At 68.6% G+C, this 56,590-nt stretch carries 55 protein-coding genes (1 of these 55 only partly in view); 18 read left to right on the forward strand and 37 right to left on the reverse strand.

The features are described 5' to 3' along the window. Both QXK92_RS15160 and QXK92_RS15165 read right to left on the reverse strand, forming a co-directional pair. Positions 1–739 carry the 5' portion of an NAD(P)-dependent oxidoreductase gene (locus QXK92_RS15160; protein ID WP_306242482.1) on the reverse strand. 293 nt of this gene lie to the left of the window's left edge, so 739 of the gene's 1,032 nt are visible here — the first part of the coding sequence; it begins with the start codon at positions 737–739; its stop codon lies off the left edge, out of view. Continuing rightward, complete coding sequence (locus QXK92_RS15165) at positions 736–1,512, reverse strand: S-methyl-5'-thioadenosine phosphorylase (protein WP_306242483.1); 777 nt, start codon at positions 1,510–1,512, stop codon at positions 736–738. The genes QXK92_RS15160 and QXK92_RS15165 overlap by 4 nt, the downstream gene beginning before the upstream one ends. 34 nt (positions 1,513–1,546) lie before the next feature. Here QXK92_RS15165 and QXK92_RS15170 point away from each other — a divergent pair, with 34 nt between their 5' ends. Beyond that, positions 1,547–2,425: a 1,4-dihydroxy-2-naphthoate polyprenyltransferase gene (locus QXK92_RS15170; protein WP_306242485.1), complete on the forward strand. Its 879-nt coding sequence runs from the start codon at positions 1,547–1,549 to the stop codon at positions 2,423–2,425. Between the two features lie 61 nt (positions 2,426–2,486). Then, entirely contained in the window at positions 2,487–3,500 is a 1,014-nt protein-coding gene (fabH, locus tag QXK92_RS15175; RefSeq protein WP_306242487.1) for a beta-ketoacyl-ACP synthase III, read from the forward strand. 3 nt (positions 3,501–3,503) lie between these two features. Here the strand turns inward: fabH and QXK92_RS15180 are convergent, their stop codons facing one another. Beyond that, complete coding sequence (locus QXK92_RS15180; protein ID WP_306242489.1) at positions 3,504–3,839, reverse strand: DUF4229 domain-containing protein; 336 nt, start codon at positions 3,837–3,839, stop codon at positions 3,504–3,506. Between the two features lie 46 nt (positions 3,840–3,885). On the opposite strand from QXK92_RS15180, the gene QXK92_RS15185 reads away from it, so the two are divergent. Beyond that, complete coding sequence (locus QXK92_RS15185) at positions 3,886–4,041, forward strand: hypothetical protein (RefSeq protein ID WP_120791670.1); 156 nt, start codon at positions 3,886–3,888, stop codon at positions 4,039–4,041. Here QXK92_RS15185 and QXK92_RS15190 read toward each other — a convergent pair. From QXK92_RS15190 to hemL, 7 genes are all read right to left on the reverse strand, one after another. Then, on the reverse strand, positions 4,038–5,348 hold the full coding sequence (locus QXK92_RS15190; RefSeq protein WP_306242491.1) for a MinD/ParA family protein: 1,311 nt from the start codon (positions 5,346–5,348) through the stop codon (positions 4,038–4,040). The genes QXK92_RS15185 and QXK92_RS15190 overlap by 4 nt on opposite strands. A 27-nt stretch (positions 5,349–5,375) precedes the next feature. Continuing rightward, positions 5,376–6,350 (reverse strand): c-type cytochrome biogenesis protein CcsB, encoded by a 975-nt coding sequence (gene ccsB / locus QXK92_RS15195; protein ID WP_306242493.1) that lies wholly within the window; start codon positions 6,348–6,350, stop codon positions 5,376–5,378. Next, positions 6,347–7,894, reverse strand: coding sequence for a cytochrome c biogenesis protein ResB (locus QXK92_RS15200; protein WP_306244444.1), 1,548 nt, complete (start codon positions 7,892–7,894; stop codon positions 6,347–6,349). Before QXK92_RS15200 ends, ccsB begins: the two co-directional genes overlap by 4 nt. A 101-nt stretch (positions 7,895–7,995) precedes the next feature. Continuing rightward, complete coding sequence (locus QXK92_RS15205; RefSeq protein WP_306242495.1) at positions 7,996–8,787, reverse strand: cytochrome c biogenesis CcdA family protein; 792 nt, start codon at positions 8,785–8,787, stop codon at positions 7,996–7,998. Further along, positions 8,784–9,395: a TlpA disulfide reductase family protein gene (locus QXK92_RS15210; protein ID WP_306242497.1), complete on the reverse strand. Its 612-nt coding sequence runs from the start codon at positions 9,393–9,395 to the stop codon at positions 8,784–8,786. Before QXK92_RS15210 ends, QXK92_RS15205 begins: the two co-directional genes overlap by 4 nt. After that, a complete protein-coding gene (locus QXK92_RS15215; protein ID WP_306242499.1) occupies positions 9,392–10,000 on the reverse strand; it encodes a histidine phosphatase family protein in 609 nt (202 codons plus the stop codon). Before QXK92_RS15215 ends, QXK92_RS15210 begins: the two co-directional genes overlap by 4 nt. Further along, a complete protein-coding gene (gene hemL / locus QXK92_RS15220) occupies positions 10,000–11,319 on the reverse strand; it encodes a glutamate-1-semialdehyde 2,1-aminomutase (protein ID WP_306242501.1) in 1,320 nt (439 codons plus the stop codon). Before hemL ends, QXK92_RS15215 begins: the two co-directional genes overlap by 1 nt. 58 nt (positions 11,320–11,377) lie before the next feature. On the opposite strand from hemL, the gene QXK92_RS15225 reads away from it, so the two are divergent. Genes QXK92_RS15225 through QXK92_RS15235 form a run of 3 tightly spaced genes read left to right on the forward strand, consistent with a single transcriptional unit; the run spans position 11,378 to position 13,861 of the window. Further along, entirely contained in the window at positions 11,378–11,773 is a 396-nt protein-coding gene (locus tag QXK92_RS15225; RefSeq protein WP_306242502.1) for a nitroreductase family deazaflavin-dependent oxidoreductase, read from the forward strand. After that, positions 11,770–12,927 (forward strand): enolase C-terminal domain-like protein, encoded by a 1,158-nt coding sequence (locus tag QXK92_RS15230; RefSeq protein WP_306242505.1) that lies wholly within the window; start codon positions 11,770–11,772, stop codon positions 12,925–12,927. The genes QXK92_RS15225 and QXK92_RS15230 overlap by 4 nt, the downstream gene beginning before the upstream one ends. A 10-nt stretch (positions 12,928–12,937) precedes the next feature. Continuing rightward, positions 12,938–13,861: a ketopantoate reductase family protein gene (locus QXK92_RS15235; RefSeq protein WP_306242507.1), complete on the forward strand. Its 924-nt coding sequence runs from the start codon at positions 12,938–12,940 to the stop codon at positions 13,859–13,861. Positions 13,862–13,997: 136 nt separating this feature from the next. Here QXK92_RS15235 and QXK92_RS15240 read toward each other — a convergent pair whose 3' ends face one another. Continuing rightward, positions 13,998–15,527 carry an FAD-dependent oxidoreductase gene (locus QXK92_RS15240; RefSeq protein WP_306242509.1) on the reverse strand — a complete coding sequence of 510 codons (1,530 nt, stop codon included), beginning with the start codon at positions 15,525–15,527 and terminating at the stop codon, positions 13,998–14,000. Positions 15,528–15,788: 261 nt separating this feature from the next. Between QXK92_RS15240 and QXK92_RS15245 the strand changes: the two genes are divergently transcribed. Then, positions 15,789–16,058, forward strand: a complete 270-nt coding sequence (locus tag QXK92_RS15245) for a WGxxGxxG family protein (protein ID WP_306242512.1) — start codon at positions 15,789–15,791, stop codon at positions 16,056–16,058. 127 nt (positions 16,059–16,185) lie between these two features. On the opposite strand, the gene QXK92_RS15250 is transcribed toward QXK92_RS15245, so the two are convergent. After that, the gene (locus tag QXK92_RS15250) at positions 16,186–17,580 is read right to left on the reverse strand and encodes an amino acid permease (RefSeq protein ID WP_306242514.1); all 1,395 of its coding nucleotides are present in this window, start codon (positions 17,578–17,580) and stop codon (positions 16,186–16,188) included. A gap of 145 nt (positions 17,581–17,725) precedes the next feature. Between QXK92_RS15250 and QXK92_RS15255 the strand changes: the two genes are divergently transcribed. Together QXK92_RS15255 and QXK92_RS15260 are read left to right on the forward strand one after the other, a co-directional pair. Next, positions 17,726–18,553, forward strand: coding sequence for an alpha/beta hydrolase family protein (locus QXK92_RS15255; protein ID WP_306244446.1), 828 nt, complete (start codon positions 17,726–17,728; stop codon positions 18,551–18,553). Between the two features lie 3 nt (positions 18,554–18,556). Beyond that, positions 18,557–20,689, forward strand: a complete 2,133-nt coding sequence (locus QXK92_RS15260) for an acyltransferase family protein (protein WP_306242517.1) — start codon at positions 18,557–18,559, stop codon at positions 20,687–20,689. Between the two features lie 257 nt (positions 20,690–20,946). Here the strand turns inward: QXK92_RS15260 and QXK92_RS15265 are convergent, their stop codons facing one another. The 3 genes from QXK92_RS15265 to QXK92_RS15275 all read right to left on the reverse strand — a co-directional run bounded on the left by QXK92_RS15265 (position 20,947) and on the right by QXK92_RS15275 (position 27,910). Then, entirely contained in the window at positions 20,947–21,642 is a 696-nt protein-coding gene (locus QXK92_RS15265; RefSeq protein ID WP_306244448.1) for an Rv0518 family GDSL lipase, read from the reverse strand. A gap of 214 nt (positions 21,643–21,856) precedes the next feature. Continuing rightward, the gene (locus QXK92_RS15270; protein WP_306242519.1) at positions 21,857–26,380 is read right to left on the reverse strand and encodes a PE family protein; all 4,524 of its coding nucleotides are present in this window, start codon (positions 26,378–26,380) and stop codon (positions 21,857–21,859) included. A 300-nt stretch (positions 26,381–26,680) separates the two neighbouring features. Further along, positions 26,681–27,910 carry an acyltransferase gene (locus tag QXK92_RS15275; protein ID WP_306244450.1) on the reverse strand — a complete coding sequence of 410 codons (1,230 nt, stop codon included), beginning with the start codon at positions 27,908–27,910 and terminating at the stop codon, positions 26,681–26,683. Positions 27,911–28,185: 275 nt separating this feature from the next. Here QXK92_RS15275 and QXK92_RS15280 point away from each other — a divergent pair, with 275 nt between their 5' ends. After that, positions 28,186–28,644: an STAS domain-containing protein gene (locus tag QXK92_RS15280; protein ID WP_306242521.1), complete on the forward strand. Its 459-nt coding sequence runs from the start codon at positions 28,186–28,188 to the stop codon at positions 28,642–28,644. Here QXK92_RS15280 and QXK92_RS15285 read toward each other — a convergent pair. The 7 genes from QXK92_RS15285 to QXK92_RS15315 all read right to left on the reverse strand — a co-directional run bounded on the left by QXK92_RS15285 (position 28,628) and on the right by QXK92_RS15315 (position 34,881). Continuing rightward, the gene (locus QXK92_RS15285) at positions 28,628–28,870 is read right to left on the reverse strand and encodes a hypothetical protein (protein WP_306242523.1); all 243 of its coding nucleotides are present in this window, start codon (positions 28,868–28,870) and stop codon (positions 28,628–28,630) included. The genes QXK92_RS15280 and QXK92_RS15285 overlap by 17 nt on opposite strands. Continuing rightward, positions 28,867–29,436 (reverse strand): DUF3093 domain-containing protein, encoded by a 570-nt coding sequence (locus QXK92_RS15290; RefSeq protein WP_306242525.1) that lies wholly within the window; start codon positions 29,434–29,436, stop codon positions 28,867–28,869. Before QXK92_RS15290 ends, QXK92_RS15285 begins: the two co-directional genes overlap by 4 nt. Positions 29,437–29,447: 11 nt before the next feature. Then, positions 29,448–30,419, reverse strand: a complete 972-nt coding sequence (hemB, locus tag QXK92_RS15295; RefSeq protein WP_306242527.1) for a porphobilinogen synthase — start codon at positions 30,417–30,419, stop codon at positions 29,448–29,450. A 79-nt stretch (positions 30,420–30,498) separates the two neighbouring features. After that, complete coding sequence (locus QXK92_RS15300; RefSeq protein ID WP_306242528.1) at positions 30,499–32,163, reverse strand: bifunctional uroporphyrinogen-III C-methyltransferase/uroporphyrinogen-III synthase; 1,665 nt, start codon at positions 32,161–32,163, stop codon at positions 30,499–30,501. A gap of 22 nt (positions 32,164–32,185) precedes the next feature. Next, positions 32,186–33,133 (reverse strand): hydroxymethylbilane synthase, encoded by a 948-nt coding sequence (gene hemC, locus QXK92_RS15305; RefSeq protein ID WP_306244451.1) that lies wholly within the window; start codon positions 33,131–33,133, stop codon positions 32,186–32,188. A 13-nt stretch (positions 33,134–33,146) separates the two neighbouring features. Continuing rightward, positions 33,147–34,508, reverse strand: a complete 1,362-nt coding sequence (locus tag QXK92_RS15310) for a glutamyl-tRNA reductase (protein WP_306242529.1) — start codon at positions 34,506–34,508, stop codon at positions 33,147–33,149. A gap of 100 nt (positions 34,509–34,608) precedes the next feature. Next, a complete protein-coding gene (locus QXK92_RS15315; RefSeq protein WP_306242530.1) occupies positions 34,609–34,881 on the reverse strand; it encodes a glutaredoxin family protein in 273 nt (90 codons plus the stop codon). Between the two features lie 95 nt (positions 34,882–34,976). Between QXK92_RS15315 and QXK92_RS15320 the strand changes: the two genes are divergently transcribed. The 3 genes from QXK92_RS15320 to QXK92_RS15330 are packed head-to-tail and all read left to right on the forward strand — an operon-like array spanning position 34,977 to position 37,362. After that, complete coding sequence (locus tag QXK92_RS15320) at positions 34,977–35,870, forward strand: HAD family hydrolase (protein ID WP_371934214.1); 894 nt, start codon at positions 34,977–34,979, stop codon at positions 35,868–35,870. 44 nt (positions 35,871–35,914) lie between these two features. Beyond that, the gene (locus QXK92_RS15325) at positions 35,915–36,418 is read left to right on the forward strand and encodes a MaoC family dehydratase N-terminal domain-containing protein (protein WP_306242535.1); all 504 of its coding nucleotides are present in this window, start codon (positions 35,915–35,917) and stop codon (positions 36,416–36,418) included. A 20-nt stretch (positions 36,419–36,438) separates the two neighbouring features. After that, positions 36,439–37,362, forward strand: coding sequence for a cyclopropane mycolic acid synthase family methyltransferase (locus tag QXK92_RS15330; RefSeq protein ID WP_306242537.1), 924 nt, complete (start codon positions 36,439–36,441; stop codon positions 37,360–37,362). An 88-nt stretch (positions 37,363–37,450) separates the two neighbouring features. Here the strand turns inward: QXK92_RS15330 and QXK92_RS15335 are convergent, their stop codons facing one another. The 9 genes from QXK92_RS15335 to QXK92_RS15375 all read right to left on the reverse strand — a co-directional run bounded on the left by QXK92_RS15335 (position 37,451) and on the right by QXK92_RS15375 (position 45,088). After that, on the reverse strand, positions 37,451–38,533 hold the full coding sequence (locus QXK92_RS15335) for a lysophospholipid acyltransferase family protein (protein WP_306244452.1): 1,083 nt from the start codon (positions 38,531–38,533) through the stop codon (positions 37,451–37,453). Then, positions 38,520–39,665 (reverse strand): SDR family oxidoreductase, encoded by a 1,146-nt coding sequence (locus QXK92_RS15340; protein WP_306242539.1) that lies wholly within the window; start codon positions 39,663–39,665, stop codon positions 38,520–38,522. The genes QXK92_RS15335 and QXK92_RS15340 overlap by 14 nt, the downstream gene beginning before the upstream one ends. Positions 39,666–39,732: 67 nt before the next feature. Further along, positions 39,733–39,834, reverse strand: a complete 102-nt coding sequence (locus QXK92_RS15345; protein WP_003402602.1) for a 30S ribosomal protein bS22 — start codon at positions 39,832–39,834, stop codon at positions 39,733–39,735. Positions 39,835–40,024: 190 nt separating this feature from the next. Then, complete coding sequence (locus QXK92_RS15350; RefSeq protein ID WP_065044559.1) at positions 40,025–40,276, reverse strand: cell division/environmental response transcriptional regulator; 252 nt, start codon at positions 40,274–40,276, stop codon at positions 40,025–40,027. 139 nt (positions 40,277–40,415) lie between these two features. Beyond that, positions 40,416–41,294: a pyrroline-5-carboxylate reductase gene (gene proC, locus QXK92_RS15355; protein ID WP_306242544.1), complete on the reverse strand. Its 879-nt coding sequence runs from the start codon at positions 41,292–41,294 to the stop codon at positions 40,416–40,418. A 31-nt stretch (positions 41,295–41,325) separates the two neighbouring features. After that, positions 41,326–42,168 (reverse strand): thioesterase family protein, encoded by an 843-nt coding sequence (locus QXK92_RS15360; RefSeq protein WP_306242546.1) that lies wholly within the window; start codon positions 42,166–42,168, stop codon positions 41,326–41,328. A 1-nt stretch (position 42,169) separates the two neighbouring features. Further along, complete coding sequence (locus tag QXK92_RS15365) at positions 42,170–43,012, reverse strand: sugar phosphate isomerase/epimerase (RefSeq protein ID WP_306242548.1); 843 nt, start codon at positions 43,010–43,012, stop codon at positions 42,170–42,172. A 16-nt stretch (positions 43,013–43,028) separates the two neighbouring features. After that, complete coding sequence (locus tag QXK92_RS15370; RefSeq protein WP_306242550.1) at positions 43,029–44,072, reverse strand: hypothetical protein; 1,044 nt, start codon at positions 44,070–44,072, stop codon at positions 43,029–43,031. Further along, positions 44,069–45,088, reverse strand: a complete 1,020-nt coding sequence (locus QXK92_RS15375) for a Ppx/GppA phosphatase family protein (RefSeq protein WP_306242552.1) — start codon at positions 45,086–45,088, stop codon at positions 44,069–44,071. Before QXK92_RS15375 ends, QXK92_RS15370 begins: the two co-directional genes overlap by 4 nt. Positions 45,089–45,193: 105 nt before the next feature. Between QXK92_RS15375 and QXK92_RS15380 the strand changes: the two genes are divergently transcribed. Both QXK92_RS15380 and QXK92_RS15385 read left to right on the forward strand, forming a co-directional pair. Then, positions 45,194–45,973 carry a hypothetical protein gene (locus QXK92_RS15380; protein WP_306242554.1) on the forward strand — a complete coding sequence of 260 codons (780 nt, stop codon included), beginning with the start codon at positions 45,194–45,196 and terminating at the stop codon, positions 45,971–45,973. 135 nt (positions 45,974–46,108) lie between these two features. Then, the gene (locus QXK92_RS15385; protein ID WP_306242556.1) at positions 46,109–47,917 is read left to right on the forward strand and encodes a PE family protein; all 1,809 of its coding nucleotides are present in this window, start codon (positions 46,109–46,111) and stop codon (positions 47,915–47,917) included. Between the two features lie 15 nt (positions 47,918–47,932). On the opposite strand, the gene QXK92_RS15390 is transcribed toward QXK92_RS15385, so the two are convergent. After that, positions 47,933–48,646 (reverse strand): FadR/GntR family transcriptional regulator, encoded by a 714-nt coding sequence (locus QXK92_RS15390; RefSeq protein WP_306242558.1) that lies wholly within the window; start codon positions 48,644–48,646, stop codon positions 47,933–47,935. A gap of 75 nt (positions 48,647–48,721) precedes the next feature. On the opposite strand from QXK92_RS15390, the gene QXK92_RS15395 reads away from it, so the two are divergent. The 3 genes from QXK92_RS15395 to QXK92_RS15405 are packed head-to-tail and all read left to right on the forward strand — an operon-like array spanning position 48,722 to position 51,884. Then, a complete protein-coding gene (locus QXK92_RS15395) occupies positions 48,722–49,672 on the forward strand; it encodes a hypothetical protein (protein WP_306242560.1) in 951 nt (316 codons plus the stop codon). Beyond that, on the forward strand, positions 49,669–50,010 hold the full coding sequence (locus QXK92_RS15400; protein WP_306242562.1) for a hypothetical protein: 342 nt from the start codon (positions 49,669–49,671) through the stop codon (positions 50,008–50,010). The genes QXK92_RS15395 and QXK92_RS15400 overlap by 4 nt, the downstream gene beginning before the upstream one ends. Then, positions 50,007–51,884 (forward strand): GMC family oxidoreductase, encoded by a 1,878-nt coding sequence (locus QXK92_RS15405; protein ID WP_306242563.1) that lies wholly within the window; start codon positions 50,007–50,009, stop codon positions 51,882–51,884. Before QXK92_RS15400 ends, QXK92_RS15405 begins: the two co-directional genes overlap by 4 nt. Here the strand turns inward: QXK92_RS15405 and regX are convergent. The 5 genes from regX to mshA form a co-directional block, all read right to left on the reverse strand. Next, complete coding sequence (regX, locus tag QXK92_RS15410) at positions 51,881–52,564, reverse strand: two-component sensory transduction protein RegX (protein WP_306242565.1); 684 nt, start codon at positions 52,562–52,564, stop codon at positions 51,881–51,883. The two genes, QXK92_RS15405 and regX, sit on opposite strands and share 4 nt — an antisense overlap. After that, positions 52,564–53,793, reverse strand: coding sequence for a cell wall metabolism sensor histidine kinase WalK (locus QXK92_RS15415; protein WP_306242567.1), 1,230 nt, complete (start codon positions 53,791–53,793; stop codon positions 52,564–52,566). Before QXK92_RS15415 ends, regX begins: the two co-directional genes overlap by 1 nt. 134 nt (positions 53,794–53,927) lie before the next feature. After that, on the reverse strand, positions 53,928–54,683 hold the full coding sequence (locus QXK92_RS15420) for a phosphoglyceromutase (RefSeq protein ID WP_306242569.1): 756 nt from the start codon (positions 54,681–54,683) through the stop codon (positions 53,928–53,930). Positions 54,684–54,705: 22 nt separating this feature from the next. Further along, on the reverse strand, positions 54,706–55,230 hold the full coding sequence (locus QXK92_RS15425; protein ID WP_306242572.1) for a YbjN domain-containing protein: 525 nt from the start codon (positions 55,228–55,230) through the stop codon (positions 54,706–54,708). Further along, positions 55,227–56,546, reverse strand: coding sequence for a D-inositol-3-phosphate glycosyltransferase (gene mshA, locus QXK92_RS15430; protein WP_306242574.1), 1,320 nt, complete (start codon positions 56,544–56,546; stop codon positions 55,227–55,229). Before mshA ends, QXK92_RS15425 begins: the two co-directional genes overlap by 4 nt. Positions 56,547–56,590: the final 44 nt, after the last annotated feature.

Here is a 56,590-nt window from a genome sequence, read left to right on the forward strand (position 1 = left end):
CGAAGTCACGCATCTGACCGCCGTCTTCGAACACCCGCGGCGGTTCTCCCTTTTCCAGCGAGGAGCGGAAGATGGCGGCCACGCCGGAGTAGGGCGTGTCGCGCGGCATTCCCGGTCCGTAGACGTTGTGGTAGCGCAGCGCGACTACCGAACCGCCGGTGGCCTCCGCCCACGCCAGCGCGTAGTGCTCCTGCGCGGTCTTGCTCGCCGCGTACAGGCTGCGGGGGCGCAGCGCGGCGTCCTCGTCGACCAGTTGCCAGCCGACGGGTTCGCCGCAGTGGGGGCAGCGATGCTCGAAGTTCCCGGCATCCAGGTCGCTGCGCCGCCGTGGCTGCGGGTCGACCGGCCCGTGCTCCTCACACCGGTAGCGGCCTTGCCCGTAGACCACCATCGACGACGCCAGCACCAGGCGCGAGACGCCGGCGGCGAACATCTGTGCCAGCAACACCGTTGTGCCGAAATCGTTGTGCCCGCCGTACTCGGGCGCATCGGCGGCGTTCACCCCGGCGCCCACCATCGCGGCCTGATGACACACCAGGTCGACCCCGGCCAGTAGCGGGGCGAGGGCATCGGCATCGCGGACGTCGACCCGGTGACACCCCTCCGGCAGGACTGCGTCCGGACCGTGCGCCGCGGGCAGCAACACGTCGACGCCCACCACCTCATGACCGGCGGCCTTCAGCGCCGCGCCGACCCGGGAGCCGATGAATCCGGCCGCGCCGGTCAGCAGCACCCTCATGGCAGCTCGAACGGCAACGGGACCCCGGCGTGCTGCAGGCAGTGTGTGCAGGTGCGCTCGGCCGCGACGCCACTGATCGCAGAGCGCACCAACTGCTTGAACATCTCGATGTTCTGCCCGAACTCGGCGAACACATCGACGCCCTTCACGCCTTCACCGACGGTCACGCCGGCATCCACGTCGGTAATCAAGGCTATTGCGGCATAACATAATTCGAGTTCCCGGGCGAGGATGGCCTCCGGATACCCGGTCATGTTGACCAGGCTGAAGCCGGCCGCGGCGAACCACTGGCTTTCCGCGCGGGTGGAGAACCGGGGCCCCTGGATCACCACCATGGTCCCGCCGTCGACCACGTCGGGCAGGGCGGTGACCGCGGCGCGCAGCGTCGGGCAGTACGGGTCGGCGAAACTGGTGTGCACCCCGCCGGTGTCGAAATAGGTGTCGGCCCGGCCGCTGGTGCGGTCGACGAGCTGGTCGGGCACCACCACCGCGCCCCGCTCGATCCGGGGGTTCAGGCTGCCGACCGCGCAGGGCGCGAACACCCGCCGGACGCCCAGCGCACGCAGCGCCCACAGGTTTGCCCGGTAGGGGACGGTGTGCGCCGAGTACTCGTGCTTGGCGCCGTGGCGCGGCAGAAAGGCGACCTCATGCCCGCCGACGGCGCCGATGGTGATCGGGGCGCTGGGTTGCCCCCACGGGGTGTCCGGACGGACGGTGCGGGTGTCCGAATCGAAGAACGTATAGAAGCCGGTACCGCCAATCACTCCGAGCACCCGCGCAATCTTATGCATAGGGCAGGATGCGGTGGTGGCCAGTTTTGCCCAGTGGATCTCTGGAGCGCGCCCGCGCACGCTGCCGAACGCGGTAGGCCCCGTGATCGCAGGCACTGGCGCGGCCGCGTGGCTGCACGGCGCGGTGTGGTGGAAGGCGCTGCTGGCGTTGGCTGTGGCCCTGTCGTTCATCGTCGGCGTCAACTACGCCAACGACTACTCCGACGGCATCCGCGGCACCGACGACGAGCGTGCCGGCCCGGTGCGGTTGGTCGGTTCGCGGCTGGCGGCCCCGCGCGCGGTGCTGACCGCGGCGCTGGTGAGCCTCTTCGTCGGGTGCGTGGCCGGACTGGCCCTGGCCCTGGTCAGCGCCCCGTGGCTGATCGCGGTGGGCGCCGTGTCGGTGCTGGGGGCGTGGCTCTACACCGGCGGGTCCCGGCCTTACGGCTATTCCGGTCTGGGCGAGGTCGCGGTATTCGTCTTCTTCGGCCTGATCGCGGTGCTCGGCACGCAGTACACGCAGGCCCTGCGGGTCGACTGGGTGGGTCTGGCACTCGCGGTGGGCATCGGGGCGCTGTCGTCATCGGTATTGGTGGCCAACAACCTGCGGGACATCCCGACCGACTCGCAGTTCGGAAAGATCACCCTGGCGGTGCGCCTGGGCGACGGCCGCACCCGCGTGCTCTATCACACGCTGCTGGTCGTCCCCGGTCTGCTGACGCTGGTGCTGATGCTTGCGACGCCGTGGTGTGCGGCCGGGCTGATCGCCGTGCCGCTGGCTTTGCGGGCCGACAGTCCGGTGCGGTCCGGCCGCGGCGGGCCGGAGCTGATCCCGGTGCTGCGTGACACCGGGCTGACCATGGTGGTGTGGTCGATTGCGGTGGCTGCCGCGCTGGCGTACAGCGGGCACGCCTAGAGTCGATCACGGCCCCGGCGGCATCAGGGAAGTTGCCGCGGCGGCGGGAAGGACACGGGTAATGACGGAGATCGCCACGGTCAGTGGCCCCACGAACGTCGGACTGCTCAGTGTCGGGGCATACCGTCCCGAACGTGTCGTCACCAACGACGAGATTTGCCAGAACATCGATTCGTCGGACGAATGGATCTACTCGCGCACCGGAATCAAGACTCGCCGGTTCGCCGCTGACGACGAATCCGCTGCCTCGATGGCGGCCGAAGCGTGCCGGCGGGCACTCAAGAACGCCGATCTGAGTGCCTCGGACATCGACGGCGTGATCGTCACCACCAACACCCACTTCCTGCAGACACCGCCGGCAGCCCCGATGGTCGCGGCGGCCCTGGGCGCCAAAGACGTTCTGGGCTTCGATATCTCAGCGGGCTGCGCTGGGTTCGGCTACGCGTTGAGCACGGCGACCAACATGATCCGCGGCGGGGGTGCCCGCAGGATGCTCGTGGTCGGCACCGAGAAACTGTCCCCCACCATCGACATGTACGACCGCGGCAACTGCTTCATCTTCGCCGACGGCGCCGCCGCGGTGGTGGTGGGCGAGACACCGTTCCAGGGCATCGGACCGACCATCGCGGGCAGTGACGGTGAACAGTCCAGCGCGATCCGTCAGGACATCGACTGGATCACGTTCGCGCAGAACCCAAGTGGCCCACGCCCATTCGTGCGGCTGGAAGGTCCGGCGGTGTTCCGCTGGGCGGCCTTCAAGATGGGAGACGTCGGGCGGCGAGCTCTGGAGGCAGCGGGCGTCGGACCCGACCAGATCGACGTATTCGTGCCGCACCAGGCCAATACCCGCATCAACGACCTGCTGGTCAAGAACCTGCAATTGCGACCGGACACCGTCGTCGCCAACGACATCGAGAACGCCGGGAACACGTCGGCGGCGTCCATCCCGCTGGCGATCGCCGAACTCATGGACTCCGGAGCCGCCAAACCGCAGGACCTTGCCCTGCTGATCGGATACGGCGCCGGCCTGACCTACGCCGCGCAGGTGGTGCGACTGCCGCTGCACAGCGACTGAGCGCTACTCCTCGGGTGTGACGGCCTCGCCGCGCAGCCGGGCCTGTAACTGCTCGCGTTCCCGTCGGCGGCGCTCTCCGGCCACCGCCAGGGTCGCCGTCGCGCGCTGCCGCAGCGGGCTGAACACCCACATGCCCAACGGCATCGAAATGATCAGACCGCCCAGTGCGGCAACGAAAAGCGGGAAATCGGCCACCCCGACCAGACGGGCGAGTCCGTAGATGGCAGCGGTGACCACACCGAACAGCAGCAGCCGGGCCGTCACGTACAACAGGACTGCGACGACGCTCCGGCCGGCGGCTGAGCGGTCACCGGTCTTGTCGTTAGGCGCTTCTGGCACAGCTTGAGCCTACGGCGCGGGTATATTTGCCCAAAGGAGGTGTCGAGTGCTTTACCTGCTCGTCGTCCTTGTTCTGGGGACGTTGATCTATCTCGGCTGGCGCGCGGCGCGGTCGCAGACCAGCCCGCCGAAGACCCGCGTCATCGGGCCCGACGACGATCCGGAGTTCTTGCGACGACTGGGCGATAACAAGCCGCGCTAGACGAAGTTCGGATTGGTGCGCCGCTGGTCGGCCGGGAAACCGTCGGCGACCACGGCAGCCAGCTCCGCGACCGCCTCACGGGTGTCGCGCTTCATGCGGTCCAGGCTGATTTCGGCGCCTTCCTCCAGGTGAGCGTCGAAGGGCACCACCCGCACTGCGCGGCACCGCCGGGCGAAGTGCTCGATCACCTTGTCCATGTCCACCTTGCCGGAGCGTGACCGCACCGCGTTGATCACCGCGACGGAGTTGCGCACCAACTCTTCGTAGCCGTGCGCCTCCAGCCAGTCCAGAGTCGCCGAGGCGCTGCGGGCGCCGTCGATCGACCCGGAGGCGACGACGATCAGCACGTCGGACTTCGACAGCACCGCCGACATCGTCGAGTGGAGCAGTCCGGTGCCGCAGTCGGTGAGCACCAGGCCGTAGAACCGTTCCAGGATGTCGAGGGTGCGGGTGTAGTCGTCGCCGTTGAACGCCTCGGAGACGGCCGGGTCACTCTCGGAGGCCAGCACTTCGAGCCCGTCGGAATTCTGCGAGGTGTAACCGCGGACGTCGCTGTAGCGGTCGATGCTGTCCGCGTCACGCAGCAGGTGCCGGACGGTCGCCGGCGTCTCGAGCGGGACCTTCTGGCTCAGCGTGCCGCGGTCGGGGTTGGCGTCCACCGCGACCACCCGGTCGCCCCGGACGGACGCGAAGGTGGACCCCAGGGATGCGGTGATGGTGGTCTTGCCCACGCCGCCCTTCAACGACAGCACGGCGATGCGGTAGCAGCCACGCAGCGGCCGGTTGATCTGAGCCACCAGGTTGTTGTGGCGGGTCGCGCGCGGACCCTCACCGAGGTTGATCAACTGTCCGGACAGCACGTAGAGCGCCCGGCGCCAGCCCTCTGATGGTGGCGGCTTGACGGGCCGCAGCAGGACGGTGGTGGACAGCTCGGGATATGGCGCATGCGGCAGCGGCTCCGGCCGGAACTGGGGCCGCTCGGGCGCGCTGGGGGCCTCGGGTGGTCCGGGGTAGTACGCGCCGTAGGCCGTCGGGTCCACCCGGGTGACGCCGGAAACCGGTCCGGTCGACGGGCCGGGGTCCCACTGGGGACGCTCGCGTTCGACGGTCTGCTGGGGTGCGGGGCCCGCCTCGACGGCAGGGCTACGCCGCTCGGTGCGGAACCCGCTGAACGCGCGGGTAGGCGCGTCGCCGACCGGGTCTGCCGGCTTGAACTGCGCGGTCGGCTGATCCGGGCTAGCCGGGGTTTCTCCGTTGCCCGGGTGAACCCGCGGCGCCCCCGCGCCGGGTGTCGGGTGCTCTGACACTCCTACTCCCCCTCTCTCTCGCGTTGGTCAGCCCACGCCCGCATAGGAGTGCAGGCCGACCGTCACCAGGTTAACGAAGAACAGGTTGAAGACCATGGCGACGAAGCCCGCGACATTGATCCAGGCCGCCTTGCGATCGCGCCATCCTGCCGTTGACCTGGCGTGGAGATACGCGGCGTACACCACCCATGCGATGAACGACACCGTTTCCTTGGGGTCCCAGCCCCAGTACCGGCCCCAGGCTTCCTCGGCCCAGATCGCGCCGAAAATGACGCCGAATCCGAATACCGGGAAGGCGAAGATCGTGGTGCGGTAGGCGATCCGGTCCAGCGTCTGCGCATCGGGGAACCGCTGCACCAGCCGCGGCAGCCGGCCCTGGGCGCCGGGATCACCGAACCGCGACGTGCGCAACAGGAACAGGATGCTGGAGATGCCGGCGACCATGAACACCCCGGACCCGAGGCTGACCACCGACACGTGGATGGGCAGCCAGTAGGACTGCAGGGCGGGCATCACCGGTGCGGCGTTGGTGTAGAGCCAGCGTCCGGACACCGTCAGCAGGATCAGGATCGGCAGCAGCAGAAAGACCCACAGCGGACGGTACTGGGGCCGGCGCAGCACGACCGCGCCCGCGATCAGCCCTGACATGCAGGTCAGGTTGATGAACTCGTACATGTTGCCCCACGGCACCCGCATGGTGGCCAGCCCGCGCAGCACGATGCAGACGAACAGCAGGCCGATGCCCAGGTACAGCACCGCCAATCCGGCCCGGCCGACGCGTTCGTCCAGCGGCCGCTGTGGTGCCTCCGCGACGATGCCGGGCGCGGCGCTGTCGGTGGTCACAGTCGCGGCGCCGACGGCGACGGTTTCGAGCTTGCGGGCGCGGACGTAGGCAAGCTCGTAGGCCAGCAGCAGCAGCGCCACCACCAGCGCCACTACGGCCGAGGTGAACGCCCAGTCGGAGTACCGGGCCAGACCGATGTTGATGTGCTGGGTATTCATGTGACGTCCACTTTCGTTTCGGCTCGTTCGGCATCTGGGACTGCGCCAAACCCGGCCACCAACCGCTCGGTCAGCCGCTCGAACTCGTCGCCCCATCCGGAGTTGTCGGTACGAGCCAGGCCGCCCAATTCGACGTCAACGGTATCCGCAGTGGGCGTGAGGCGAACCCACACGCGGCGCCGGCGTACCAGCAGTGACACCAACAGTCCGGCCATCATCGTGATGGCGAAGACCAGCACCCAGACCTGTCCGGGGTCGTGCGAGACCTGCAGGTTGACGAACGGCACCGCACCGTCGAAGCGGACCGTCGTGCCGGCCGCCGGCCCCTGGTCGATCCGGACCTGTTCACCGACGCGCAGGTTGACCCGCTTCTCCTTGGTCAACCGGCCCTGTTCGATCAGCCGCGGGTCGAGGTTGAACAGCGACTGGGGCCGCCCGGTGTCCAGTCCGGTGTCGCCCCGGTAGATGTCGATGGCCACAGCCGGGTCGTTGAGCGCCGGGAACCGCGACGACAGCAGCGCGCCGTCGAGCTGTTCGGTGGGCGCCAGCAGGCCCTGAATCGCGATCTCGTGTTGCCGTCGCTCCTCGGCGGTTGGATAGCTGCCGGCCGGCGGATCGATGCGCGCCACGCCGGAGGACAGCAGGGTCTGCGGGTTATCGGGCCGCCACTGCACGGTCGAGGTGCGGGTCTGACCGTTGGGGAACGTCACGGTGAAGGTGGGGGCGTAACCGTGGCCCTGCAGGTACACCCGGTTGCCGCCGATGCGCAGGGGGTGGTTGACCTCGAGCCGGTAGGGCCGCCAGGTGTTGGACGTCAGGTCGTCCCCGGCCTGGTAGGCGATGTCGGCCGCGAACGAGGTGGCCTGCCCGGACGGCAGGTAGTTCGCTTGAAAGTTGTTGACCCGCAAGCAGATCGGGTGCAAAGACGTGCCGTCGACGGTGTTGCCGGCGCGGAACGAATCGAACGCTGCCGGCGTCGCCGAACAGAATCCGGGTCCGCCGTCGGCGATGACGATCACGTTGCCCTCGTAGCCGAACAGCTTCCCCGCCGCGACGGCGACCAGCAGACCGAGCAGCGAGAAGTGAAAGACGAGGTTGCCGAACTCCCGCAGGTAGCCCTTCTCGGCGGAGACTTCGACGGTGTCACCGGTACGCCGCGTGGTGGTGCGCCACCCGCGCAGCCGGTCGGTGACCGTCGTGGCCAGGGCTTCCGGGTCGCCCACGGCCCCTGCCCGGGCATGCTTGGGCAGTCTGCTCAGATTGCGTGGCGCGGCCACCGGCCTCGCCCGCAGGCTGCGGGCGTGCTCGACGATCCGCGGGGTCAGGCAGCCGACCAGCGACACGAACAGCAGCACGTAGATAGCCGTGAACCAGAAGCTGGAGAACACGTCGAAGGCCTGCAACTCGTTGAGCCACGGCCCGATCACCGGATGCGTATGCAGGTATTCGTCGACTTTGCCGGCGTTGAGGCTGCGCTGCGGCAGCAGCGCTCCGGGGATAGCGCCCAGGGCAAGCAGGAACAGCAGCACCAGCGCGGTGCCCATCGACGTCAACGACCGCCAGGTGTTGCGCACCTTCCCCGCGACCAGACGCAAAAACCCCCGGGAGCGGGCGCTCCGGGGTTCTTTTGTGTCTGCTCGCACCATCAGATCGGCAGCCTCACGTCGGAGACGAAGGCGTCACGCAGCCACGACACGAAGTCGTTCCACACCCCGGTGACCAGGGCCGCGCCCACCGCGATCAACAACACGCCGCCGAACACCTGGATCGTCCGGGTATGGCGGCGCAGCCAGCCCAACCCGGCCATCGCACTCGCCGAGCCGAACGCCAGCAACACGAACGGAATGCCCAGCCCCAGGCAGTACGCGATCACCAGCGCGATCCCACGGGCCACGTTGGCGCCGTCGGTGGCGGAGGCCACCGTGATCACCCCGGTCAGCGTCGGGCCCAGGCACGGCGTCCAGCCCAGCGCGAACACCGCGCCCAGCAGTGGCGCTCCCGCGACCGAGGTCCACTGCCGCGGGCTGAACCGGGCCTGCCGCTGCAGAGCCGGGATGAGCCCGACGAACACCAACCCCATGACGATGGTCAGCACGCCGCCGACCCGCTGCAACAGCAGCTGATTGGTGATCAGCGTGGTCGTCATGCCGAGCACGACGACGGTGCCCAGCACGAACACCGCGGTGAACCCGGCGACGAACAGCGCCGCCGATCCGGCGACCCGCCAGCGTGCGGTGGGCGGCGCCTTCAGGGTGCCGGCACCGTTGCCCGCCGGCTCGCCCTCTTCGACGCCCACCACCGCCGCCAGGTACGACAGATAGCCCGGCACCAGCGGCACCACGCACGGCGACGCGAACGACACCAGTCCGGCCAGTAGGCAGACCCCGAGTGCCACCACCAGTGGCCCGGCGGAGGCGATGTGGGCGAAACCGGTCACTGCGGTCCCGACGTCGGGGCCGGAGCTTCGGCGGCGATCCGCTGGACCACCGGCTGCAGGTCCTCCGCGAGCAGTTCGCGCAGGAACACCGCAGCTACCCGGTGTTGCCGGTCCAGCACCAGCGTCGAGGGAATCACGGTGGTCGGGTACTTGCCACCGAAGGCGATCAGGGTGCGCATCGGCGGGTCGTAGATCGACGGGAACGTCACATGCCGGTCGTTGACGAAGTCCTGAGCCGCCTCGCGGCTGTTGTCGCGGACGTCGATCCCGAGAAACGAGACGCCCGAATCACGAGTCGCGTCATACACCCGTTGTAGCTGGCCGATCTCGGCCCGGCACGGGCCGCACCACTGGCCCCACACATTGATGACGACGACCCGGCCGGGAAAGTCGTTCAGCGAGAGGGTCCGCGCCGGGTCGGTCAGGCTGGGCCCGGACAGGGCGCCCGGCCGGCCCCGGCTTTCCGGCGGGTTGTAGAAGATGTCGGTCTTGCCGCCCGGGGACACGAACTCGAAGGTCCCGCCCTGCGCGACGGCATCCTTCCCGGAGCAGCCCGAGAGCAGCCCCGCCACCACCATTGCGGTGACCACCCACCGCCCTACGTTCATCCGGCCGCCGGTTCTGCGTACTCCACGTCGACCAACCGGTCGCCTTCGTAGACCAGCGACGTCACCGACGCCAGCCCACACTCCCGCCGGCGCGGGTCGTGCCAGAGCCGTCGGCCCGTCACGTGCATTCGCAGCGTCCATACCGGCAACTGGTGGCTGACGCAGACCGCCTCGTGGCCGGCGGCACGCGCCCGCGCCTTGTCCGCCGCGGCCGCCATCCGGGCGGCGATCTCGGCATACGGCTCACCCCAGGACGGGGTGAAAGGGTTGCGCAGCTGCCACCACACCCGCGGGTCGCGCCAGGCGCCGTCACCCGGACTCACCTTGCGGCCTTCGAAGAAGTTGGCCGATTCGATCAGGTCGGGGTCGGTGTCCACCATCAGGTTGTGCCGGGCGGCGATGGGTGCGGCGGTCTCCTGGGCCCGCTGCAGGGGCGAGGCGATCACTGCGACGATGTCGCGGTGCGCCAGGTAGTCGGCGACCGCGGAGGCCTGTGCGGCACCGTTCTCCGACAAGCGGAAACCGGGCAGCCGCCCGTAGAGGATGCCGCTGGGGTTGTGCACCTCGCCGTGCCGTATGACGTGGACCCGGGTCTGTTCGGCCATCAGGTTCGTTCCTCCTGTGCCGCGGCGGCGGCCGCGGCGGGTAGCGCGTCGGCGATCCGCTCGAAGGCCGCGTCGTCCAGAGCGGCCGAGACGAACCACGCCTCGAAGGCGCTGCACGGTGGGTAGACGCCCCCCTCGAGCAGAGCATGAAAGAACGGCGCATAGCGCCAGGTCTGGCTGGCCCGCGCGGATGCGAAGTCGGTCACCGGTGTTTCGGTGAAGAACACGCTGAGCATGTTGCCCCCACGCTGAATCTGGTGCGCAACACCGGCATTCGTCAGCGCGTCGGCGAGCAGGCCGGACAGCCGGTCGGCGTTGGCGTCCAGTGCGGCGTACACGGAGTCGTCCGCGGCGCGCAAGGTGGCCAGCCCGGCCGCCATTGCCACCGGGTTACCCGACAGCGTGCCGGCCTGGTACACCGGCCCCAGCGGGGCCAGTCGCTCCATCACCTCGACCCGGCCGCCGAACGCCGCGGCGGGCAGGCCGCCGCTCATCACCTTGCCGAAGGCGAACAGGTCTGCATCGACGGGATCTATTCCGTACCAGCCACTGCGGCTCACCCGGAATCCGGTCATCACCTCGTCGACGATCAGCAGCGCGCCGTGCTCGGCGGTGATCGCGCGCAGCGCCGCGTTGTAGCCCGGTGCCGGCGGGACCACCCCCATGTTGCCGGGGCTGGCCTCGGTGATCACCGCGGCGACCTGCTCCCCGAACCGGGCAAAGGTCTCCTGAACCGCATCAATGTCGTTGTAGGGCAACACGATCGTGTCGGCTGCAGCCGCCCCCGTCACGCCGGGGGACGACGGCAGACCCAGGGTGGCCACCCCCGACCCCGCGTCGGCCAGCAACGCATCCGCATGCCCGTGGTAGCAACCGGAGAACTTGACGATCTTGGGCCGGCCGGTGAAGCCGCGGGCCAGCCGGATGGCACTCATGGTGGCCTCGGTGCCGGAGTTCACCAGCCTGAGGCGCTCGACGGGGGCGACGCGTCCGATGATCTCGGTGGCCAGTTCGGTCTCGGTAGGAGTCGGTGCCCCGAATGAGAGTCCGTGCGCAGCGGCCTTGGTGACGGCGTCGACGACGGCGGGGTGAGCATGCCCCAGGATCATCGGCCCCCAGGAGCAGACCAGGTCGACGTACGTGTTGCCGTCGGCGTCGGTGAGCCGGCAGCCGTGTGCCTCGGTGATGAACCGCGGCGTGCCACCCACCGCGGTGAACGCGCGCACCGGCGAGTTCACCCCGCCCGGTATCACCGCGCAGGCGTCGGCGAACAGCTGCGCCGAGGCGCGCACCTGCGCGGTTGCCTGGTCAGTCCCCATGCTGACCAGTGTCCCAGCCGTGCCGACAGGATCAACTACAGGGTGTAAGAGTTACGTCATGCAACTACCCCAATGGCTGGCGCGCTTCAATCGCTACGTCACCAATCCCATCCAGCGACTGTGGGCCGGTTGGATCCCTCTGCACGGCATCCTGGCGCATGTCGGCCGCCGCTCGGGCAAGCAGTACCGCACTCCGTTGGTGGTGTTCACGGCCGACATCGACGGACGGCCCGGGGTGGTGATCATGCTGACCTACGGGCCGGACCGGGACTGGCTGAAGAATCTCAAGGCGGCCGGCGGCGGACGTTTGCAGCGCTACGGCAAGACCTTCGGGGTCACCGACCCGCGCGTGATGACCAAGCTCGACGCGGCGCCGTATGTCACCCGGGGGTTGCGGCCGGTGTTCACCCGGCTGCCGTTCGAGCAGGCCGTGCTGCTGGCCAAAAGCGAGTGACGCAACTCACCGAGATCCGGGAGCGGGCCGTCGCGCTGCAGGGCAGCCCGGCGAACGCGCTGGTCAACTTTGCCGGTCACACCGTCTCGCTGGTAGCGCTGATCGGCGTCCACGGCGGGAGACGCGTGGTCGGTGTCGCGTTCAACTCGATCGGCAGATTCGCCCAGAGTGGGATCCTGCGGGACCGGATGATTCCGCGGGTGCTTGCGGCGCCGCCGGACACGCTGCTGGACGGCTCGGGACGGCTCGACCCGGCGGCGGTGCTCGCCTGCGCGCTGCGCGACGAGAAACCGGGTGGGCACGGTGACCGCGCCGCCGCGGCCGCCGCGCTGGAACTGGCGTGCTGGGACCTCAACGCCAAACTCGACGACGAACCCGCCTGCGTGACGGTGGCGCGCAGCTTCGGCCGCGAACCACAGAAGTCGGTTCCGGTGTACGCCGCCGGGGGCTATTACTACCCGGGCGCCGGCCCGGACGCCCTGCGCGACGAGATGCGGTCCTACCTCGACCAGGGGTATGACGCGGTGAAGATGAAGATCGGCGGCGCGCCACTCGCCGACGATCTGGCCCGGGTGGACACCGTCGTCGACGTGCTCGGCGACGGCGGCCGCGTCGCGGTGGACGCGAATGGGCGGTTCGACCGGTCCGCGGCCACCGAGTGGGCCGCGGCGCTGGCCGGCTACCGGTTGCGCTGGTACGAAGAGCCGGGCGATCCGCTGGATTTCGAGCTCAACCGTGCGGTGGCGGACTGTTACGGCGGCGCGATCGCCACCGGGGAGAACCTGTTCTCGGTGCCCGACGTGGTCAACCTGGTCCGGTATGGGGGCATGCGGTCCGGCCGGGACATCTTCCAGATGGATGCCGGGCTGAGCTATGGCCTGACCGAGTACGCGCGGATGCTCGAGGTACTCGAAGCGCACGGGTTCGACCGCCGCTTCGCCTACCCACACGGCGGCCACCTGATCAATCTGCACATTGCCACCGGACTGGGTTTGGGTGGCTGCGAGTCCTACCCTGGTGTCTTCCAGCCGTTCGGGGGCTACTCAGAAGGCTGCGCGGTGCGCGACGGCAGGATCACGCCGACGCAGGCACCGGGCTTCGGGCTGGAACTCAAGCACGGCCTGGCCGAGGCGATCGCCGAACTGACAGCTTAGGAGCACAGCGATGAAAGTGGCGGTAATCGGCTGCGGTGCAATGGGTTCCATCTACGCCGCCAAACTCGCCGCCGCGGGCAACGAGGTACTGGTCGTCGACCGGCACCAACCGGGCATCGACCAGATCGCCCGGCACGGCCTGCGGGTCACCGGGCCGGATTACGACCAGACGGTGCAACTGCGGGCTAACACCGTCGCGCCGGCGGAGACCATGGACCTGATCGTGCTGGCGGTCAAGGCCGCTGACGTGGCGACCGCCGCGCAGCAGGCCGTTCCGATGCTGGGCGACAAGACGTCGGTTTTGACCATTCAGAACGGCCTGGGCTCAGCGGACACCGTCGCCGACATCGTGGGCGACCAGCGATTGGCCGTCGGGATCGCCAGCGGGTTCGGCGCCGCCCGGGTGGCACCCGGACATGTGCGCCATAACGCCATGCGCGCCATGCGTTTCGGAGCCTATTCCTCGCTGCCACCGTCCACGGTCGAGTCGATCGCACAGGCTTGGGCCGATGCCGGATTCGACGCCGCGGCAGTCACCGACATCGCGGCAATGCAGTGGGAAAAGCTGATCTGCAATGTCGCCTACAGCGCGCCGTGTGCGCTGACCGGAATGACGGTCGGCCAGGTGATGGACGATCCGGAGATGGGCCCGGTCAGCCGGGCCGCGGCCAAGGAGGCATGGCGGGTGGCCTTCGCTTCGGACATCGACATCAAGGTCAGCGACCCCGTCGAACATGTCCGCACCTTCGGCGCCGGCATGCCGGACGCGAAGCCCTCGGCGCTACTGGATCACGAAGCACGCCGAGTCAGCGAGATCGACGTCGTCAACGGCGCGGTACCTCGCCAGGGAGCACGCGTGGGGGTCGACGCCCCGGTCAACGCCACCCTCACCGCGCTGGTCAAGACGATCGAACGGGGTTGGGCCACCGGGTGATTCACGGCATAGGCCGCCCTCCACCGGAATCCCCCGGCGACCGGGGAGGACACTGACTTCGCGCAATACGCAGCGGCACTTGGCGTTCCGATGCGCTGGGTGGGCGCCGCGACGCCAGTGTGCCCCCGGTGCTGGATCACCTAGACCTGGTCAGGTCCGTTGTGGCAGGGCCCTCGAGCAGGGTGCCGTCCGGCGCGAACCGCGACGCGTGCAGTGGGCACTCCCATGCCTGGTCAGCATCGTTCCAATTCACGATCCCGCCGAGATGGGTGCAGACGGGAGACACCGTGTGCTCCACACCGTCGACCACACAACGCGCCTGCAGGTTCCAGGGCGGCCCGCTGACCACCCCGCCGGACTTGGGACTGGACCGCCCGATTCGCGTCGACGGCGTGACCCAGCCTCGGGCCAGGTTGAATCCCACCTCGAGGTTTGCGCTCAAAGCGGTCGTCACCCCGGCCAGTTCGTGCGGACTCCAACTGGCGAACGCACCCGCCCAGTCCATCCGGCCGCCCAAAATGCGACTGGACAACGCCAGCGCGGCCGCCGGTCCGTTGGTCATCCCCCACTTGTTGAAACCGGTTGCCACGAAGATTTTTTCGTTGTTCGGCAGAATCGGTCCCACGTAGGGCAGCTGATCGATCGGCGTGTAGTCCTGCGCCGACCAGTAATGGGTCTGCTCGGCTCCGGGGAAATGTTCGCGCGTCCACCCGTCGAGTTCGGCGAGCGCCACCGAAGGACTTTTCTTCCGTCCCACCGGGTGTCCGGCGCCTCCGACGATCAGCACCTCCCCGTCCGGGGTCGGGGCATAGCGGACGGAGCGGGTCGGCGAGTCGGCCGAGATCATCATCGCCCGGGTGATCGGACCCGGCACCCGGTAAGCCATGCAGTAGGACCGGCTCGGTTTCAGCCGGGCGAAGTAACCACCCCGGTCGAGAATCGGGATGCCGGTTGCCAGCACGAGTTGCCGGGCGAACACCTCGGAGTCCGCCTCGGTGCCGTCCGCGGTCTGTTCGCCTGCGCCGGTGTTGACGTGCAGCCTGAGCCCATCACCACTGCTGGACACTTTGCGCACCCGCGCACCCTCGGCAAGCCGTCCGCCGCGATCGAGCAGTTCGACGACCAGACTGTCCAGGAAAGGGACCGGATCGAACTGCGCCTGCTCAGGCAGTCGCACGCCGCCGTGAAACGGAAAGGGAACCTCCGCACGGTCGTCCCACGTCACGGGCAGCCCGACAGCGCTGCACGCGAGCCATTCCGCGCGCGCCGCAGGCACACCCCGTGCCGATTGCGCGTAGGTGTACGCGTCCTCCCGTTGCACATCAATGTTGTGAGTGTCGCAGTGGTGCAGCACCCATTCCATACCTTCGCGATTGCCCTCGACATACGCCCTGGCGGTGCTTCGGCCATGCCGCGCAAGGATTTTGCTCAGGTGTGTGCTTTGCAGCAGGCTCATCTTGGCAGTGGTGTTTCCGCTGGCTCCGGCGGCCACTGACCGCGCCTCTAGTACCAGCACATCCTTGCCGGCACGGGCCAGCAGCACCGCTGTAATCAAGCCGGTGATCCCGGCTCCCACAACCACCACATCGGCGGATCCTCCGACGGATTCGGAGGTTCGGCCGTCCCACGGTTTTTGGCCGCGGTCAGCTAACCACAATGACACCATGGCTTAGGAAGTACCCACCGCGATCGGCGCGAAACAGCGTGCGTTGTGCCGCGCGGGCGTCTGCACCGTATCGCTATTTCGCTGTGCAACAGAATTTTTCGCTATTCGTCGATTTCGCGGAGACGACGTTTCACCCGATCTTGCCGGGGTACCAGTGCACCGCGGCGCCGGAGTCATCCACTTCGCGCCGACGACAGACGAACTAGATCAAACTGGTTCGGATCCGCTTGCGGCCGTTCGCGGCCGAAAGGAGTACATGACATGCGTAACACGATTGCTGCCGGCTGCGCCGCAACCGCACTTCTGTTCGGGGGAGCTGGTGTGGCAAATGCCGCCGTCGACCAGGCTCCCGTTCCCTCCGCAACGACCACCACGCTGGCCGACACCGACAACACCAACCAGCACAGTGACAACACCGGACTGTGGGGACTCGCCGGCCTCCTGGGTCTGGCCGGGCTCGCCGGGCTCAAGCGTCGCAACACCACCGACGCCGCGATCCAGCCGACCGCCACCCCCCGGCCCCCGGCCTGACGCCTTTATCAAGCGCCCTTGTCAGCGGACCCCGCTGACAAGGGCGTTTGCCTGCCCGGGCTGTTGCGTATGAGTCTCGACCCGATCTGGCCGGTTACCCCTGCAACGGTGGCCCACACTGACGGGATCAGCCCCGTTCGTCAATTCGATTGCGCGTCAGATTATTACGTCGAACATACGGCGTCAGGAAGTACACCGCCGCCACCACGACCCAGGACAACAGACTCAGCCAGAGCTGGCTTCGCGTGCCCGGGTTGAACGCCATCTGCACAAGCACCGCAACGATTCCCAGCACTGTCAGGATGGACAGCACCGGGAACAGCCACATCTTGACGCGCAGATCCTTCGGAGAAGTTTTGCGCCGCAGGATGATCTGCGAGAGAGCGATGAGCAGGTAGACGAACAGGATCACGGCACCGGACGAGTTGAGCAGGAACAGAAACACCGTGTTCGGTGACAGCCAGGCCATCAACACACACAGAAAGCCGACCAGCGAAGAACACACGATCGCGGTCGCCGGGACACCGCGACTACTGAGCCGGACCAGCCGCGCCGGCGCTTCATTGCGCCCGGCAAGCACGAAGAGCATCCGGGATGCGGTGTACAGCCCCGAGTTCAGACAGGACAGCACCGCAGTGAGCACCACCGCATTCATGATCTGGTCGGCCCCGGGCAGCCCCATGCGCCGCAGCGCCGCGACGTACGGCGAGGCGCCGAGTTCGACCGAGTCCCACGGCATGATGATGACCAGCAACAGCACCGACCCGACGAAGAAGACGACGATTCGGGCGACCACCGACCTTGTCGCCCGCGCGATCGCCCGCGCGGGATCACGGCTCTCGGCAGCGGCAATGGTGACGACTTCGGCCCCGACCATGGAGAAGATCACCACCACAATGGCCGCGAACACCGCGGCGACTCCCTTGGGGAAGAGACCACCATGGGAGGTCAGGTTGGAGAAATCCATCTGACCGCTGGGCAGCAGCCCGAAAACGAAGGCCGCCCCGACCCCGAGGAAAATCACGATCGTCGCGACTTTGATTCCGGCGAACCAGAATTCGAACTCTCCGAAGGACGACACCGAGAACAGGTTGGTGGCGGTCATCAGCACCATCAGGCACAAGGCGGACAGCCACAGCGGCGCCGGGAACCAATAGTTGAGCACCTTGCCGCCGGCAACCGCTTCGAATCCGACGACGATGACCCAGAAGTACCAGTACAACCAGCCGACGGAGAATCCGGCCCACCCGCCCAGCGCGGTCGCGGCGTAATCGGCGAACGACCCGGTCGACGGGTTCGCCGCCGCCATCTCACCCAGCATCCGCATCACCAGGACGATGAGCAGCCCGCAGATCGCGTAGGTCAGGAACGCCGCCGGACCGGTCTCCTTGATCACGACCCCTGAGCCGACGAACAATCCGGCTCCGATCACCCCGCCGATGGCGATCATGCTGAGCTGTCGCTGCGAAAGTCCTTGCTTCAGCGTGGCTCTGTCGTCCCCGTCGTGCCGGTCGTCCGCCATCACCGGACGCTAGCAGTTGCGGCGGCGCTGGATCACGCCGTCGTTACGAGTGCCTTGCAATACGGCGTGGCAGGGGCGTCAAATGCCGGTACGCGCGGCATGATTGACCACCGTGGCCGACCTGACCCGCCGTTCGGTGCTGCGCATGGGTGCCGGCGCCGGCGCCGGTGCGGCCGGCGCCTGGGCCCTGAGCGCGCTGCTCGATCCGCTCACCACGCTGGCCGCGCCCGCCGCGCCCGCGCCGTTCGACCCGCCCACCGCAGGCAAGACGCTGCCCACCAAACTCACCGGCTCGTTCGTGTCGGCCGCCCGCGGCGGCATCACAACCAACTGGGTCATCGCCATGCCGCCGGGACAGACCAAAATGCTGCGGCCGGTGATCGCACTGCACGGCAAAGACGGCGACGCAAACATGATGCTGGACTGCGGCGTAGAGGATGCGCTCGCACAACTGGTCAGCGAGGGCAAGCCGCCGTTCGCGGTGGTCGGTGTGGACGGCGGGGCCAACAGCTATTGGCACCGGCGCGTCAACGGTGAGGACTCCGGCACCATGGTGCTCGAAGAGCTGCTGCCGATGCTTACGTCGATGGGCATGGACACCTCACGGGTGGGTTTCCTGGGCTGGTCGATGGGCGGGTACGGCGCGCTGCTGCTGGGCGCGCGGCTGGGGCCGGCCCGCACCGCGGGCATCTGCGCGATCAGCCCGGCGCTCTACATGTCCTATATCGGCAGCGCGCCAGGGGCATTCGACAGCATCGACGACTGGAACCGCAATACCGTATTCGGCCTGCCGGTGCTCAACTCGATTCCCGTCAGGGTCGACTGCGGCATCGGCGACCGCTTCTTCTTCGCCTCGAGCCAGTTCGTGAGCCAGCTCAAGCAGAAGCCGGCCGGCAGTTTCTCCCCTGGCGGCCACGACGTCGACTACTGGCGGGCGCAGCTGCCCGCCGAACTCGCCTGGATGGCGACCTGACCCGTGAAACAGCAGGACCGCGCCCCGTTCCGTCCGGACATCGAGGGTCTGCGCGCCGTTGCCGTGATCGCCGTCGTGCTCTACCACGCGGGAATCCCCGGTATTGCCGGCGGCTACATCGGCGTGGACGTGTTCTTCGTCATCTCCGGCTTCCTGATCACCGGATTGCTGTGGCGGGAAGTGCAGGCCACCAAAAGCGTTGCACTGGGCCGTTTTTACGCCGCCCGCGCCCGACGGTTGCTACCGGCGGCAGCCACCGTCGGCGTAGTGACCGCCGTCGTCGCTGCGGCTGTCCTGCCACCGTTGCAGGCCCGCCGGGTGTTCATCGACGGCATCGCCAGCATGCTCTACGTCGGCAATTACCGCTTCGCCGCGCAGGGCACCGACTACATGATTTCCGACCTGCCTCCCTCACCGTTCCAGCACTACTGGTCACTGGGCGTGGAGGAGCAGTTCTACCTGTTGTGGCCGGCATTGATCATCGCCACGGCGTGGCTGGCGCGCCGCATGGCCGGCGGCAGCATGCCGCGGCATGCGCCTTACCTGGTGGCGTTGACGCTCGTGGGCGCGGCATCGCTGGCGGCCGCGGTGATCTGGACCCGCACCTCGCCCCCGTGGGCGTTCTTCTCGCTGCCCACCCGGGCCTGGGAGCTGGCCGCCGGTGGCCTGGTTGCGCTGACGATCAACCAGTGGAAGCGACTGCCCCTGCTGCCCGCGACCGTGGCGGGTTGGGGCGGTCTGGTGCTGATCCTGCTGACTTGTACACAGCTCGGTCCCCACACGCCCTACCCCGGCACCTCGGCGTTGCTGCCGGTGCTGGGCACCGCCCTGGTGATCGGCGCCGGTTGCGTCACCGGCGGTTTGGGCGTCGGCCGGGTGCTGTGCCCGCCGGTGATGCGGGCGATCGGCCGGGTGTCCTATTCCTGGTACCTGTGGCACTGGCCGGTCCTGCTGCTGCTGCCGCCCCTGCTGGGTGATCCGGGCGGGTTGCCGGGCAGGCTGGCTGCGACAGCGGTGTCCGCCGGACTGGCTGTGATCACGATGCACGCCGTCGAGAATCCCGGCCGGTTCGCCGCGGCGTTGCGCCGTTCGGCGAAGGCCAGTCTGGCCGTGGCCGGTGCCGCCAGCGGAGTCGCCGTGTGCGCGTGCGCGGTCTTGCTGACCGCCGTGCCGGCGCCGGTGGGACACGGCGTTGCCGCTCCGCAGGCCCGAATCGTCGCGCTGCCACCCGCTCCCGATCCACAGGTCGCTCCGCAGGAAGCGGCGGTCCGGCAGGCATTCGCCCAGGCGCGCGAGATGCTCGCGGTCGCTGCCGCACAGCACGCCGTGCCGTCCAACCTCACTCCGACGCTGGCCGCGGCGCCGGCGGACAAGGCCGCGGTGTTCGTCAACGGCTGCATGCGGTCCTGGCGTGACGTCGGACAAAGCGAATGCGCTTCGGTCAAAGGGGACTTAAGCGGGGACGGGTCAACCCCCACCGTGGCGCTGATCGGCGACTCGCACGCGGCGATGTGGGATCCGGCGCTGCAGCAGGTCGCCGAGCAGCGGCACTGGCGCCTGGAGACCATGGCCAAGGTCACCTGCCCCTTCCTGGACATCCCAATCGTCAGTCCCTATCTGGGGCGCAAGTACAGCGAGTGCGAGCAGTGGCGTGGAGAGATCGTGAACCGGCTGGCGGCCAAGCCGCCGCAGCTGGTGATCCTGAGCATGAGCCGGCGCTACCACGCCGACTTCAGCTTCGCCTCCTACGACCCGGCGTGGATCAAGGCCCTGGCCACAGTGGTGGCCCAGCTGCGCGGGATGGGATCGCGGGTGCTGGTGCTGGGCCCGGTCGCCGACCCGCAATCGTCAGCGCCGACGTGCCTGTCCGCTCATCTGGACGACGCCGGCGCCTGTGCACCGGCGCGAGCGGCGGCGGTCAACGGCGACGGCATCGGCGCCGAACAACGAGTGACGACCGCAGCCGGCGGCTCCTACGCGGACCTCACCGACCTGTTCTGTAGCCCGGAGCGCTGCCCGCTGATCGTCGGGAACACCCTCGTGTTCCGCGACGACAACCACGTGACCACCGAGTACGCACAGCTCCTGGCTCCCGTCATCGGCGCATTGGCCGATCGAGCCATAACAAATGAATGACACGACGGTGGATTATCAGCGAATGAACCATGCGATGGCCGCGAACGTGATACCAATAGAAGGGTTTTGGAGGTTTTTGAAATGAGTCCGATGCTGGTGGTCCTGCTTTCAGCAGCCGCGCCGGTAGCCGGGCTTGGTCTATTGCAATTGCAAGCGCGCCTTGAACGTTGGGATTACGAGAGGCACGCAGAAGACTGAAGCCGCGGCGGCGCAACTGAATACGTTGAGCGGCGGACGCCGAGGCGTCTCACCTAGATTCACCTAGACAGTTGCCAGCGAATGAGCGGCGCCATCTTCTCCGCCATGTACTCATGCCCCGCATCGTTGGGGTGCACGCCGTCTGCTCCGATCAGATCCGGCCGGTCCACGAACCAGCGGTCCCCGATCGGGTCGACGAAATCCGCGCCCGCGGCCCATGCGGCACCGGCCAGCACGTCGCGAATCACCAGTACCGGCACCGGCACATCGGCCGTCGGCCACGGCGGTCCGACCACCAGGAACCGCGCCGCCGGCGCCCGCCGCCGCGCCAGAGCGAACGTGGCATGGACGCGTTGGGCCAGCAGCACCGGGTCGACGTCCTGGTCGTTGCGGGAGCCGAAGAACACCACCAGGACGTCTTCCGGCTTGACCGCCCTGGCGGTCAGGTCCTGGAAGATGCTGCCGTGGTCGCCGATCGTCCCGTACCCGGCTCTGCCCTCGGCGGCCACGTCACTGGCGATGCGCAGGCCAGGGGCGGTGAGCGTGCGCCACGTGCGGGCGGTCCACGATTTCGGGCCGATGCCGCCCTCGTCGGTGCCGGTGGTATAGGAGTCGCCGATCACAGCGACAGGTTTGAGCCGCAGGTCCAGCGTCAGCGTCCGGTACGGCCGGTCCTGGACCGGTTGGAACAGGCATGGCAAAGCCAGGGCCACCAGCACCCCGAGTCTGATGGCGAAGGTGGCCAGCCGAGTCACTGCGACCTCCACTGTCAACACCTGGAAGGGATCTACCTGAAATCGTACGAGCGTCCGGCGCGAACACGCGGTTGACTCGCTTGCGGCGCCGGCCTTGCGTTCTGGGACTTCGGGTTTCGCCTTCCGTCGTAGTCATGGGAGGCCGCAACATTGTCTCGCGCCATTCATCGGCCCGAACCTGGGGTGCGAGGCACCGTCACTGGCAATCCGTACCTCAGAAACGGAGCCGGCCTAGCCCTCCGGTTCCACCGGCACCGCCTAAACCACCCACAATGCCCGGGTCGCCGTCGACGCTGTCGGTGGGGGGTTTGCCGGGACCGCCAGGGAAACCTGCATCGCCGTTGTTACCGCCAGTGCCGCCGGTGCCACCAAGCCCACCGAAGGCGCCGCTGGAAGAGCTCAAGGGTGAGTTGGAACCATTGCCGCCAGTACCACCGCTGCCTCCGGTTCCACCATCACCGCCGCGCAACGTTCCGTCGCCGCCGTCGCCGCCGTTGCCGCCCTTCCCGCCCGTCTGCGCAGTGTTGATCCCGCCAGAAGATCCGCCGGTCCCGCCGGTGCCGCCGACGCCGCCGTCGCCACCGATGTAACCGATGCCTCCGGCACCGCCTCGGCCACCACCACCGCCCTGGTAGACCAGGATGCCGTCCTGGCCTTTACCGCCATTGCCGCCGGCGCCGCCACCACCGCCGTTGCCTTGAATTCCAGTGCCACCCTGTTTGCCGATGCTGGAGCCCGTGCCACCGGCACCACCATCGCCACCGAAGTTGCCGGAGCCGCCCTTGCCGCCCCATCCACCATTGCCGGGCCCGACCGTACCTGTCGCGTCGTAGGCATTGCCGCCGCGCCCGCCGCGGCCACCGTCGCCGCCCAGACCACCGGCGCCACCGTCCCCTCCTGCACCATCAATACCCTTGCCACTCAGGCTGATTCCGCCGTTGCCGCCGATACCGCCACGGCCGCCTTTCCCGCCCAGACCGCCTGAGCCGGCCGATACACCGTCATGTTGGCTGACAGTCCCGTTTTCACCGTTGCCGCCGGCGCCGCCTGTGCCACCATCGCCTCCGGCGCCCCCAGCCCCCCCGGCCCCGCCGTTGCCGGCCAGGCGGCCGCCGTTGCCGCCCGCGCCGCCGTTACCGCCATTACCACCGTTGTAGCCTGTTCCGCCCGCCGGAACGGCGGTCTGGCCGTGTACGACCGTCGCGCCCGCCTTCCCCTGATCGCCCACACCGCCGTTTCCGCCGCGCCCCCCGGCGCCACCGTTTCCGACCGCGCCGCCGTCGCCGCCGCGGCCGCCATTGCCGCCGTTGCCGGAGTTGACGCCGTCACCAGCGAAACCATTCTCACCGGCCCCGCCGTTGCCACCGTTGCCGCCGCCGGTAGGGATAGCTCCGTTGGCTCCGACATTGCCCTTGCTGGAGCCGTTGCCGGCGAATCCGCCCTGGCCACCCTGGCCGGGGTTACCGCCATTGCCGCCGTTGCCTCCGTTGCCGCCATCGAATCCGGATTGTCCACGTGCGCCGTTGCCGCCGTCGCCGGCGAAGCCTCCGGTACCGCCGGTGCCGCCGTCACCGCCAACACCTCGCTGGCCGTTTCCGTTGGTACCGATACCGCCTTGGCCGCCGCCACCGCCGGCGCCACCCTGTCCGCCGATGCCGCCGTCGCCACCGTTCATACCGTCCGAACCTGGAAGGCGGCCATTGGCTCCGGTGCCACCGCGCCCGCCGATGCCGCCCTCGCCGCCCTTGCCGCCGACGCCCCCGTCACCGCCGCGACCGCCCAAGGTTCCGCCGTTGCCGCCCTTTCCGCCGTCCCCACCCAGGCCGCCGAGACCACCGGTGCCACCGGTGCGGCCGCTGCCGTCAGCATTTTGCCCGCCGTCAGCGCCGCTGGCGCCCAATCCGCCCTGACCTCCGGCCCCACCTGCGCCACCGTTGCCATAGGTCCCGCCGTTGCCACCTGCCCCGCCCGTGCCGCCAACGCCGGCTATGGCGAGCGAGTCTGCGCCCTTACCGCCGTTACCACCGTTGCCGCCGGTGGTCGGCACGCTGCCATCCGCACCCCTGTCGGCGTAGGTGCCGCCGCCGCTTGACCCGCCGGCGCCGCCCTTGCCACCGGTACCCGGGTTACCGCCGTCGCCCCCGCGGCCGCCGGCGCCGGAATTAACGTTCCAGGCACCGTCCGCGCCCTTGCCGCCATTACCGGGTGTACCGCCGTTTCCACCGGCGCCGCCCTTACCGCCAATCCCGTGTGCACCTGCTGCACCAGCGTTCGCCGTACCAGCGGCCCCGCCGTCGCCGCCGGCGCCACCCTGACCGCCATTGCCTCCGCTGACACCCTTACCACCGTCGGCCCCCGCTTTGGAGCCGGCGAAGCCGTCAAAACCGATGCCGCCGTCGGCTCCTCTGCCGCCGTTGCCGCCACTACCACCGCTACCGGCATTACCCTGCTCAGTTCCGCCGTTGCCGCCCGCCCCACCCGCGCCGCCGGCACCGCCGGGACCGCCATTACCGGGGGCAAAGCCACCTGTAGCCGGGCTGCCGGTGGCGCCGTCGCCGCCACGGCCGCCGGTGCCTCCGCTGCCATGGCTGCCGCCATGTCCACCGGCGCCGCCTGCCCCACCGTTGGTACCGGACAAACCGGCGTTGGCACCGTTACCACCACTGCCGCCGTTGCCGCTGGCGACAGTCATTCCGTCCTTGCCGCTGGCGGCCCGCTCGGTGCCACCGCTGCTCCCGCCAACTCCGGCGGTGCCGCCCCTACCGGCGTCGCCGCCGTTTCCGCCCGCTCCCCCGTCGCCGTTGTTGAGGAACTCCTGCCCATCGGCTCCGGCGCCGCCGTTTCCGGCGATACCGCCGGCCCCGCCGTCACCGCCTTTTCCGCCCACTCCGTGAACACCACTCTGACCTGCGGCGTTGAAGCCTCCGGCGCCTCCATCGCCCCCTGCGCCGCCCGCTCCGCCGTTACCACTGGCGGTGCCGTCTGCGCCCCTGGCACCGGGCGATGCTCCGGCAGCTCCGTTGATTCCGTTGCTACCCGACCCACCGCTGCCGCCATTGCCGCCGGCCCCACCGGCTCCGGCCGTCCCGGCCAGTGATCCGCCGTTGCCGCCCGCGCCGCCGGCGCCGCCGTCACCGCCGATTCCGCCGTGGACGGGCGTGGCGCTGGAAGTCGCGTACGAAGTGCCCGCTGCGCCGTTACCGCCGTCGCCGCCGGTGCCGCCATTGCCGTAAGCGCCGCCGTGGCCGCCCATGCCGCCGGCTCCGCCCTTGCCGCCCGCTGCGGTGGCGTCGGCACCACGGCCGCCGATCCCGCCGTTGCCGCCGCTGCTGGGTGCGGCACCGGAGGCACCGTGGGCGGCCCGGACGCCCTCGGCACCGAAACCGCCGAGCCCACCGACACCACCGGCGCCGGGGTTACCTCCATTTCCACCGTTGCCCCCGGCTCCGGCATTTATGTTCGCGTCCCCGGCCGCGCCGGCTCCGCCATCGCCGGCGCTGCCACCGATGCCACCAGCGCCGCCCACGCCGCCGGCACCGTGTCCTGCTGCCGCGGCGAAGAGGCTGTTGATCAGCCCCCCGGCACCCCCGGTTCCGCCGGATCCTCCAGCTCCGCCGTTGCCGCCGCTACCACCGTCCTGGCCATTGAAGCCCGGCGTAAACATGGCCAGGCCGTCACCGCCGGAGCCGCCGGCACCGCCCTGACCTCCGGCCCCGCCGATGCCTCCCACGCCGAAGAGTCGCGAACCGCGACCGCCAGTTCCGCCGACACCGCCATCGCCACCGGAAGTTCCGAACAGACCGGCACCGCCATCGGTGCCGTTGACCCCATTGCCGCCGGCGCCGCCGGCACCACCATCGCCGTACAGCAGCCCGCCAGATCCACCATGGCCACCACTGCCACCGCGGCCGATCAGGCCCTTGCCGGCGCCGCCAGCGCCTCCGGCACCGCCATTGCCAAACAACCCGGCGTTACCGCCTCGCCCACCAGAACCAGCATCGAGGCCGGTCCCGCCGTCGCCGCCGTCCCCGTACAGCCACCCACCCGCTCCGCCGCTGCCGCCTTGACGGCCGGCGCCACCGGCGCCGCCGTCGCCGAAAAGCCCGGCGGAACCACCGCCGCCACCGCTACCGCCGAATGCCGCCTGCCCGCCGGCACCCCCGTTGCCGTAAAACAGACCCCCGGCGCCCCCTCTGCCAGGTGCCGCGCCCAATCCGGCGGCACCGCCCGCTCCGCCGTTGCCAAACAGGCCGGCGGCACCGCCGTTACCTCCAGCCTGACCCGTCGCGCCCGAGCCACCGGCGCCACCGTTGCCGATCAAGATCCCGCCAGCAGCACCGGCCTGTCCGGTGCCCGGCGCGCCGTCGGCACCGTTGCCGATCAATGGCCGGCCCACCAAGTTCTGGGTCTGCGCGTTTACGGCGGCAAGCAGTCCTTCGCCCGCCAACTGAAGCTCGTTGGCCGCTTCAGCTGCCGCGTAAGCGGCAGCTGAAGCATCGAGCGTCTGGACGAACTGGCTCTGCAGAGCAGCCAGTTGCTTACTCACGGCCTGGTATTCCCGGGCATGGTCGCCGAACAGCGACGCAATTGCCGTCGATATCTCGTCCTGAGCCGCAGGCAGCAGCGCTGCCGTGGGGAACGCGGCGGCAAGATTGGCCTGGTTCACCGACCACGCGACCCGGCTCAGCTCCCCGGCCGCCGCGGACACCCACGGGGCAGACGTGATGAAAAAGGACATGGCGAACCCTCTCCGACAAGCCACCGTGCGGCGATGTCCGACTTCTGGAAGGCTCGACTGCCGTCGATCGGAACACGTCGCTACGGCCACAACGCCGCACGCAGCGACGTTGCCGGAGGCAAGGATAAGCAATAAACTGCGTCGACGTTAATAAATTCGATGCATTCACAGATAAGATCCGCGAATGCATACAAAGTGAGTTCGTGTGCCGAATCCCGCGCAGTCAAAGCTGCCGGGAGGGCCATCACCAGCTGCGCATGACCTGCCGATTCAGGCTCAGTTCCTGCGGGGGCAGGCCTCTCACCCCGCCCGCGGCGTCACCCCGGACAACGCACCATCGATCGGATGCCGCTTGGCGATGGGCGAATCGTCCGGCTGAGTCCCCGCAGGCGCGGCTCTGGCGCCGATCATCCTGCGCATCCAGCGCCGGGCCGGCTCCTCAACAAAGTGGTACATCAAGCTCGATAGCAGCAACGCGATCACGATCAGCCCGATCACGTTCCATTTCCATGGGTTGTCCTGGGGCGTGATGTCGAACTGCAGCACCGCCCAGCCCCACACGGTGTGCACCAGCTCGTGAACCATGTACAGGCAGAACGAGATCTCCCCGCCGTACACCATCAGTCGCGTCGACAGCACCCAGGGCAGGCTGCCGAGGCCGATGGCCAGCGTGATCACCAGCGGCACGAACAGCACGTCCACCACGCCGCCGCTGTCCACCACGCCGCTGATCGGGTGCGCATCGAACCAGTAGAGGATTCCCACCATCGCGGCCACGAGAACGAGCGACAGGTAGCCGGCCACGTATCGGGCCCGGGTACTGAGCCGCAGCCTGCGCACCGCGGCACACGCCAGCGCGCCGGCGATGAACTGAGTGACGATGCGCGGCAGCCAGCTCCACGGCGTGTAGAAATAGCCGCTGGCCAGCAACAGCACGACCGGCGGCAGACACGCCGCGAAGGCCAGCACCATCAGGCTCCGCGCCCGGGTAGTCCGCTCGAACCGCAGGATCACCAGCACGATCACGCCGAACAGTAGGTAGGCCAGCCATTCCGCGCTGATCGACCAGGCCGGCCCGTCCCAGCTGGTGTTGTCGAAGAACGGTTCGAACCACAACTGCACCAGCAGGACCTGACGGACGTAGCTGATCGCGGTGAGGTCCCTCACCTCGGGCAACGGCACGTGCCCGACGTGCAGGCTGAGGATGACGATCAGGGCGGCCAGGTGCATGGTGAGCAGGTACACCGGCCAGACTCTGGCCAGCCGCAGCCACAGGAAGTGCACGGTCGCGCGGGTCGACCATTCCCCGCCCATCCGGTCGAGGTAGTTCCAGGTCAGTACAAAACCGCTGAGAATGAAGAACAGGTCGACGCCCTGAGCGCCGCAGTTGAGCACCGGCGCCAGGTTCTCGCGAAACTCGGGCGAGACATCGGTCAGCATCGGACGGAAGTGGAAGAGCACCACCCACAGCGCCGCGATGATGCGCAGTCCGGTCAGGGCCTTGATCTCCCCGCGGATTGCAGCCTTCATCTCTACGCTGGGCACGACGTTCTTCCCGCCTGGACTCTTGCTGTCTGCTGTTTCTTGCGTCAATTCACCGGCCAACCGAAGCGTTCTCGCCCGCTCACAAGCCCCCCGACTAGCAACCGGCAGCCTAACAGCGCAGCCCTGCGGCCGGCGGACGAGCCGCTTCTTAGCAAAGAGTTAGTCGTGGCTACCGGTCCCCTTAGGTTTAGCGGGCACTTTAGAGTGCAGGGTTCGGTCGGCTCACTGGTCGGCCCACCAAGGGGAAGTGGGGCTCTTTGATGACTACCGCGATCACACGACGCGTTTCGAGCACCGCCGACTTTTCGGGTGCAATCGACCTCAGTGGCGCCCAGATTCGGGCTCATTGCCGGCACCTGGCCACCGTGGTGACCATCAGCGGCGAGATCGATGCCGTCAACGTCGACCAAATCGGCGAGCACGTGCGGCGTTTCGTGCTCAGCGACAATCCCGTGGTACTCGATCTGAGCACCGTTACCCATTTCTCGTCGGCCGGGATCGCACTTTTCAGCGTCCTCGATGAGGAATGCCGAGCCGCCGGCGTGGAGTGGATGGTCGTCGCCAACCCCGTCGTCAACGCGCTGCTGGGCGACTACGGCGACCCCGCCGAGGCGCCTTTCCCGGTGACCCGTTCGGTTCATGAGGCGCTGCGCTACCTGGCCGACGGCATCAACTGGCGCCGCCAGTTGGTTCTGCCGCTGGTCAAGAAGTCGGCTTAGCCCGCCGGAGCCGGATCAGGCCGAGGACGGCGAAAATTCCGGCGACGGACGCCAGCAACAGTGTCAGCACCAGTTGCTGCGGGTCGTAGACCACCGACATGGTGGTCGGCTGCCCGTCTGCGACGGGCGCCACGGCGATCGTCGACCGTGTCTGCAACCAGCTGAACCCCGTGGCCACCAGGGCGGCCGCCGCCAGCGCCAACTCCACTATCGCGCGGGTCGTCACAGGATCGACTCGTTGTCGTCGTCGAACGGGTCCATCTCGTCGGCAACCTCGGCGACGTAGGGACCGACCCGCCGCTCCACCAGCGGCGTGAGGGCGTCACGCAGGTGGCGATGCCGGCGCGCCCACGCCTGCGCGGTGCGCCCGCCGGTGAGCTTGAGTCCGATGCCGTAGCGGCCACGCGGCACCCCCACCAATTCGCCCAGCGCCCGCGCCGACTGCCACCTGGCCAGCGGCTTGTCCGATTTCACCGAGTTCTCGGCCTCGGGGAACACCTTGAGGATCTCGCGCACCAGGATGGTTTCGGTGCCCTGGCGCAGAGCGTCTTCGGTCAGCTCGACCGAGGTGTGGATCCGCGCAGCCTTGACCTGCAGCGCCACGAACGCCGACACCAAGACCAGGAAGACGGACGGAACGAGGAAGGAGATCGGGACGTGGTTGACGTGCTGGATGTAGATCAGCGAGGCCGCCGACAGTGGTCCCGCCAGCACCCAGTACCAGCTCGCACCGGACTCGTAGAACAGGGGCTTGTCAGCGGGCTTGTCCCCCCGCTCGTCTGCAGATTCCATGTGCGCCTCCGTCACGCCAGCCACCTCGCCGCGTCGGCGGCCCAGTAGGTCAGCACGAAGTCAGCCCCCGCACGTCGGATACTGGTCAACGACTCCAGTGCCGCGGCACGTTCGTCGATCCAATTGTTGGCCGCCGCCGCACAAATCATCGCGTACTCTCCCGAAACCTGGTAGGCCGCCACCGGCACCGGGGAGACGCCGGCGGTTGCCGCCAGCACGTCCAGGTACCCCAGCGCGGGCTTGACCATGACCATGTCTGCGCCTTCGTCGAGATCCAGCCCGACCTCGCGCAGCGCCTCGCGCGCGTTGCCCGGCTCCTGCTGATAGGTGCGCCGGTCACCGGACAGGCTGGAGGCCACGGCCTCGCGGAACGGGCCGTAGAACGCCGAGGCGAACTTGGCGGCGTACGCGAGGATCGCGACGTCGGAGTAACCCGCGGCGTCCAGGCCGTCCCGGATCGCCCCCACCTGGCCGTCCATCATGCCGCTCGGACCTACCACATGCGCACCCGACTCCGCTTGTGCCACAGCCAATTCCACATAACGAACCAAGGTGGCGTCATTGTCCACCCGGCCCCGCTCGTCGATCACCCCGCAGTGCCCGTGCTCGGTGAACTCGTCCAGACACGTGTCGGCCATCAGGACGGTGGCGTCGCCGAGATCCTTCGAGAGATCCCGCAACGCCCGGTTGAGGATGCCGTCCGGATCGGTGCCGGCCGAGCCTGCCGCGTCCTTGTCCTGCGCACAGGGCACACCGAAGAGCATGAGTCCACCGACACCGGCGGCGACCGCGTCGGCCGCGGCACTGCGCAACGAGTCGCGGGTGTGTTGCACCACACCCGGCATGGAGGAGATCGGCCGCGGTTCGTCGATGCCGTCGGCGACGAACATCGGCAGCACCAAATGCCTTGGCTCCAAGGACGTTTCGGCCACCAGGCGACGCATCGCCGGGGTGGAGCGGAGCCGGCGCGGCCGCTGCCTCATTCTTGTCCGGCGACTCTGCGTTGAGGGCGGAGGTCACTCGCACGCTTGCGCCACTCACGCAGAGTCAACGCAAGATGGGTCATCGCCGGCGGCTCTTTTTGCGCGGCGGCGGCAGGGCGCCTTCGGCGCGCAACCGAGCAGCGTGCTCGGCCAGCGCGTCGACCAGGGGACCCACCGCGGCGGTCTCCGGCTGGACATCCACCCGCAAGCCGAACTCGGCCGCGGTCTCGGCGGTCTTGGGCCCGATGCAGGCGATGATGGTCCGCGCGTGCGGCTTGCCGGCGATGCCGACAAGGTTGCGCACGGTGGAGCTGGAGGTGAAGCACACCGCGTCGAAGCCACCCGTCTTGATCATCTCCCGGGTGGACGCCGGCGGCGGGGCAGCCCGCACCGTCCGGTAGGCGGTGACGTCCTCGATCTCCCAGCCACGCTCACGCAGGCCCTCGGCCAGCGTCTCGGTGGCGATGTCCGCACGCGGCAGCAGCACCCGGTTCACCGGGTCGAAAATGCTGTCGTAGGGCGGGAATTCGTCGAGCAGGCCCATCGACGACTGCTCCCCGGACGGCACCAGCTCGGGACTGATCCCGAAGGCGCGCACCCGGTCTGCCGTCGCCTCACCGACGCAGGCGATCTTGACACCGGAGAATGCGCGGGCGTCCAGACCGAACTCGCCGAACTTCTCCCACACCGCACGGACCGCGTTGGTCGAGGTGAACACCACCCACTGGAACCGGCCGTCCACCAGGCCCTTGACCGCACGCTCCATCTGCGCGGGGCTGCGGGGCGGCTCCACGGCGATGGTCGGCACCTCGATGGGCAGCGCGCCGTACGACGTCAGCCGCTCGCTCATCTCGCCGGCCTGGTCCTTGGTACGGGGCACCAGCACGGTCCAGCCGTACAGGGCCCGGCTCTCCCACCAGTTCAGCTTGGACCGGCTGGCCACCGTCTTGCCGATGGTGACCACCAACGGGCCGGTCAACGGTCCGGCCGGGTCCGTTCCGCCGCCCAGGACGGCCGGATCGGTCAGGCCCTGCAGCGTGGTTTCCACCGAACGCTGCTGGCAGGTGGTGCCCTGCGCGGTCACCACGCACGGCGTGCTGTCGGACAGCTCATGGTCGATCAGGGTGCGCGCAGCGTCAGCCAGATGCGACGCCGTGGCCTGCAGAATCAGCGGGCCGGGCGCGGCGGCCAGCGCCTCCCAGTCGACGTCCCCGCGCACGTCGGCGACGGTGTGCGAGGAGCCCAGCGGCAACCCGGCGTAGGTCGGCACCGCACTGGTCGCGGCCAGGCCGGGCACGATCTCGACGTGCAGGTGAGCGCGAGCGACGGCGTTGACCTCGGTGATCACCGCGTCCACCGACAGCGGGTCGCCGGCCACCAACCGGACCACGTCGGCGCCCGAGCGGGCTTCCGCGGTCAGCGTTTTCGCGACCTCGGCGGGATCGCCGAGCGCGGGACGCACGTCCGGGCCTTCCGAGATCACCGCGGCGGCGGTTTCCGGGCTGGACGAACCGGCGGCGGTATCCGCGCTGGCCGGCGCCGTCTCGGCGGGGGCCGGGCCGGACACCGGAGGCAGATCCTTGCCGATCAGCGCCAGCACCGCCTCGGGCACATCGGGGTCAGTGAACACCAAGGCCGCGTTCGCCAGCACCGTGGCAGCCCGGGTGGTCAGCAGCCCGGGGTCGCCAGGACCGGAGCCCACGAACGTGATCCGGCCCGGTGTCGGCTTACGCCCTCGCGTCATCGTTGTCGCTCCCAAGTCTCTTTCAACTTCCTCGCGCGGGGTCTTCCCGCGCTCCCCTCATCAACTCTGCGGCGCCCAGTTCGAACAGCTCCGCGGCTACCGAGATGCCCAACTCCCGTGCCCGATCGGATCTGCCGATGCCAGACGCGCGGATCACATCGGATCCGTCGAGTGCCGCCACGCAGCCGCGCAGCGACAGCTCTTCGAAGACCCGCCCCTCCTCATCGATGGACTCGACCACTTCCGCGATCGCGCCCACCGGTGCCGAGCAACCGGCCTCCAATTCGGCGAGCAGGGTGCGCTCCGCGGTGACCGCCGCACGTGTGTCGGCGTCGTCCAGTTCGGCCAACACCGCCGCCAAGCGACTGTCGTCGGACCGGCATTCGACGGCGAGAGCTCCCTGAGCAGGTGCTGGCAACATCTGCACCGGCTCGAGCGTCTCGGTGACGTCGCCGAGACGGCCCAGTCGGGCCAACCCGGCCCGGGCCACCACGACGGCGTCAAGATCACCACTGCTTACCCTGTTCAACCTGGTATCTAGGTTGCCTCGTAGGGGGCGGATTTCCAAACCGAGACCCAGTGCTCTAAGCTGTGCGGCCCGCCGCGGCGACGACGTCCCCACCAGCGACCCGGCCGGCAACTCTCCGAGCACCAACCCGTCGCGGGCCACCAGGGCGTCGCGGGGGTCGTTGCGCGGCGGAATGGCCGCGATGGTGAACCGGGGGTCTTCGGCGGTCGGCAAATCCTTGTGGGAGTGCACCGCCGCGTCGACGCGGCCCTGCTCCATCGCCTCGCGCAGTGCGGTGGTGAAGACGCCCACACCCAACTCTTCGATCGGTGCCGACGACCGGTCCCCAATTGTGCTGATCGTCACCAACTCGGCGGGATGGCCGTTGGCGATGAGAGCGTCCCTGACGGTCGCGGCCTGGGTGGTGGCCAGCAGGCTGCCCCGAGTGCCTATCCGGATCACGTGTGCCAATCGGTCACTCGGCCGCAGGGTTGTCGAATTCCGTTGCCAGAACCTGCAATTCACCGGCGGTGGCAACAGCGTCGACAGCGGTTTGTTCCAGTTCGAAGAGTTCGCGCAGCGCCTCGGCGTAACTGTCGCCGCCGGGTGCGCTGGCCAGCTGCTTGATCCGCACCGTGGGTGCATGCAGCAGCTTGTCCACCACTCGGCGCACCGTGCGGGCCACCTCTTCGCGTTCGGCTGAGTCCAGGCCGGGCAGCCGGTTGTCCAGGCGCAGCAGTTCGGCCTCGACGACGTCGGCGGCGCGCTGGCGCAGCGCGGTGACGGTCGGGGTGACCTCGGCCATTCGCTGCCCGGTCAGGTAGGCCGCCACTTCCGCGGCGACGATGTGGCGCGCCGCGTCGACATCGGCGGCCGCCGCATGCGCCGACGGTTCGTGTTGCACCCGGTCCACGTCGACTACCAGGACGCCGGGCAACCCGGCCACTGCCGGGTCGACGTCGCGGGGCATTCCGAGATCGCAGATGATCAGGGGTTTTGCAGCCTCGTCCCGGCGCGCGTTGACCAGGCCGTGGTGTACGTCGGCCAGCGAGATCACCGGGCTGACGGCTCCGGTACAACTGACCACCACGTCGGCGTCGGCCAGCGCCTCGGCGAGCCGATCCAGCGTCAGCGCCTCGGCCGGCACGCCGGACGCCTCGATCCGGTCCGCCAGCCGGGTGGCCCTGGCCAGCGACCGGTTCAGCACATGCACCCGGCCGATGCCCGCGCGCGTCAGGTGGGCGGCCGCGAGGGCGCCCATCGCTCCGGCGCCGACCACCACGGCAGTCTTGCCGGTGAGCGTGCCCAGCTTGCGTTCGGCGATGTCCAGCGCGACCGACACCACCGAGGCGCCGGCGGCGTCGATCGCCGTCTCGGAGTGCACCCGCTTGCCCACCGACAGCGCGCGCTGGGCGAGCTCGTGCAACACCCGGCCGACCGCGCTGTTGGCCTCCGCAGAGGCGTAGGCGCGGCGCACCTGCCCCAGTACCTGCTGCTCGCCGACCACCGCCGAATCCAGACCGCTGGCCACCGCGAACAGGTGCTCGACGGCAGCCTCGCTGTAGCGCACGTAGGCGTGCTTGGTCAGATCGCTCATCGGGAGCCCGGAGTACTCGGCGAGCACCTGCCCGACCACCGATAGTCCGCCGTGGAACGCCTCGACCACGGCGTAGACCTCGACACGGTTGCACGTCGAGAGCACCATGGCCTCGCTGACCAGCGGCGACTGCAGCACCGAGTCAACGATCTTGACCTGATCGGACTCATCGATACTGAGTTGTTCCAGCACGGAGACCGGCGCACTGCGGTGCGAAACCCCGAAGAGCAGGATGCTCACGGCAGCATCACCTGGCCCGCTCCCTTGCAGCGTCGGAAAGTGAACTACTACCTACGGTAGACGGTTGTCAGGTGGGCTACCAAATAATCAGCGCTGACGGTCACCGGGCCGTAAGGTCGGCACGCAACCGCGGCTCGTCGATCTCCCAGTAGCTGTGCTCCCGGCCGTCCAGCAGGACCACCGGCAGCCGATCTCCGAATTCGGCTCGCAGCCCGGGATTTCCCGCCTGCGCCTCGGCGTCCACGTCGGTGCTGTCCAGATCGAAGCCGAGCTCGTCGGCCAGTTCGGCCAGCCGCGCATGAACCCGGTCACAGATGGCGCAACCGGCGCGGGTCAACAGGTGCACCTGCGGTCGGCTCGCGGACGTGACCATGGCCACCAGTCTGACATTTGCCTGGCTGTGGACGGATAGGGTTGATGTCGGCTCGACAGCTACCCAGCGACTTGGAGGTTTGGCTCATGTCTTCCATGGCTTCCTCTGAACCCGTGAGCGGTCGCGTCGACCTGGAGTCGCTGGCAGCCGATGCCAGCGCCGAACGTGCCCTGGCCGACATCGCGGCCAATGAACCGAGTGACCGTCCGCAGCCGCCCATCGACCTGACCGCAGCCGCGTTCTTCGACGTCGACAACACCCTGGTCCAGGGCTCGTCGGCGGTGCACTTCGGCCGCGGGCTGGCCGCCCGCGACTACTTCACCTACCGCGACGTCCTCGGATTCGTCTACGCCCAGGCCAAGTTCCAGGTACTCGGCAAGGAGAACAGCAACGACGTCGCGGCCGGAAGGCGCAAAGCGCTGGCCTTCATCGAGGGCCGGTCGGTCGACGAGCTGGTGCGCCTCGGAGACGAGATTTACGACGAGATCATCGCCGACAAGATCTGGCCGGGCACCCGCGAGCTCACCCAGATGCACCTCGACGCCGGTCAGCAGGTGTGGCTCATCACCGCCACCCCCTACGAACTCGCGTCGACCATCGCCCGTCGGCTGGGCCTTACCGGTGCCCTGGGCACCGTGGCCGAATCGGTTGACGGGATCTTCACCGGCCGGCTGGTGGGCGACATTCTGCACGGCACCGGCAAGGCCCATGCGGTGCGTTCGCTGGCCATCCGGGAGGGCCTCAACCTCAAGCGCTGCACCGCTTACTCCGACAGCTTCAACGACGTGCCCATGCTGTCCCTGGTGGGCACCGCGGTCGCGATCAATCCCGACGCCCGACTGCGCAGCCTGGCCCGGGAACGAGGGTGGGAGATCCGCGACTTCCGGACCGCCCGCAAGGCCGCCCGCATCGGTGTGCCGTCCGCTCTGGCGCTGGGAGCGGCGGGTGGCGCACTGGCCGCGTTGGCGTCCCGCCGTCAATCACGCTGATAAGCTGCGCCGCTGAGCTAACTCTTCGATCGGAAAGCAGCGTCATGACAGTTCCCCAGGGAGCCGAAGGAATCATCGGTAAGCACTACCGGCAGGAAGACTACTTCGTGGTGGGGCGCGAAAAGATCCGTGAATTCGCCCTTTCGGTCAAAGACGACAACCCGATTCACCACAGCGAAGCCGTCGCCGCCGAGGCCGGCTACGAGGCGCTGCCCGCCCCCCTGACGTTCCTGGCCATCGCCGGGCGGCGTGTTCAGCTCGAGATCTTCACCAAGTTCAGCATCCCGATCAACATCGCCCGAGTCATGCACCGCGACCAGAAATTCAAATTCCACCGGCCGATCGTGGTCGGCGACGAGTTGCACTTCGACACCTATCTCGACTCGGTCATCCAGTCCCACGGAACGGTTCTGGCCGAAATACGCAGCGAGGTGACCGATGCCGAAGGCAAGCCGGTGATCACCAGTGTCGTCACCATGTTGGGCGAAGCGGCACAGCATGACTCGGACGCCGAGGCGACGGTGGCCGCAATTGCATCCATTGGATAGCGGCAGGTAGCGTCGGATTAATGACAGAAGGCACAACGGGTGGCACCCAGCTGCATCCGCCGGTCGAGGCGGTGCAGTCGCACTACGACCGTTCCAACGAATTCTTCAAGCTGTGGCTCGACCCTTCGATGACCTACAGCTGCGCTTACTTCGATGAGAACCCCAACATCGATGAGCCGCAGACCAAGACGCTCGAAGAGGCACAGTTCGCCAAGCGCAAGCTCGCGCTGGACAAGCTCAACCTCGAGCCCGGGATGACGCTGCTCGACATCGGCAGTGGCTGGGGTTCGACGATGCGGCACGCCGTCGAGCACTACGACGTCAACGTGATCGGCCTGACGCTCAGCGAGAACCAGCTCGCGCACTGCCAGCAGAAGTTCGACGAGATGGACAGCCCGCGCCGCAAAGAGGTGCGCTTGCAGGGCTGGGAGCTGTTCGACGAACCCGTCGACCGCATCGTGTCGCTGGGAGCGTTCGAGCACTTCGCGGACGGCGCCGGCGACGCGGGCTACGAGCGGTACGCCACGTTCTTCAAGAAGTACTACAGCTTGCTGCCCGATGACGGCCGGATGCTGCTGCACTCCATCGTGGTGCCCACCGCCGAAGAGGGTAAGGCGATGGGACTGAAGACGACGATGACCCTGCTGCGCTTCATCAGCTTCATCCTCCGGGAGATCTACCCCGGTGGGAAGTTGCCACAGGTGGAGCAGGTCGACCGTTACTCGACCGAGGCCGGCTTCAAGATCGAGCGCCACCACTACATCGGGAAGAACTACGTTCCGACCCTGAACACGTGGGCCGACGCGCTGGAAGCCAACAAGGAGCGGGCCATCGAGCTCAAGGGTGAGCAGGAGTACGAGACCTTCATGAAGTACCTGAGGGGCTGCTCGGACCTGTTCCGCGACGGCTACACCAACGTTTGTCAGTTCACCCTGGTCAAGTAACTCCACTCGCTGCGCGAGCAGACGCGAAAGCCCCGGTTTCAGAACGAAATCGGGGCTTTTCCGTCTGCTCGCGTGACTTTGGGCGGCCTCAGCCGAGGAAGATGTTGCGACGACCGGCCAGCAACCGGTACAGCGTCTGCTGGATCGTCTCGCGGACCTGATCGGTCAGTTCGAAGGTGACCATCGGGTCCTCGGCGTCGCTGGGCGAATAATCGGCAGTCTGGATCGGCTCACCGAACGCGATCCGCCACTTGGACGGCAGCGGCACCAGGCCGGCGGGGCCGGCCAACGGGAACAACGGCGTCACCGGGAAGTAGGGCACACCCAACAACCGCGCCAGCAACTTCACATCGGTCAGCATCGGGTAGATCTCTTCGGAGCCGATGATCGAGCAGGGCACGATCGGCGCCTTGGTACGCAGGGCCGCCGAGACGAATCCACCGCGACCGAACCGCTGCAACCGGTAGCGATCCTCGAAGCGCTTGCCCAGCCCCTTGTAGCCCTCCGGGAACACCGCGGTCAGTTCGCCGGACGCCAGCAGCCGGTGGGCGTCAGTCGTGCAGGCCATGGTGTGACCCGCTTTTCGGGCCGCCGAGCCCACCACCGGCAGGTCGAACACCATGTCGGCGGCCAGCAGGCGCAGATCGCGCTGTGCCGGGTGTTCGTCATGCACGGCAACCGACAGCATCAGACCGTCGAACGGCAGCACTCCGGCGTGGTTGGCCACTACCAGTGCCGCGCCCTCGCTCGGGATGTTCTCGATACCGCTGACCTCGACCCGGAACCACGAGTTGAAAAAGAACCTCAGCAAAGGCCGCACGATCGCGTCGTTGAAGTGCGGATCGAATCCGAATTCGTCGACGCTGTAATCGCCGATCAGCCGCTGCCGGAAGAATCCGGCAACGGCGGCGACGCGCTGAGCGAGGTCGTTGAGCGGCGCCTCACCGGAGGACGACCCGCCGGTCGCGCGGCGGTGCTCGTCTATCTCGCGGACGACGGCAGCAAGCTCTTCAGCCGATGCGGCACCGTTCGGATCGGAGAGCAGCGAGGGATGCTGACGGGTGGCGTCCGTGCGTTGATCGGCACGGCGGCGTGCCGCTACGCGACCCCGATTGCTGTGCAGTGGAATAACATTCGCTCTGGTTTCACCCGCCACGTTATCTACCCAAATCTATCTGCGACCCCGCCCACGGAATGGGACTTCGGCTTCCCCAGCGCTGCGCCACCGCTATGGCACGACCCTCCCAGGAGCGTACCCGATGCGGGTCGATTATGGGAGTCAAGTTGCGCCCGCGGACGTAGTCGTCAAACGCCTCTGCCGTAGACCATTTCGGCTGGTAGCCGAGCTCCGAACGCATTCGGGTGGTATCCATTACGCGGCCATAGCTGAGGTACGCGAACTGATCGCGGCTGATCTCGTTATAACGGTTGGCACGTCGCAGTGAATCGAGGGCCCACACACCGAAACCGGGTACTGGCAAGGGAATTCGTCCGGAACGACGAATCGCCTGCGACAGCATGATGATTCCGTCGGCGCCGATGTTGAAGGTGCCGGCCCTACCGGCCATCGCCGCGCGCTCCAGCGCGCCCAGCGCGTCCTGCTCGTGCAGCAACTGCAGCCGGGCGTCGCGGCCGAACATCGTTGGCACCAAAGGCCCCGCGAGGTAACGCGACAACGAGGTGTCCATCGCCGGGCCGATCATGTTGGCCAGCCGCAGGATGGTGACCGCGATATCGGGCCGCCGCCGGCCCAGCCCCCGGACGTATCCCTCGATGTCCAGACTGTCCTTGGCAAACCCCTCGCGGAAGGGTCGGCGGCTGCTGCTGTCCTCGGTGAACATCACCGGGTCGTGCGGGCTCGAGCCGTAGACCTCCGAGGTCGACTTCAGCACAACCCGGCGCACCGACGGTGCCTTCTGGCAAGCGGCGAACAGCTGCATCGCGCCCATCACGTTGAGTTCCTTCAACGCCGCGGTGCCGCCCGACCGCGGTGCGTACGACGCGGCCGCCGCATGCACCACCGTGTCGACTTCGCCGTTCCGAATCACCTTTGCGATGAAGGGGTTCCGGATGTCGGCACGGACGAACTCCGCGCGGCCCATCCGACGCAGCATGTCTTTGCTCGGCGCGATCGCATCCACCGCGATGACCCGGTTGATCAGCGGGTTCTGCACGAGACGCGCGGTCAGATAGCCGCCCAGGAACCGGCATGCGCCGGTGACCAACACCACCTTCGGGTAGTGCACCGTGTCTGCGTCGGGCTGCTGACCGCCGGCTCCGCCGCCCTCGTTCGACGAATCCACCTTGACAGCCTAACGACGAGGAGAAACGGAAGCGTTACGGACGGGTGACCATACCCGCGGGCTGCGCTTACTTGCCAAGTTTTCTGCGCTGTACCCGCGTGCGACGTAGCAGCTTGCGGTGCTTCTTCTTCGACATACGCTTGCGCCGCTTCTTGATTACTGAACCCATGAACTCCGCTATCTCACCGGCCGTCTAAGACCTCGAAAAAGGACCCAGCCACCTTACCGAACCCGGGGGCCGCAACACCAAACAGGCTTGGGCCGTCGGCCTCAGCGCGGGGATCCTGAACTCATCGAGGCTGGTCGAGCGCGCGTCAGGCGTGCGCCGCAACCGCCTACCCGGCGTCTTACCCGGCGTCCTACCCAGCGTCGAAGTACGACGTCTCCAGCATGTCGTGGACCGCCTTGGCGTGGACCCGGAAGGACCGCCCGACCCGAACCGCCGGCAGCTCACCGTTGTGCACCAGGCGGTACACCGTCATCTTCGACACCCGCATCAAGGCGGCCACCTCGGCGACGGTGAGGAATTGTGTCCGGGACTGGGCGGCGTCGGCGGATCCGGCCGCCTTACCTGCAGAATCCCGTGCCGACGGCCCATTCGTTGACGTCATCGCAACCCAATCGTGTCAGGCCCGCGCAATGCCAGCGGCTTCCCCTCCGCTGGCACCCACTCGGGCATACAAGAGGAGAATAGCGGGACTAGTGGGGTTACTGGTACTGGTGAGAGACAATCGGTTCAAATTTCTTGAATTATTCCGATGTAATTCTCAGCTGCTCAGAGCGGTTTTTCGCCGCCTGGACCGCCGCGTCGACCGCCACCCGGAATCCGCCGCGTTCCAGCGCGCGCAGCCCGGCCGCGGTGGTGCCCCCCGGTGAGGTGACCGACGCCCTCAGCTGTGCCGGCGAGGTGTCCACTCGCAGGCCGATCGGCTCACCGTCGGCCGGCCGGCCACCTTCGTCCATCCGCTCGAGCAGCATCGCTGCCGATCCGGCCATCGTCTGCGCCGCCAGGTCCGTGGCCACCTGACGGCTCAACCCCACCGCGACCCCGGCGTCCACCAGGGCCTCGACGAGCAGGAAGAAATACGCCGGACCCGATCCCGACACCGCGGTCACCGCGTCCAGTTGCTGCTCGGGGACCGTGAGCACCCCGCCAACCGCGTCGAAAAGGTCGGACACCTCGTCCAGTTGCTCAGGGCTGACGAACCTGCCCTTGGCCAGCGCGGTGACCCCGGCGCCGACCAGCGCCGCCGCGTTGGGCATCGCCCGGATCACCGGTGTCCCGGCCGGCAGCTTGGACTCGAAGTAGGAGATGCCGACGCCGGCCGCCACCGTCACGAACACCTGCTCGGCACTGTCGTGCTCGGCCGCGGCTGCCGCGTCGGCGAGGTCGTCGATCACCGCCTCGACATCGGCCGGCTTGACCGCCACCACCACGAACGTGGCGTTCTCGGCTGCATCCTTGACCGACGCCGCCACCAGTACGCCATAGGTATTCGACAGGTACTTCGCCCGGTCGGGCATTCGTTCGGCCACCACCAGGTCTTTGACCTGCCGGCCTGCCCGCAGCAGGCCGGACAACAGTGCCTCGCCGATACTGCCGCCGCCGATAATCGCGATTCTTGCCATGCCGGAGAGCATTCCAGACACAGCGGCCGTGCTACCGGGCAGGCAGCCCGGGCGGTACGAGGGCCAATTGGCGGGCCTGCACCACCAGCCGGCCCAACCGGTCGACGACGATGTGGTCCTCGTCGAACCAGTCGTGCCCGATCTCGAGACACGTGGCGACGATGCGCAGCCAGCCGTCGGCGGGCAGGGACCGAAGCAGGGCGGTGAGCTGAACGGTGGGCGCCCAGCCGGTCCGGTCCACGGCGAAGGTCACCGGCGCTGACAGGTCGCCGCACATCAGCGCGAAGAGCCCGTCCGGGGCAACGTCACGCGGACGCGCCCACATCTGGAGCAGCGGCGGACGCCCGTCGCCGGTCGGCTCCATCGTCGACAGCACGGGGCGGATGTCGCAGCCCGCGCCCAGGTGCACCAGGCCGGCCAGTCGGTGGCCCGGCCCGATCGGCTCCAGATCCTCCGGCGGTTCAGGTGGCATCAGATCCAGCACCGGGTTGGCCGACAGCAGCGGCTCGCTCTCGCCCGGCAGATGGTGTTCGGGTTCGCCCAGGGTCACGACGGCGTGCACCGCGGCGCGCCCGCCCTGGACCAGCTCCACATCGGCCACGGTGATCCGGCGGCCGCGCTTGCGTGCGGTGGTCACCAGTTGCACCGGGCCCGGATCGGGGGCCGACAGGAAGTTCGCGGACACCGCGACCGGATGCAGGTGGTCCCCGCCGTACGCGGTCCGAGCGGCGTTGGCACACAGCGCGATCATCGCGCCGCCGTGCACCTTCGGGCCGATGGTCCAGTTCTTGTCGAGGGCGCCCTCGTACACCTGGCCGTCCGGGCCCGTGTCGACTTCGCGCAGCGCCATGGCCGCGGTGAACAGTGCACCCATGTCAGCGCAGCAGATTTGTGCGGGCGAACTGCAACGACTCGACGAGCATGGCTTCGCGCTCCGCGGCCGACCGTGCTCCCGAGGTGGACACTTCCAGCACCACGTGACCGGTGAAATCACTCGCGGCCAGCAGCTGGCACACCTCGGCGGTCGGTTGGGTGCCGCGGCCAGGCACCAGGTGCTCGTCGGCGGGCAGGCCGCTGCCGTCACACAGATGCAGATGGACCAGTCCCGATCCCATCCGCTGCGCCATCTCCAGCGAGTCGGTGCCGGCGGTGGAGGTGTGCGAGAGGTCCAGCGTGTAGTGCGCGTGATTGCCGTCCAGCGGGTCGTAGGACGGCGCGAACGCCGAGATCGCCGGGCCCGGCCCGCCGCCTCGCCGGCGCATCCGCTCGCGGCTCTGATCACTGCCGAAGAACCGGTCGGCACGGAACGGGAACATATTCTCGACGGCCACCATGACGCTGCTGGATTCTTCCAGGGTCCGGACCTGTTCGCGAAATCCCTCGGCATACCGCCGTTGCCACCGGAACGGCGGATGCACGACGACGGTCTGCGCGCCGAGCTGTTCGGCGGCACGCACGCTGCGGTCCAGCTTCACGATCGGATTGGCGCCCCACACCCGCTGTGAGATCAGCAGGCAGGGGGCGTGCACGGACAGCACCGGGACGCCATAGCGCCGTGACAGCCTGCCGATCGCGTCGATGTCCTGGCTGACCGACTCGCCCCACACCATCAACTCGACGCCGTCGTAGCCGAGTCGGGCCGCGTACTCGAACGCGGCCTCGGTTCGCAGGGGGTAGACCGAGGCCGTCGACAAGCCGACTTTGATTGCTGGGCGCACTGTGTGTCTGAGGCGCCTAACCGGTCTGCAACAGAGCCATCGGTCCGAGGGTGATCAGCGCACCCACCGCAACCGCGATCAGCGTGCTGGCAATGTCCTCGGTCTTCCGGACCACCCGCACACCGACCACCAGGCCGAGGATCACCAGCACCGAAAGCACCAGCGCCACGATCGAGTTCCACCGCCACAGCTGGTCGAACGCGATGAACAGACCCGCGCCGAACGCAACGGCCAAGATGGACTGCAGCACGGTGAGCGCCGCACGGCCCAGTGCCGCCGCGGTGCTGCCGGAGCGGCGCCGCGGCGCTGCCACCCCGGAGTCGACGTCTCGCTCGTCCACTGCCGGGCGCTCGCTGCGCCGTCGGGCCACCTCGTCGGCGATCGACTGTCCGCCGAACAGCGTGTGCTCGGCGCCGTCCTCCGGCTCCTGCAGGTAGGAGCGCACGTATGCGGAGTCCTCGACGGACTCCTCGGCCTCGCTGATCTCGCTGTCCAGGACGTCGACCGAGGCGTCGGTGTAGTGCCCCACCGGGTCCGGGCTCATGCTGTCGGCCCCGGACTGTTGCGTGTCGGAGTCGCGGACGTCGTCCAAGTGCCGCACCGGGCGCGGGTATTCGCTGCGCTCCGGTCCGGTCCGGCGGGTGGCGATCGGTTCGGACTTGGGCCAGCGCGGCTCGGGCTCGGCCCAGTACGGGGTCTTCGGTTCCGGCTCGGGGGCGGCGACTGTGCCCTGTTTCGAGGCCGGTTCGGGAGTCCGTTCGACGACGGGTTCGGGAGCGCGTTCGACGACGGGTTCGGCAGCCCGTTCGACGACGGGTTCGGGCGCGGGTGGGGCGGCCGGTGCGGGCGCCGGCACGTCCCGCTTGACGGGCGGCGGCGCCGGCGGACGGTCGTCGCGGATGATCGGGATCTCGCCGGTCAGTTCGGCAACGGTCACCGAATCGTCACCACGCCGGCGGCGGCGCCGGCGCGTGACCGCGGGAGCTCCGATGGTTCCATTCCTGGCCAGCAGTTCGGCCACCGAGATCTGCTTGGTGTCCTCGGAGTCTGGTTCGGTCATGGTTTGTTGCCTCTCGATCGGTTAGGCGAGTTCCGATCAACCAACTGACGTCCAGCATCCCGCACCGACGTCTCCACCAGTGCCGTTCCGTCGGCTTCGGCATCGAGTTTGCGCAAGATGAGACCCTCCCGTAGCGCCCACGGGCAGATATCCACCTGATCGATCGACAGCGCTCGCATGCTCGCCTCCGCCACCAGAGCGCCTGCGACGATCTGCGGTGCCCGCTCGGCGCTGACTCCTTCCAGTTCTGCCCGGTCAGCGGTCGTCATCCTAGAGATGAAAGATATGAGTTGTCTGAGGCCGTTTGCTGTGAGCGTCCGCTTCACCCGCGGACCGGCCGCCGACGGCGCGGCGCCGGTCAGGCGCGCCAGGGAGCGGAACGTCTTGGACGTGGCCACCGCGAGATCCGGCGTGCCGGCGTCCAGGACCGTCGCCGCGGCCTCGGACAGCTCGGCATCCAGCCAGTCGCGGAGCATCCCCACCCGGCGCCGGCCGGGTGGGTCGTCGGGCAGCCACTCGCGGGTCAACCGTCCCGCGCCCAGCGGCAGCGACATCGCTACCTCGGGCTCCTCGTCCACTCCGCTGGAGACCTCGAGTGAGCCGCCACCGATGTCGAGGTTGACGATGCGCCCCGCACTCCATCCGAACCAGCGCCGTACCGCCAGGAACGTCAGGCGCGATTCGTCGACGCCGCGCAGCACCTGAAGCTCGACACCGGTCTCTTTCCGGACCCGGGCCAGCACGTCGTCGGAATTCTCGGCGTCCCGGACGGCGGACGTCGCGAACGCCATCAACTCGGCACACCCGGAGCTGACGCCGATCTTGGCGAACTCGTCGATGGTGGACACCAGTTTGTCGGCGCCGCGCTTGGTGATCCGGCCCGAGCTGTCGGTGGCCTCGGCCAGGCGCAGGGTGGCCTTGGTGGAACTCATCGGCGTCGGATGCCCACCCCGGTGGGCATCGACCACCAGCAAGTGGACGGTATTACTGCCCACGTCCAACACACCCAATCGCACGGATCAAACCTAGTCGGGCTGGCCACGGGCCCGTATCGCGACCCGCTGCGCGGCGCCCCACCCGGCCGCCCTGCGCTACCGGAATCGTGGACTAACGTTGCACCCGTGGCGAACTGGCGGCCCGGACAAGAGGTCGATCTGGACTTCACCCGCGAATGGGTGGAGTTTTACGACCCGGACAATCCCGAACATCTCATCGCGGCCGACATGACGTGGCTGCTGTCGCGGTGGACGTGCGTGTTCGGCACACCGGCGTGCCAGGGCACCGTGGCCGGCCGCCCCGACGACGGCTGTTGCTCCCACGGCGCCTTTCTGTCCGACGACGACGACCGCGCCCGGTTGGACGACGCGGTGCAGAAGCTGACCAAGGACGACTGGCAGTTCCGCGACAAGGGCTTGGGCCGCAAGGGCTATCTGGAGCTCGACGAGAACGACGGCGAACCGCAATATCGCACCCGCAAACACAAGAACGCCTGCATCTTCCTGAACCGCCCGGGGTTTCCCGGCGGCGTCGGATGCGCACTGCACAGCAAAGCCCTCAAGATAGGCGTGCCGCCGCTGACGATGAAGCCCGATGTGTGCTGGCAGCTGCCGATCCGGCGCAGTCAGGACTGGGTGACCCGGCCCGACGGCACGGAGATCCTCAAGACCACCGTCACCGAGTACGACCGCCGCGGCTGGGGTTCCGGCGGCGCGGACCTGCACTGGTACTGCACCGGCGACCCCGCCGCCCACGTCGGCGCCAGCCCGGTCTGGCAGAGCCTCGCCGACGAACTCACCGAGCTTCTCGGCGAAAAGGCTTATGCCGAGCTTGCCGCAATGTGCAAGCGGCGCAGCCAATTAGGACTTGTTGCGATCCATCCGGCCACCCGGGCCGCCGAGTAGACACGGCGGCTTTTCAATGTGTTTGCCGAATTTGGTCGCGGCTCAGCCCCACCGCACTAGTATCCGCTGATACTGCAGGGCCCGTGCCGGGTCGCATTCGGGTTGCACCACGGCCGGCGGATCAGGGAGGCGAACGTGTCTTTCATGCTTTCCGTTCCAGACGTCGTGGCATCAGCAGCGGCTGACCTGGCCCGCCTGGGTTCAACAATCCAGGACGCCAACAGCGCCGCGGCGGCCACCACCACCCGGATGCTGCCCGCAGCCGCCGACGAGATATCGACGGCGGTGGCGGCGTTCTTCGGTGAACAGGGGCTGAGTCAACAATCCCTCGCCTTGCAGGCCGCCGCATTTCACGAGCGATTCGTCCAGGCTATGTCGGCAGGGGCGGCGTCGTACGCGACCGCTGAAACGGCCAACGCCGGCCCGCTGCAACTGCTGCTCGATGCCATCAACGCGCCTACCCAGACTTTGCTGGGACGGCCGCTGATCGGCAACGGCGCGGCAGCGCCGGCCGGCAGCGGACAAAACGGCGGGGACGCCGGGATTTTGATCGGTAACGGCGGAAACGGTGGATCGGGCACCCTCAATCAGGGCGTGGCCGGCAACGGCGGCAATGGCGGAGCCGCGGGCCTGTTATGGGGCCGCGGTGGCAACGGCGGGGCGGGGGCGGCCAGCGGAAACCAAGCCCCCGGTGGTGCCGGAGGCAACGGCGCCGCGGGTGGATTCTTCGGCAACGGCGGCAACGGGGGCGCCGGCGGCCGCGGTGGTCCCGGTGATATCGGCGGTGTCGGCGGTGCAGGTGGCGCCGCCGGGTTCTTCGGCACCGGGGGCAACGGGGGCGCCGGCGGCGGCGGTGGCGGTGCCGGTGGCAACGCCGCCGTCGGTGGAGCGGGCGGCCGGGGTGGCTTGTTCTTCGGCGACGGCGGCGCGGGTGGTAATGGCGGCGACGCCCTGGCCGTAGGTAACGGCGCCGATGGTGGAGCCGGCGGCTTGGGCGGGCGCTTGTGGGGTAACGGCGGAGCCGGCGGGGCCGGCGGCAGCGGCGGCAATGTCGCCGGCGTCGGCGCAAACGGCGGGGCCGGCGGCGGCGGTGGACTGCTGTTCGGTGACGGTGGCGCGGGCGGCGGCGCCGGGATCGGATTCAACGGGTTGCCCGGCGCCGGCGGCAGCGGCGGAACCGCCGGCTTCCTGATCGGCAACGGCGGCGACGGCGGATTCGGCATCAGCGGCGGCGCTGCCGGTAAAGCAGGGGTGCTGATCGGCAACGGCGGCGACGGCGGGGTCGACACGGGCCAGTCCGGCACCAGCGCCGGATTTCTCTTCGGCAACGGCGGCGCCGGTGCCAATGCCTTGGCCGGTGGCAGCGCCGGCGGCAACGGCGGAAACGGTGGCCTGATCGGCGATGGTGGAGTTGGCGGCCGGGGAGCCAACAGCACCGCCGGTGCCGGCGGTGGTAACGGCGGAAACGGTGGACTGCTGTACGGCAACGGAGGGGTCGGCGGAAACGGCGGGACTGCCTCAGGAATCGGCCAGACGGGGGGCGGCGGCGGCCGGGGCGGCGCCGCCACCGGCTTGTTCGGCTCCGGGGGTGCCGGTGGACTCGGCGGCAACGCGAACGGAGCCAACGGATTCGGTGGCGGCGGCGGAGCCGGCGGATCCGCCCAGGGCTTCGGCAATGGTGGTAGCGGCGGAGCCGGCGGCAACGGCGGCAACATCGTCGGCGGTGGTGGCGCCGGCGGCGACGCCAAGTTCATCGGCAATGGCGGGGCCGGCGGCAATGCGGGGACCGGCGGCGCTATCGGCGCGGCCGGAGGCGGTGGCGGCAACGTATGGCTGATCGGCAACGGCGGCAACGGGGGCAACGGGTTCGCCCTGTCGCCCGGGGGCACCGGCGGAACCGGTGGGCTGCTGTACGGCCAGTACGGGACGAACGGCACACCCTAGCGGCGGTTGTCCCTGCTACGAGTCCCGGTAGGCCGCGATCATGCGCAGCGCGCTGGCGTTCAGGTACGCCTCGACGGCGCCCGCAGCACCCTCCGCGTCGCTGGCGGCCACCGCGTCGGTGATCGCCTGCAAGTCGGCGATCACCGGATCCGCGTCGTCGTAGGCGCGGGTGAGTTCGTGTTCGCGTCCCCCGAAGGCATCTTCCACCCAGCGGTACAGCAAACCCAGCGCACGGTTGCGGGTGCTGTGAATGAGGACGTGGAAGTAGGCCAGGTCCGCCGCTTGCCGCGCGGCTGAGGTCTCCGCCGTACGGACGTCGTCCAGCGCGGCGGCCAGCGCCTGGCGGTCCTCCGGCTTACCCCGCTGGGCAGCCAGCCGGCCGATCACCGGCCCCAGCGCCGCGCGGATCTCGAGCAGCTCCACCAGAAACTCCGGTCCCAGCTTGCGAACCAGGGCTTCCACCACCGCCGGGTGGGTGAGGCCCGCCGGATCCCGCACCACGCTGCCGCTGCCCTGCCGGACTTCGATCAGGCCCATCTGCTGCAGGCGGGCCAGACCCTGCCGCAGCGAAGTGCGGTTGACACCGAGCTGGTCAGCGAGGTCGCGCTCGGGCGGCAACGTCGACCCGGGCGGGAACACGCCGTCGAGGATGGCGTCGGCGATCGACGCGGCGATCTGCTCATCGACGCGCTGACGATCGGGCGGGGGCAGCGGGATTGATTGGTTCATTGGCTCAACCAATATAGTATGGTGGCGGCTGAACAGGCACAACCCCGGGCAGCGTGTCCCGATGGAGGTAATGCAGTGGACGACGAAATGCGATCGGCAGCGGCGCCGCGCTGGCGCGGCGCGCCAGGACGTCTCGAGGTGTGGTACGCCACCCTCTCCGACCCGGTGACCCACGCCGGCCTCTGGGTGCACTGCGAAACGGTCGCGCCGACGGCCGGCGCACCCTACGCCCACGGCTGGGTGACCTTGTTCCCGCCGCAGGGACCGCCGCGCACCGAGCGCTTCGGGCCTGAACCCGTCCAACCGGCAACCGGCACAACGTGGTTCGAGGCCGCCGGCGCCCTGGTGGGCCCCCAGCGTCTTACCGGACGCGCACGCTCGCTGACCTGGGACCTCTCCTGGAAGGACACGGCCGCGCCGCTGTGGACGTTCCCACGGGTGGCCTGGGAACGCGAAGTGCTGCCAGGCGCCCAGGTGGTGCTGGCACCCACGGCCGACTTCACCGGTTCACTGACCGTCGACGGCGCCGACCTGGCCGTCGACCGCTGGCGTGGCAACGTCGCCCACATCTACGGCCACGGCAACGCCAAGCGCTGGGGATGGATCCACGCCGACCTCGGAGACGGCGACGTCATGGAAGCAGTCACCGCGGTGTCGCACAAACCCGGGCTGAACCGGCTCGCCCCGCTGGCCTTCGTTCGCTTCCGGATTGACGGGAAAGACTGGCCCGCAAGCATTCTGCCGTCCCTGCGGATGCGGACGACGCTCGATCTGCAGCACTGGCAGATGGAAGGGCGCATCGGCCGGCACGCGGTCTTGATTCGGGTCGACCAGCCCCCGGAGCGTTGCGTCAGCCTGCAATACACCGATCCCGATGGCGGCACCTGCGTATGCACCAACACCGAGCAGGCCGATGTCTACGTCGAGTTCGGTGACCGCCGCTGGTCGGTGCAGGGCACCGGCCACGCCGAAGTCGGCCTGAGCGGACAGCAGGCACCGCCCGTCAACGAAAGGATCCCGTCATGAGTTTCGCTCTCGACCCACCGTTGCTGTTCGCCTCCGGGATGCTCATCGAGCGGCGGCTGCCCCCCGAGCGCCGCGACGTCGCCGAGGCCGCGGTGCTGGGCGTGTTCTTCGCCGGTTCGTTCGGCCTCTACAACAACGTCCCCGGACTCGGCTTTCTGTGGCGGCCGTTCCGCGCGCAGAACGGCCGTGATTTCATGTGGAACTCCGGCGCTTTCAGCCTCGACACCACCGAGTTGGACTGGCCGGCGCACGCCGCGGCCGGCGGCATCTTCGCCACCTACCCGTTCTTCCTCAAGCTCGGGCGCGCCCTCGGGCGGCGGGTTTCCGCACGCTCATGAGCAGGTTCGCGGATCGTGTCAGCCGCTCCTCGATAGCGTCCTTCGGCACCGCACTGCTACCGCAGGAGCATGGCGGGCCAACCTCGGCAGAGTTCGCCGAGCGCGTCGACCGGTACCTGTCGCGCATCCCCGCCACCTCGCGGCTGGCGGTGCGGACCGGGTTGTTCTCCCTGGCAGCGGCGAGCTATCTGACCACTGGACGGTCGATGGCGCGACTGGGCCCCGGCGAACGCGAGCAGGTGCTGCACCGCATCGCGGCGCTGAACGCCGAAGCGGGCGCCGCGGTCGAGGGCATGAAGGTGATCAGCCTGCTGGCCAACGGCGCGGATACCTATGCGGGAGAACTGCTGTCACGCGCCCAGGACGACGCTGCGGTGCGCCCGGACGCGGTTCTGGACGTCACCCGCTCGGTGGACAGTGCCTCCGTCGTCACCACCGACGTGGTGATCGTCGGATCCGGCGCCGGCGGCGCGATGGCAGCCCGGACCCTGGCCCGGGCGGGACGCGGCGTCGTCGTGCTCGAGGAGGGCCGGCGCTGGACCGTCGAGGAGTTCCGCACCACCCACCCGATCGACCGGTACGCCGGTCTGTACCGGGGCGCCGGCGCCACCGTCGCGCTGGGACGCCCGGCGGTGGTGCTGCCGATGGGACGTGCGGTGGGCGGCACCACGGTGGTGAACTCGGGCACCTGCTACCGACCGCCGGATGCCGTGCAGCGACGCTGGCGCGACGAGTTCGGCCTGGCCTTCGCCGACCCGGACCGGTTGCGGGTGCACCTCGACGAGGTCGAGAGCACGCTGCAGGTTGCCCCCGTGCCGCTGGATGTGATGGGCCGCAACGGAAATCTCCTGCTGGACGCGGCGGGTTCGCTGGGCTGGCAGGCGGCGCCCATTCCGCGCAATGCGCCGGGGTGTGACGGGTGTTGCCAATGCGCCATCGGGTGTCCGCACAACGCCAAATTCGGGGTGCACCTCAACGCGCTGCCCCAGGCGTGCGCCGCCGGGGCGCGCATCATCTCCGAAGCGCGCGTGCAGCGGGTGCTGGTCGAAGGTGGTCGCGCTCGCGGCGTGCGGGCCCGCCGGCCCGACGGCACCGCGATCGACATCCTCGCCGACACGGTGATCGTCGCGGCCGGCGCAACGGAGACGCCAATGCTGTTGCGCCGCAGCGGTATCGGTGCACACCCGCGGCTGGGCCGCAATCTCGCGCTGCACCCGGCGTCGGTGCTGGCCGGACGGTTCGAGGATGACGTGTACGCGTGGCGGGGCGTGCTGCAGAGCGCGGCGGTCCACGAGTTCCATGAATCCGACGGTGTGCTGATCGAAGCCACCTCCACACCACCGGGAATGGGGTCCATGGTGTTCCCGGGCTACGGCGCGGAGCTGCTGCGCTGGCTCGACCGGGCGCCTCAGGTGGCCACCTTCGGCGCGATGGTGGCCGACGAGGGCGTCGGGTCGGTGCACTCGGTACGCGGTGAGACGGTTGTCCGCTACGACATCGCTCCGGCCGATGTCGCCAAGTTGAAGGTGGCGCTGCTGGCCATCGGGAAACTGTTGTTCGCCGCCGGCGCGGTCGAGGTGCTCACCGGTCTGCCCGGTGCCATGACGGTCAAGTCGGAGGACGAACTGGCAGACCTGCTCGCGCGCACCAACCCTCGGGCCCTGCACCTGGCCGCTTTCCACCCGACCGGGACGGCGGCCGCCGGGTCCGACGAGCAGATTTGCCCGGTCGACAACGCCGGCCGACTGCGCGGTGTCGACGGCGTGTGGGTGGCCGACGCGTCGATCCTGCCCAGCTGTCCGGAGGTGAATCCTCAGGTCTCGATCATGGCGCTGGCGCTGGCGGTTGCCGACGAGGTGGTTGCGGCGCGCTAGCCCTCGAGCTTGTAGCCCAGTCCGCGCACCGTGACCAGGTGCACCGGATTGGCGGGGTCGGCTTCGATCTTGGAGCGCAGGCGCTTGACGTGCACGTCGAGCGTCTTGGTGTCGCCGACGTAGTCGGCACCCCACACCCGGTCGATCAACTGTCCCCGGGTCAACACCCGCCCGCTGTTGCGCATCAGGTATTCCAGCAGGTCGAATTCCTTGAGCGGCAACGTGATTGCGTCGCCGTTCACCGAGACGACGTGCCGTTCGACATCCATCCGGACCGGACCGGACTCGAGGATTCCGTCGCTGATTTCCGAGTCGTCATCACCGCCGCGGCGCAACACCGCCCGGATCCGGGCGATCAGTTCGCGGGCCGAATACGGCTTGGTCACGTAGTCGTCGGCGCCCAACTCCAGCCCGACGACTTTGTCGATCTCGCTGTCGCGGGCGGTCACCATGATCACCGGCACACCCGAGCGGGCACGCAATTGCTTGCACACGTCGGTTCCCGACATGCCGGGCAGCATCAGGTCCAGGAGCACGATGTCGGCGCCGGACCGGTCGAACTCGGCCAGGGCCGAGGGCCCGTCGGTCACCACCGTGGCCTCGAAGCCCTCCTTGCGCAGCAGAAATGCCAGAGGGTCGGCCAACGACTCCTCGTCTTCCACAATCAATACGCTCGTCATCAGCGGCTCAGTTCTTCCTCTCGTTGTGCCCTGGACCTGATGTCACGGCCCAGCAGTTGCTCAGGTTCTTCGCCGGCCGGCACGCCAGTCGCACCGAAGGCGGGGATGGACAGCGTGAACGTCGACCCGGTCCCGGGCTTGCTCCACACGCCGATGCTGCCGCCGTGGTTGGCGGCGACGTGCTTGACGATCGCCAGCCCCAACCCGCTGCCCCCGGTGGCGCGCGAGCGCGCCTTGTCGCCGCGGAAGAAGCGCTCGAACACCCGCTCCTGGTCCTCCAGGGCGATGCCGATCCCGCGGTCGGTGACCGCGATCTCGATGTTGTCGCCGCGCCGGCGCCGGCTGATCGAGACCAGGGATCCGCGCGGAGAGTAGGCGATCGCGTTGGACACCAGGTTCGCCAGCGCCGTGACCAGCAACGTCTGGTCGCCCAGCACCTGCAGACCGGTGGGTGCGTCGGTGCGGATCTCGATGTTGGCGTTCTCCGCGGCCACCTTGTGCCGCGAGATCGCCTCGGACACCACGGTGTCGACATCCACGTCCGTCACGTTGGACAACCGCTCGGCGCCCTGCAGGCGCGACAGCTCGATCAGCTCGGCGACCATGTCGCCCAGGCGGTTGGCTTCGATGAGCACCTTCTCCGCAAAACGGCGCACCGTCTCGGTGTCATCGGCAGAGGCCAGCAGCGCTTCGGCCAGCAGCGTCATGGCACCGACCGGAGTCTTGAGCTCGTGGCTGACGTTGGCCACGAAGTCGCGCCGGGTCGCCTCCATGCGCGCGTAGTCGGATTGGTCGTGCACGAATACCACCGCGAACCTGCGGTCTTCCTCGCTGAGCAACCGGGCGTGTCCGTGCACCGACAGTCCGGACCGGCCTCCCGGTCGCTTGACCGGTGCCAGGTCGAACTCCACGTCGTCGCCGCTCAGTGCCTGCTGCGCGGCCTTCCATGCGGCGTCGTCGAGCTGGCGGTCTCGCACCAGACCGAGTTCCTTGGCGCGATCGTTGAGGTACACGACGTCGCGGTGGGTATCGACCACCGCGGCACCCATGGGCATCAGGGCGACGATTCGCTGCAGCATCTGGGCGACGGTGATACCCGTCCAGTCGGTGGCGGCACGCTGGCGGTTCCCCCCCGCCTGCCGCGAGACCCGGGCTCCCACCACGATGCCTACGGCCAGTGCCAGCCCGGATAAAACCCCGGCCAGCAACAGTGCCGAGAACACAGTCACATACAAAATCCTACAAATCGGGTGAACTCTGCCCTAGCGGAGCACGGCTAATTCCGGACAAGTCACACGCCGCGGCACAGGTGTTCCGCTGCCGTTAACGCGATGTTCAGCAAACCGTTCGTCGCGGGCCGCAATCAGCCTTTCGCCGCGCCCTGGCTGGCCACCGCCGCGGCTCCGGCGGCGGCGGCCTCCGGGTCCAGATAGGTCCCACCAGGGACCTTTGGGCGCAGGTCAGCGTCGAGGTCGTAGCGAAGCGGTATGCCTGTCGGGATGTTCAACCCGACGACGTCGTCGTCGGACATCTGGTCGAGGTACTTGACCAGCGCCCGCAGCGAATTGCCGTGCGCCGCGATGAGCACCGTCTTCCCGGTGCGCAGATCCGGAACGATGACGTCGGTGTAGTAGGGCAGGAACCGGGCCACCACGTCGGCGAGGCATTCGGTGAGCGGCCCGCCGCCGATGTTGGCATAACGGGGGTCGGCGTCCTGGCTGAACTTACTGCCCTTTTCGATGGCCGGCGGCGGCGTGTCATAGCTGCGCCGCCAGGCCATGAACTGCTCTTCGCCGTAACGCTCTTTCGTCGCGGCCTTGTCCAGGCCCTGCAGTGCGCCGTAGTGGCGCTCGTTGAGCCGCCAACTGCGGTGCACCGGGATCCACAACCGGTCCGCGGCGTCCAGTGCCAGGTGCGCGGTACTGATCGCGCGCCGCAGCAACGAGGTGTAGAGCACATCGGGCAGCAGACCCTGCTCGGCCAGCAACTCGCCACCGCGTACAGCCTCGGCGCGGCCCTTTTCCGTCAGGCCGACGTCAACCCAGCCGGTGAAGAGATTGAGGGCGTTCCATTCGCTCTCGCCGTGGCGCAGCAGTACCAGCGTGGCAGTGTCTCCCATGCGGGAAAGTCTCTCACGGGGCCTAGGTTCCGTCGCCGTTCACATCTTCGTCGTCGATCAGATGCGCGAACGCCTGCAGGTTCTTCAGCGACTCGCCCCGGGACACCCGCCATTCCCATTCTTTTTGAATCGACGATCGAAAGCCCAGCTCCAACAGCTTGTTGAAGTCGGTATCCACCGCCTCCAGCACCTGACCCAGCACGCGGTCGATCTCCTCGGAGTCCACGGAGGCCAGCGACATCCGGCCGACGAGGTAAATGTCGCCGACTTTGTCGAGGGTGTAGGCGACGCCGTAGAGCCGGCGGTTGCGCTTGAGCAGGAACCGGTAGACGCCCTCGTGGTTCTCATCGGGCTTGCGGCACACGAACGCCTCCACCCGCACCGAATGCTCGCCGATGCTCAGGATCGTGTTCGTCTTGAGCCTGCGCTCACCGGGCAACTCGACGATGATCCCCGGGAGGCCGCCGCGCGCGCCGTCGTGCTTGGAATACCTCAACTCGCTGGCCTGCAGCGCGTCTTCGATGATCCGCTGGACTTCCGCGGTCATGCACCCACCCCCCGACGTGCGGTCCAACGACGGGGCTTGCGTTTGGCGACAAGCTCACGCACCCGGCGCTGACGTCCCGCGCTGAAATCGTCGATCGCGCGCCGATAGCTGGCCAGCAGCGCGTCGGTGGTGTTCTCCCAGGAGAACGTCGCGGCATGCTTGGCCGCCGCCCTGCTCATCACCCAGCCCTGCGGGCCGGCGCTGACCCGCAGCAGGTGGTCGATCGCGTCCGCCCACTGCCCCACCTCGTGCCCGGCGACCAGCGTGCCGGTAACGCCGTCACGCACCGCGACCGGCAACCCGCCGACCGCGGCGGCGACCACCGGCGTCCCGCAGGCCTGCGCCTCGACCGCCACCAAGCCGAACGACTCCGAATAGCTGGGCACCGCAACCAGGTCGGCCGCGTGGAACAAGGTGGCCAGATCCGAGCGGGACTGCGGGGGCAGGAACGTCACCCGCGAGGCGATACCGAGTTCCTCGGCCAGGTGCGCCAAGCCGTCGGGAGACGCCAGCCCGCTACCGGAGGGCCCACCGGCCACGATGATGCGCACCCCCGGCAGTCGCGCGGCCGCACGCAGCACGATGTCGGGCGCCTTCAGCGGCTGGATGCGCCCCACGAAGGCCACCACCGGCTCGTCGAGCGCCAGTCCCAGTGCGGCCCGGGCAGCCGTGCGGTCGCCCGGCCGAAAAACTTCCAGGTCCACGCCGGGATGCACCACGTCGATCCGGGCCGGATCCGCGCGGTGCAACGAGATCAGTTGGCGCGCTTCGTCTTCGGTGTTCACGATGAGCCGGTCCGCCTCGTCGACGACCTGCTGCTCGCCGACCGTCCGCAGCGGCGGCTCGGCGGTGTCGCCCGCGGCGAGCGCCGCGTTCTTCACCGCGGCCAGCGTGTGCGCCGTGTGCACCAACGGAACCGCCCACCGGTCACGCGCCAACCAGCCGACCTGACCGGACAGCCAGTAGTGCGAGTGGACGATGTCGTAATAACCCGGTTCATGCGCGGCCTCGGCGCGCAGCACGCCCGCGGCGAAGGCGCACAGCTGGGTCGGCAGGTCGTACTTATCGAGACCCTCGAACGGCCCGGCTACCACGTTGCGGACCAGCACGCCGGGCGCGGCTCGCACCACCGGTGGGTCCGCCGAGGCGGTGGCCCGGGTGAAGATTTCCACCTCGATGCCGCGCTTGGCGAGATGTAGCGCGCTTTGCAGCACGTAGACGTTCAGGCCGCCGGCGTCACCGGTGCCGGGCTGCGCCAGCGGGGAGGTGTGCACCGCGAGCAGGGCAACCCGGCGTGGTTCGTCGTCGTACCGCACACTGTCATCTTTACAGCACGCACCGCGGCGTCAGCCCACGCGCA

This window comes from Mycobacterium sp. TY815, assembly GCF_030755135.1.
In the GTDB taxonomy this organism is placed as follows: domain Bacteria; phylum Actinomycetota; class Actinomycetes; order Mycobacteriales; family Mycobacteriaceae; genus Mycobacterium.

What these genes read in the sequence shown, in the direction of transcription:
- QXK92_RS15255 (WP_306244446.1), top strand. Translation starts at nt 17,726, where the DNA reads ATGGGTGCCGGCGCCGGCGCCGGTGCGGCCGGCGCCTGGGCCCTGAGC.
- QXK92_RS15275 (WP_306244450.1), bottom strand. Translation starts at nt 27,910, where the DNA reads ATGAAGGCTGCAATCCGCGGGGAGATCAAGGCCCTGACCGGACTGCGC.
- ccsB (WP_306242493.1), bottom strand. Translation starts at nt 6,350, where the DNA reads ATGAATACCCAGCACATCAACATCGGTCTGGCCCGGTACTCCGACTGG.
- QXK92_RS15210 (WP_306242497.1), bottom strand. Translation starts at nt 9,395, where the DNA reads ATGAACGTAGGGCGGTGGGTGGTCACCGCAATGGTGGTGGCGGGGCTG.
- fabH (WP_306242487.1), top strand. Translation starts at nt 2,487, where the DNA reads ATGACGGAGATCGCCACGGTCAGTGGCCCCACGAACGTCGGACTGCTC.
- QXK92_RS15240 (WP_306242509.1), bottom strand. Translation starts at nt 15,527, where the DNA reads ATGGTGTCATTGTGGTTAGCTGACCGCGGCCAAAAACCGTGGGACGGC.
- QXK92_RS15390 (WP_306242558.1), bottom strand. Translation starts at nt 48,646, where the DNA reads ATGAACCAATCAATCCCGCTGCCCCCGCCCGATCGTCAGCGCGTCGAT.
- QXK92_RS15420 (WP_306242569.1), bottom strand. Translation starts at nt 54,683, where the DNA reads ATGGGAGACACTGCCACGCTGGTACTGCTGCGCCACGGCGAGAGCGAA.
- QXK92_RS15350 (WP_065044559.1), bottom strand. Translation starts at nt 40,276, where the DNA reads ATGACGTCAACGAATGGGCCGTCGGCACGGGATTCTGCAGGTAAGGCG.
- QXK92_RS15250 (WP_306242514.1), bottom strand. Translation starts at nt 17,580, where the DNA reads ATGGCGGACGACCGGCACGACGGGGACGACAGAGCCACGCTGAAGCAA.
- QXK92_RS15325 (WP_306242535.1), top strand. Translation starts at nt 35,915, where the DNA reads ATGACAGTTCCCCAGGGAGCCGAAGGAATCATCGGTAAGCACTACCGG.
- QXK92_RS15290 (WP_306242525.1), bottom strand. Translation starts at nt 29,436, where the DNA reads ATGGAATCTGCAGACGAGCGGGGGGACAAGCCCGCTGACAAGCCCCTG.
- hemL (WP_306242501.1), bottom strand. Translation starts at nt 11,319, where the DNA reads ATGGGGACTGACCAGGCAACCGCGCAGGTGCGCGCCTCGGCGCAGCTG.
- QXK92_RS15400 (WP_306242562.1), top strand. Translation starts at nt 49,669, where the DNA reads ATGAGTTTCGCTCTCGACCCACCGTTGCTGTTCGCCTCCGGGATGCTC.
- QXK92_RS15235 (WP_306242507.1), top strand. Translation starts at nt 12,938, where the DNA reads ATGAAAGTGGCGGTAATCGGCTGCGGTGCAATGGGTTCCATCTACGCC.
- regX (WP_306242565.1), bottom strand. Translation starts at nt 52,564, where the DNA reads ATGACGAGCGTATTGATTGTGGAAGACGAGGAGTCGTTGGCCGACCCT.
- QXK92_RS15330 (WP_306242537.1), top strand. Translation starts at nt 36,439, where the DNA reads ATGACAGAAGGCACAACGGGTGGCACCCAGCTGCATCCGCCGGTCGAG.
- QXK92_RS15200 (WP_306244444.1), bottom strand. Translation starts at nt 7,894, where the DNA reads ATGGGCACCGCGCTGGTGCTGCTGTTCCTGCTTGCCCTGGGCGCTATC.
- QXK92_RS15320 (WP_371934214.1), top strand. Translation starts at nt 34,977, where the DNA reads ATGGCTTCCTCTGAACCCGTGAGCGGTCGCGTCGACCTGGAGTCGCTG.
- QXK92_RS15315 (WP_306242530.1), bottom strand. Translation starts at nt 34,881, where the DNA reads ATGGTCACGTCCGCGAGCCGACCGCAGGTGCACCTGTTGACCCGCGCC.
- QXK92_RS15225 (WP_306242502.1), top strand. Translation starts at nt 11,378, where the DNA reads ATGCAACTACCCCAATGGCTGGCGCGCTTCAATCGCTACGTCACCAAT.
- QXK92_RS15370 (WP_306242550.1), bottom strand. Translation starts at nt 44,072, where the DNA reads ATGACCGAACCAGACTCCGAGGACACCAAGCAGATCTCGGTGGCCGAA.
- QXK92_RS15280 (WP_306242521.1), top strand. Translation starts at nt 28,186, where the DNA reads ATGACTACCGCGATCACACGACGCGTTTCGAGCACCGCCGACTTTTCG.
- QXK92_RS15405 (WP_306242563.1), top strand. Translation starts at nt 50,007, where the DNA reads ATGAGCAGGTTCGCGGATCGTGTCAGCCGCTCCTCGATAGCGTCCTTC.
- proC (WP_306242544.1), bottom strand. Translation starts at nt 41,294, where the DNA reads ATGGCAAGAATCGCGATTATCGGCGGCGGCAGTATCGGCGAGGCACTG.
- QXK92_RS15300 (WP_306242528.1), bottom strand. Translation starts at nt 32,163, where the DNA reads ATGACGCGAGGGCGTAAGCCGACACCGGGCCGGATCACGTTCGTGGGC.
- QXK92_RS15345 (WP_003402602.1), bottom strand. Translation starts at nt 39,834, where the DNA reads ATGGGTTCAGTAATCAAGAAGCGGCGCAAGCGTATGTCGAAGAAGAAG.
- QXK92_RS15215 (WP_306242499.1), bottom strand. Translation starts at nt 10,000, where the DNA reads ATGGCCGAACAGACCCGGGTCCACGTCATACGGCACGGCGAGGTGCAC.
- QXK92_RS15270 (WP_306242519.1), bottom strand. Translation starts at nt 26,380, where the DNA reads ATGTCCTTTTTCATCACGTCTGCCCCGTGGGTGTCCGCGGCGGCCGGG.
- QXK92_RS15360 (WP_306242546.1), bottom strand. Translation starts at nt 42,168, where the DNA reads ATGGGTGCACTGTTCACCGCGGCCATGGCGCTGCGCGAAGTCGACACG.
- QXK92_RS15425 (WP_306242572.1), bottom strand. Translation starts at nt 55,230, where the DNA reads ATGACCGCGGAAGTCCAGCGGATCATCGAAGACGCGCTGCAGGCCAGC.
- QXK92_RS15245 (WP_306242512.1), top strand. Translation starts at nt 15,789, where the DNA reads ATGCGTAACACGATTGCTGCCGGCTGCGCCGCAACCGCACTTCTGTTC.
- hemB (WP_306242527.1), bottom strand. Translation starts at nt 30,419, where the DNA reads ATGAGGCAGCGGCCGCGCCGGCTCCGCTCCACCCCGGCGATGCGTCGC.